The 50,799-nt window shown below is 65.4% G+C and carries 44 protein-coding genes and 1 pseudogene; 5 read left to right on the top strand and 40 right to left on the bottom strand.

What is annotated here, in order from left to right:
* Positions 1-180: 180 nt before the first annotated feature.
* The gene (locus tag AC3WQZ_RS26665; RefSeq protein WP_439668006.1) at positions 181-1,137 is read right to left on the bottom strand and encodes a helix-turn-helix domain-containing protein; all 957 of its coding nucleotides are present in this window, start codon (positions 1,135-1,137) and stop codon (positions 181-183) included.
* Positions 1,138-1,398: 261 nt separating this feature from the next.
* Between AC3WQZ_RS26665 and AC3WQZ_RS26660 the strand changes: the two genes are divergently transcribed.
* The 3 genes from AC3WQZ_RS26660 (at position 1,399) to AC3WQZ_RS26650 (ending at position 3,651) form a co-directional block, all read left to right on the top strand.
* On the top strand, positions 1,399-2,220 hold the full coding sequence (locus AC3WQZ_RS26660; RefSeq protein ID WP_010810529.1) for an alpha/beta fold hydrolase: 822 nt from the start codon (positions 1,399-1,401) through the stop codon (positions 2,218-2,220).
* 44 nt (positions 2,221-2,264) lie between these two features.
* Positions 2,265-2,891 carry a cysteine hydrolase family protein gene (locus AC3WQZ_RS26655; protein WP_492301557.1) on the top strand — a complete coding sequence of 209 codons (627 nt, stop codon included), beginning with the start codon at positions 2,265-2,267 and terminating at the stop codon, positions 2,889-2,891.
* A gap of 64 nt (positions 2,892-2,955) precedes the next feature.
* Positions 2,956-3,651: a dienelactone hydrolase family protein gene (locus tag AC3WQZ_RS26650; protein WP_439668007.1), complete on the top strand. Its 696-nt coding sequence runs from the start codon at positions 2,956-2,958 to the stop codon at positions 3,649-3,651.
* A gap of 134 nt (positions 3,652-3,785) precedes the next feature.
* On the opposite strand, the gene AC3WQZ_RS26645 is transcribed toward AC3WQZ_RS26650, so the two are convergent.
* The 3 genes from AC3WQZ_RS26645 to AC3WQZ_RS26635 form a co-directional block, all read right to left on the bottom strand.
* Complete coding sequence (locus tag AC3WQZ_RS26645; RefSeq protein WP_439668008.1) at positions 3,786-4,634, bottom strand: class I SAM-dependent methyltransferase; 849 nt, start codon at positions 4,632-4,634, stop codon at positions 3,786-3,788.
* A gap of 259 nt (positions 4,635-4,893) precedes the next feature.
* On the bottom strand, positions 4,894-6,480 hold the full coding sequence (aceB, locus tag AC3WQZ_RS26640; RefSeq protein ID WP_454749115.1) for a malate synthase A: 1,587 nt from the start codon (positions 6,478-6,480) through the stop codon (positions 4,894-4,896).
* A 50-nt stretch (positions 6,481-6,530) separates the two neighbouring features.
* The gene (locus AC3WQZ_RS26635) at positions 6,531-7,232 is read right to left on the bottom strand and encodes a haloacid dehalogenase type II (protein ID WP_010810524.1); all 702 of its coding nucleotides are present in this window, start codon (positions 7,230-7,232) and stop codon (positions 6,531-6,533) included.
* A 281-nt stretch (positions 7,233-7,513) separates the two neighbouring features.
* Between AC3WQZ_RS26635 and AC3WQZ_RS26630 the strand changes: the two genes are divergently transcribed.
* Positions 7,514-8,467, top strand: a complete 954-nt coding sequence (locus AC3WQZ_RS26630; RefSeq protein ID WP_010810523.1) for a LysR family transcriptional regulator — start codon at positions 7,514-7,516, stop codon at positions 8,465-8,467.
* A gap of 174 nt (positions 8,468-8,641) precedes the next feature.
* Positions 8,642-9,076 carry a universal stress protein gene (locus AC3WQZ_RS26625; protein ID WP_010810522.1) on the top strand — a complete coding sequence of 145 codons (435 nt, stop codon included), beginning with the start codon at positions 8,642-8,644 and terminating at the stop codon, positions 9,074-9,076.
* An 83-nt stretch (positions 9,077-9,159) separates the two neighbouring features.
* Here the strand turns inward: AC3WQZ_RS26625 and loiP are convergent, their stop codons facing one another.
* From loiP to AC3WQZ_RS26445, 36 genes and pseudogenes are all read right to left on the bottom strand, one after another.
* A complete protein-coding gene (gene loiP / locus AC3WQZ_RS26620; protein ID WP_439668011.1) occupies positions 9,160-9,921 on the bottom strand; it encodes a metalloprotease LoiP in 762 nt (253 codons plus the stop codon).
* A gap of 204 nt (positions 9,922-10,125) precedes the next feature.
* Complete coding sequence (gene icmH, locus AC3WQZ_RS26615; RefSeq protein ID WP_439668012.1) at positions 10,126-11,130, bottom strand: type IVB secretion system protein IcmH/DotU; 1,005 nt, start codon at positions 11,128-11,130, stop codon at positions 10,126-10,128.
* A 27-nt stretch (positions 11,131-11,157) separates the two neighbouring features.
* On the bottom strand, positions 11,158-13,398 hold the full coding sequence (locus tag AC3WQZ_RS26610; protein ID WP_492301554.1) for a phospholipase effector Tle1 domain-containing protein: 2,241 nt from the start codon (positions 13,396-13,398) through the stop codon (positions 11,158-11,160).
* Entirely contained in the window at positions 13,395-14,144 is a 750-nt protein-coding gene (locus AC3WQZ_RS26605; protein WP_492301553.1) for a DUF3304 domain-containing protein, read from the bottom strand. The genes AC3WQZ_RS26610 and AC3WQZ_RS26605 overlap by 4 nt, the downstream gene beginning before the upstream one ends.
* The gene (locus tag AC3WQZ_RS26600; RefSeq protein ID WP_234788203.1) at positions 14,141-14,842 is read right to left on the bottom strand and encodes a DUF3304 domain-containing protein; all 702 of its coding nucleotides are present in this window, start codon (positions 14,840-14,842) and stop codon (positions 14,141-14,143) included. The genes AC3WQZ_RS26605 and AC3WQZ_RS26600 overlap by 4 nt, the downstream gene beginning before the upstream one ends.
* The gene (locus tag AC3WQZ_RS26595; RefSeq protein WP_492301552.1) at positions 14,842-15,465 is read right to left on the bottom strand and encodes a DUF3304 domain-containing protein; all 624 of its coding nucleotides are present in this window, start codon (positions 15,463-15,465) and stop codon (positions 14,842-14,844) included. The genes AC3WQZ_RS26600 and AC3WQZ_RS26595 overlap by 1 nt, the downstream gene beginning before the upstream one ends.
* A complete protein-coding gene (locus tag AC3WQZ_RS26590) occupies positions 15,462-16,322 on the bottom strand; it encodes a DUF4123 domain-containing protein (RefSeq protein WP_492301550.1) in 861 nt (286 codons plus the stop codon). Before AC3WQZ_RS26590 ends, AC3WQZ_RS26595 begins: the two co-directional genes overlap by 4 nt.
* 21 nt (positions 16,323-16,343) lie before the next feature.
* Complete coding sequence (locus AC3WQZ_RS26585) at positions 16,344-19,022, bottom strand: type VI secretion system Vgr family protein (protein WP_492301549.1); 2,679 nt, start codon at positions 19,020-19,022, stop codon at positions 16,344-16,346.
* 371 nt (positions 19,023-19,393) lie between these two features.
* A complete protein-coding gene (gene aceA / locus AC3WQZ_RS26580; RefSeq protein WP_010810514.1) occupies positions 19,394-20,689 on the bottom strand; it encodes an isocitrate lyase in 1,296 nt (431 codons plus the stop codon).
* Positions 20,690-21,024: 335 nt separating this feature from the next.
* Entirely contained in the window at positions 21,025-21,993 is a 969-nt protein-coding gene (locus AC3WQZ_RS26575) for an alpha/beta fold hydrolase (RefSeq protein WP_492292513.1), read from the bottom strand.
* Between the two features lie 82 nt (positions 21,994-22,075).
* Positions 22,076-22,492: a gamma-glutamylcyclotransferase family protein gene (locus AC3WQZ_RS26570; RefSeq protein ID WP_011615563.1), complete on the bottom strand. Its 417-nt coding sequence runs from the start codon at positions 22,490-22,492 to the stop codon at positions 22,076-22,078.
* 2 nt (positions 22,493-22,494) lie between these two features.
* Positions 22,495-22,992 (bottom strand): ribonuclease E activity regulator RraA, encoded by a 498-nt coding sequence (gene rraA, locus AC3WQZ_RS26565; protein ID WP_010810511.1) that lies wholly within the window; start codon positions 22,990-22,992, stop codon positions 22,495-22,497.
* A gap of 48 nt (positions 22,993-23,040) precedes the next feature.
* Entirely contained in the window at positions 23,041-24,780 is a 1,740-nt protein-coding gene (locus tag AC3WQZ_RS26560; protein WP_371258347.1) for a thiamine pyrophosphate-binding protein, read from the bottom strand.
* A gap of 57 nt (positions 24,781-24,837) precedes the next feature.
* Positions 24,838-26,115: an MFS transporter gene (locus AC3WQZ_RS26555; protein WP_037024085.1), complete on the bottom strand. Its 1,278-nt coding sequence runs from the start codon at positions 26,113-26,115 to the stop codon at positions 24,838-24,840.
* A gap of 133 nt (positions 26,116-26,248) precedes the next feature.
* Positions 26,249-27,073 carry a LytR/AlgR family response regulator transcription factor gene (locus AC3WQZ_RS26550; protein WP_010810508.1) on the bottom strand — a complete coding sequence of 275 codons (825 nt, stop codon included), beginning with the start codon at positions 27,071-27,073 and terminating at the stop codon, positions 26,249-26,251.
* Positions 27,074-27,174: 101 nt separating this feature from the next.
* Positions 27,175-28,350 (bottom strand): sensor histidine kinase, encoded by a 1,176-nt coding sequence (locus AC3WQZ_RS26545; protein WP_011615567.1) that lies wholly within the window; start codon positions 28,348-28,350, stop codon positions 27,175-27,177.
* Positions 28,351-28,410: 60 nt separating this feature from the next.
* Entirely contained in the window at positions 28,411-28,779 is a 369-nt protein-coding gene (locus AC3WQZ_RS26540; protein WP_010810506.1) for a DUF962 domain-containing protein, read from the bottom strand.
* 268 nt (positions 28,780-29,047) lie between these two features.
* A complete protein-coding gene (locus AC3WQZ_RS26535; RefSeq protein WP_010810505.1) occupies positions 29,048-29,992 on the bottom strand; it encodes a CysB family HTH-type transcriptional regulator in 945 nt (314 codons plus the stop codon).
* Positions 29,989-31,098 carry a sulfate/molybdate ABC transporter ATP-binding protein gene (locus AC3WQZ_RS26530; protein WP_010810504.1) on the bottom strand — a complete coding sequence of 370 codons (1,110 nt, stop codon included), beginning with the start codon at positions 31,096-31,098 and terminating at the stop codon, positions 29,989-29,991. The genes AC3WQZ_RS26535 and AC3WQZ_RS26530 overlap by 4 nt, the downstream gene beginning before the upstream one ends.
* Positions 31,095-32,024, bottom strand: a complete 930-nt coding sequence (gene cysW, locus AC3WQZ_RS26525; protein WP_010810503.1) for a sulfate ABC transporter permease subunit CysW — start codon at positions 32,022-32,024, stop codon at positions 31,095-31,097. Before cysW ends, AC3WQZ_RS26530 begins: the two co-directional genes overlap by 4 nt.
* A 1-nt stretch (position 32,025) precedes the next feature.
* Positions 32,026-32,985: a sulfate ABC transporter permease subunit CysT gene (gene cysT / locus AC3WQZ_RS26520; RefSeq protein ID WP_058697938.1), complete on the bottom strand. Its 960-nt coding sequence runs from the start codon at positions 32,983-32,985 to the stop codon at positions 32,026-32,028.
* Between the two features lie 158 nt (positions 32,986-33,143).
* Positions 33,144-33,815 (bottom strand): RBBP9/YdeN family alpha/beta hydrolase, encoded by a 672-nt coding sequence (locus tag AC3WQZ_RS26515; protein ID WP_439668016.1) that lies wholly within the window; start codon positions 33,813-33,815, stop codon positions 33,144-33,146.
* The gene (locus AC3WQZ_RS26510; RefSeq protein ID WP_010810500.1) at positions 33,812-34,663 is read right to left on the bottom strand and encodes an EAL domain-containing protein; all 852 of its coding nucleotides are present in this window, start codon (positions 34,661-34,663) and stop codon (positions 33,812-33,814) included. The genes AC3WQZ_RS26515 and AC3WQZ_RS26510 overlap by 4 nt, the downstream gene beginning before the upstream one ends.
* Before the next feature lie 187 nt (positions 34,664-34,850).
* Positions 34,851-35,762 carry an ATP-binding cassette domain-containing protein gene (locus AC3WQZ_RS26505; RefSeq protein WP_492301547.1) on the bottom strand — a complete coding sequence of 304 codons (912 nt, stop codon included), beginning with the start codon at positions 35,760-35,762 and terminating at the stop codon, positions 34,851-34,853.
* Positions 35,763-35,797: 35 nt separating this feature from the next.
* The gene (gene ssuC, locus AC3WQZ_RS26500; RefSeq protein ID WP_011615571.1) at positions 35,798-36,601 is read right to left on the bottom strand and encodes an aliphatic sulfonate ABC transporter permease SsuC; all 804 of its coding nucleotides are present in this window, start codon (positions 36,599-36,601) and stop codon (positions 35,798-35,800) included.
* Positions 36,602-36,614: 13 nt separating this feature from the next.
* Positions 36,615-37,778, bottom strand: a complete 1,164-nt coding sequence (gene ssuD, locus AC3WQZ_RS26495) for an FMNH2-dependent alkanesulfonate monooxygenase (RefSeq protein ID WP_011615572.1) — start codon at positions 37,776-37,778, stop codon at positions 36,615-36,617.
* Between the two features lie 34 nt (positions 37,779-37,812).
* Positions 37,813-38,841 carry a sulfonate ABC transporter substrate-binding protein gene (locus tag AC3WQZ_RS26490; protein WP_492301546.1) on the bottom strand — a complete coding sequence of 343 codons (1,029 nt, stop codon included), beginning with the start codon at positions 38,839-38,841 and terminating at the stop codon, positions 37,813-37,815.
* 158 nt (positions 38,842-38,999) lie between these two features.
* Positions 39,000-39,623, bottom strand: a complete 624-nt coding sequence (gene ssuE / locus AC3WQZ_RS26485) for an NADPH-dependent FMN reductase (protein ID WP_010810495.1) — start codon at positions 39,621-39,623, stop codon at positions 39,000-39,002.
* A 73-nt stretch (positions 39,624-39,696) separates the two neighbouring features.
* Complete coding sequence (locus tag AC3WQZ_RS26480; RefSeq protein ID WP_058697935.1) at positions 39,697-40,701, bottom strand: sulfate ABC transporter substrate-binding protein; 1,005 nt, start codon at positions 40,699-40,701, stop codon at positions 39,697-39,699.
* A gap of 408 nt (positions 40,702-41,109) precedes the next feature.
* On the bottom strand, positions 41,110-41,649 hold the full coding sequence (locus tag AC3WQZ_RS26475) for a ferritin-like domain-containing protein (protein ID WP_492301544.1): 540 nt from the start codon (positions 41,647-41,649) through the stop codon (positions 41,110-41,112).
* A gap of 278 nt (positions 41,650-41,927) precedes the next feature.
* Complete coding sequence (clpB, locus tag AC3WQZ_RS26470; protein ID WP_010810492.1) at positions 41,928-44,516, bottom strand: ATP-dependent chaperone ClpB; 2,589 nt, start codon at positions 44,514-44,516, stop codon at positions 41,928-41,930.
* A gap of 223 nt (positions 44,517-44,739) precedes the next feature.
* Positions 44,740-45,621 carry a MaoC/PaaZ C-terminal domain-containing protein gene (locus AC3WQZ_RS26465; RefSeq protein WP_492301543.1) on the bottom strand — a complete coding sequence of 294 codons (882 nt, stop codon included), beginning with the start codon at positions 45,619-45,621 and terminating at the stop codon, positions 44,740-44,742.
* The gene (gene phaZ2, locus AC3WQZ_RS26460) at positions 45,621-47,777 is read right to left on the bottom strand and encodes a D-(-)-3-hydroxybutyrate oligomer hydrolase (RefSeq protein ID WP_010810490.1); all 2,157 of its coding nucleotides are present in this window, start codon (positions 47,775-47,777) and stop codon (positions 45,621-45,623) included. The genes AC3WQZ_RS26465 and phaZ2 overlap by 1 nt, the downstream gene beginning before the upstream one ends.
* A gap of 122 nt (positions 47,778-47,899) precedes the next feature.
* Positions 47,900-49,444 carry an acyl-CoA synthetase gene (locus AC3WQZ_RS26455; protein ID WP_492301541.1) on the bottom strand — a complete coding sequence of 515 codons (1,545 nt, stop codon included), beginning with the start codon at positions 49,442-49,444 and terminating at the stop codon, positions 47,900-47,902.
* Positions 49,445-49,458: 14 nt separating this feature from the next.
* Positions 49,459-50,535, bottom strand: coding sequence for a branched-chain amino acid ABC transporter permease (locus AC3WQZ_RS26450; RefSeq protein ID WP_492301539.1), 1,077 nt, complete (start codon positions 50,533-50,535; stop codon positions 49,459-49,461).
* An 11-nt stretch (positions 50,536-50,546) separates the two neighbouring features.
* Positions 50,547-50,799 (bottom strand): annotated as a pseudogene (locus AC3WQZ_RS26445) (branched-chain amino acid ABC transporter permease); the annotation flags it as partial.

The raw sequence follows: 50,799 nt of genomic DNA, 5'->3' as shown, positions 1-50,799 counted from the left end.
CGCAACTCCAAGATAACAGTGGTGGGCTTGTTGGCCCTTTTTGTTTCTAAACGGTCACGCAGATCGGCGATGAACCATAAAAATGGGATCGGGCTACCACCGCGATGCGGCCATCCAGTGGTTTTGCGCACGCAGGTCTTCGAGATGTTCTTCGAGTAGGCACCCAGGCCGGGCATCGGCCTAGTGTGGCGCCTGCATGCGGAGATGCGACGCGCGCAGCGTCTGGCTGGGCAGCACGCCGAACAGCCGGCGGTACTGCATGGCGAACCGGCCGATGTCCCAGACCCCGAAGCGCATACAGATGCTCGTGACCGTCTCGCCTGCCTTGGCATGCTTCAGCGCCTGGCGCGCGTGGTGCAAGCGGTGGAGCACCAGGTACCGGTGGGGGCTGATGCCGACGTACCGGTTGAACACGTTGCGAATGGTACGTTCCGAGGCACTGGTAGCTGCGCACAGATCTTCAAGCAGGATGGGCGTGTGCCGCGCCGCTGCCAGCAAGTCCATGGCCTGGCTCAGGATGCGCCGGTGATTCTGGTGCCTGGCAGTGTCGGTGCTACGCGCGGCTAGCGGCAGCAGGGTGTTGAACGCGAGCCGGAGGAGTTCGCTGCGTGCGGTCTGCTCGCCAGCCGGGTGATGCAGTTGGGCAGGCTGGCGATCATCGATGAAGAGCAGGCGCTGGGTCAGCGCAAGCAGGGCGCCCAAGCTTGGACCGCCGGTCAAGACAAGATTGCGGGCGAGCAATGACAAGTCGGCATTGTCTGCGTATGTCGCCATCCACCGGCAGACGAGCTCGCATGGCATGGAGATTGTCATCCAGCTTGCCGGGCGGCTGGCGTCGATATGGAACATGCGGTCCGGCGCCATCCAGCCGATTGCACGGCGGTCGAACCGGCGCCCGTCGACCACCGTGCATTCATGTCCGCTCAGCGGCAGGAACAGGTTGAAGCATCCCGGCATGCCTGCGCCACTGTAGATCGTCGCGGCGCCTTCCTGTCCAGCCATCAAGGCAACGCCATTCAGCTCGAGCACACGCAGGCGCCAGTCCCGTCGCTGCGCCGAGCGCAGCATGTACCGGCCGTTTACGCCATACAGTGACGCTTCGAATTCATCGAACTCCGCATAGCTGGCGTTGGTCATCGTCACCCTCTTGCGCTCAGGTGGATTGGAGTGCCCTGCGGCGGGATGGCTGACACCTGGCGCAGGCTCGGCAGGCGCCATCCGATTTGCCGATTTTACGTAGCGTCTGGCCAGAGTCCAGGAGAATAATGGCCGTCACCGCGATGGTTGCCGACCGTGAAGCAGGCTGCCATGCCGCCAGCGCACAGGCTGGCGACGATCGCACACATCGGGTCCTCGAGCCGCCGCGGGCTTTCCAATCCCCTTCAGACGGAGCAAGCCATGGGAACGATTACAACCAGGGACGGGACCGAGATCTACTTCAAGGACTGGGGCGCGGGGCAACCAATCGTCTTTCATCACGGCTGGCCCCTGACCGCCGACGACTGGGATGCCCAGCTTCATTTCTTCCTGGCCAGGGGGTTCCGGGTCATTGCGCACGATCGCCGCGGCCACGGCCGCTCCACCCAGACCGCCATCGGCAATGAGATGGACACCTACGCCGCCGACGTGGCCGCGCTCGTTGCGCACCTCGACCTGAAGGACGCTGTCCATGTCGGCCACTCGACTGGCGGCGGTGAAGTGGCACGCTATGTCGCGAAGCATGGCGCCGGGCGCGTGGCCAAGGCGGTCCTGATCGGTGCCGTACCGCCGATCATGGTCAAGACGGACGCCAATCCGGGGGGCTTGCCGGTGGAGGTGTTTGACGGCTTTCGCGAGCGGGTAGCCACCGACCGCGCCCAGTTCTACAAGGAAGTGCCGGTGCCCTTCTATGGCTACAACCGCGATGGCGCGAAGGTCTCGGAAGGCGTGAAGGACAACTGGTGGCGACAGGGCATGATGGGCGGGGTCAAGGCCCAATACGATTGCATCAAGGCATTCTCGGAAACTGACTTCACCGAAGACCTGAAGGCGATCGACGTGCCGGTGCTGGTCATGCACGGCGACGACGACCAGATCGTGCCCATCGGGGCCTCGGCCCCGTTGAGCGCGGAGCTGCTGCGCAACGGCACCCTGAAGGTCTACAAGGGCCTGGCGCATGGCATGTGCACGACCCATCCGGATCTCATCAACAACGATCTGCTGGCGTTCGTGCAACGCTGACCAGTGTCGCAGAGGCACGATTGCCAGTGCCAGGGAGGACGATCATGACAGGCCCCGCCTACACCAGCGAGTCCACCGGGCTTCTGCTGGTGGATCCGTACAACGATTTCCTGAGCGAAGGCGGCAAGCTGAACGGCCTGGCCAAGCCGGTGGCGGACAAACTCGGGACGCTGGCAAATCTGCGTACGGTGACCAGCGCGGCGCGTTCGCGCGGCATACAGGTGTTCTACGTGCCGCACCATCGCGCCCGCCCGGACGAGCATCTCGGCTGGCAGCACGCCAGCCCCTACCAGCTCGGTGCCAGCCGCGCGCAGGTCTTTGCCGAAGGCACCTGGGGCGGGGACTGGCATCCTGATTTCCGCCCCATGGCCGGCGACGTGATTGTCCATGAGCACTGGGGCGGCAGCGGCTTCGCCAACACGGACCTGGATTTCCAGCTCAAGCAGCACGGCATCCGGCAGGTCGTCCTGGTGGGCTTGCTGGCAAACACCTGCATCGAAGCCACGGGGCGGTTCGCGGCGGAACTTGGCTACCACGTGACCCTGGTGCGGGACGCGACCGCGGCATTCTCGCCGGAAGCCTTGCACGCCGCGCATGAGATCAACGGGCCCACGTTCGCGCATGCCATCCTGACCACCGCCGCATTGCTCTCCGCGCTGGGCGCGCGCTGACGGGGAATTGCGCTACATTGACGGCTGCCCGCATGGGCAAAACCCCCGCATAACAGGAGGCATCATGGGCGAGTACACATCGATCGACGTAGCGGACGGCAGCTTCCGGGCCTACCTTGCCAGGCCGACATCAGCGGCCAACGGCAAGGCCATTGTGGTGATCCAGGAGATCTTCGGCATCAACGACGACATGCGTGCCACCTGCGATCATTTCGCGCAACACGGTTTCACCGCCATCTGCCCGGATCTCTACTGGCGCCAGCAGCCGAACGTCGAACTCACCGACAAGAGCGATGCGGAATGGCAGAAGGCCCTGGCGCTCTACCAGGCCTTCGATGTCGATGCGGGCGTGGGCGACCTGGATGCGACCATCCAGTTCACGCGGCGGCTGGACGACATTACCAGCGGCGTGGGCACGGTCGGCTACTGCCTTGGCGGACTGCTGGCATTCCTGACCGCAGTCCGCACCAATGCCGAAGCGGCTGTCTCCTACTACGGCGTCGGCATCGACAAGCATCTCGGCGAGGCCGCGACGTTCACCACGCCGCTGCTGATGCATATCGCCGAGGAAGATGAATTCGTGCCGCCGGAAGCGCGGGCGCGGATCGTCGCGGCGCTGTCGGACAAGCCCAATGTCGAGATACACACGTATCCCGGCTGCATGCACGCCTTCGCGCGAAACCAGGGCGTCCACTATGTCGCCGACGCCGCCGAACGGGCCAATGCCCGGACGCTTTCATTCTTCCAGGCTATGCCATAGCCTGCGCCGCAACCACGCTCCGTCCGGCGGGACCGGGAACGGCGCCGTTGCGGTCCCGTTCCGGTCGTACCGTGTCGCGCATGAGGCGACGCGATTAAGCCCGCAGGCGACCCTCAGTCTCCAACGGGCGAAAACTATCCTGGCTTGGCGCCTGACCCGATGATGAGTTCAAGCTCGGTCTTGAAGCCTTCACCGACGTCGAACTGCTTAAGGCATTCATAAACCTCGTTCCAGGCCCTCAATCTCGCCGCGACGTCGAGGTCCGCTACCACAGCCCGGTATGCCCCGGCGGCTTCCTGCATCAGTTGCAGAGCATCGGACGCGCTCGGCAAGACGAGCTGCGCTCGAACATGCTGTGTTTTCACATCGCCAAGACCGCTGTCGTTCATCAGGCGCTCCATCACGCCATCGCCTCCCAGTGCGAAGATTCCAGGTTGTCCGGGGGCGGGCGGAGACTTGCCCGCGTGGCGTAGAAGGATCGCCATCGGCTGGGCCATAAAGGGATTGTTGGCCGGCGTCGTGAAGACCAGCGCCGCGAAACGCGCACCAGGCTTGAGTACGCGTCGGACAGATTCCAATGCCTCACCAGGTGACGGGAAAAGCATCAATCCCAATCGACACATTGCCGCGTCGAACGGCGCCAGTGTCTCGTCCAATTCGTCTACTGCGCATTCCAGCGTTTCGATATTCTGAAGACCGGCACGAGCGGCATTTCGGCGGACATGCTCCAGCATGGTGCCCGATATATCACTGGCGACCACTTCGCCGCCGGCACCCACACGCATCGCTGCCTGGATGCTCTGGCTGCCGGCACCGCAGGCCAGATCGAGAACGCGCATGCCCGGCCGGATACCGGCCATATCGATGAGCGTGTCCGTGGCGCCCGAAAGATTGGTGGCAAACACATGCTCCCACTTCGCCCAGCCGGGTGCTGCCGACTCCCACGTATTGCGAAGATTGAATTTCACGCTGCTGTCGGTCATCTGGAGACTCCCTCAGGACGCCGCCTGTACAGGAGCATTGTAGTGCGCAAGCGATGCGTGCGGCCCTCGTCATCCAGCGCCCGCAAGTTGGCGGCTTCCACGCAGAAGGCTTACGTTCTGCGCACATTTGGAGGCTGTGCCAGTGAGTGACCGCCTTCCTGAACGACTCCAACAGTTGAGTGGACACTCGATCGGCATCCTAAAAGAAAAAACCGCAGCCAAAGCTGCGGTTTTTTCATCCTGCTAGCACCCTACCCGCTTAAACTTCCTCATACAGCGGCAGCGTCAGAAACTCAGCAAAATCCTCCGACGTAGACATCTGCTCAAAAATCTCAGCAGCCCGGTCATAGGTCTTGGTATCGCCACCCACCAGTGCCTTCACCTTCGCCAGCTCTTCCGGAATCAGCTTGCGCACCAGCTCGGCCGTCACCTTGGTGCCGTCTTCCAGCTTGCCCTTCGGCGAGCGGATCCACTGCCACACCTGCGAGCGCGAGATCTCGGCAGTAGCAGCATCTTCCATCAGGTTGTGGATCGGCACGCAGCCGTTACCAGCCAGCCAGGCGCCCAGGTAGTGGATGCCGACGTTGATGTTCATGCGCAGGCCATGCTCGGTGATCGGCGTTTCCGGCTTGAAGTCGAGCAGGTCGGCGCCCTTCACTTGCACGTCGGGGCGTTGCTTGCCGAACTGGTTGGGCTTGTCGCCCAGCACTGCCACGAATTCCTTCATGGCCGGCTCGACCAGGCCCGGGTGGGCAACCCAGCCGCCGTCGTAGCCGTCGGTGGCATCGCGGCGCTTGTCGCTGATGATGCCTTCCATGGCGATGGCGTTCTTCTCCGGATCGTTCTTGATCGGGATCAGCGCACTCATGCCGCCCATGGCGGGAGCGCCGCGGTGGTGGCAGGTCTTGAGCAGCAGCAGCGCGTAGGCACGCATGAACGGCGCGGTCATCGTGACCTTGGCGCGGTCGGCCAGGCAGAAGTCCTTGTCGTTCTTGAACTTCTTGATGCACGAGAAGATGTAGTCCCAGCGGCCGGCGTTCAGGCCAGCGCTGTGCTCGCGCAGTTCATACAGGATTTCGTCCATCTCGAACGCCGCCAGGATCGTTTCGATCAGCACGGTGGCCTTGATGGTGCCTTGCGGCAGGCCGATCTCGTTCTGCGCCATCACGAAGATGTCGTTCCACAGGCGCGCTTCCAGATGGCTTTCCATCTTGGGCAGGTAGAAGAACGGGCCGGCGCCGCGGGCGATCTGCTCGCGGGCGTTGTGGAACAGGAACAGCGCGAAGTCGAAGATGCCGCCCGAGATGCGCTTGCCGTCGATGGTGACGTGCTTCTCGTCCAGGTGCCAGCCGCGCGGACGCACTTGCAGGGTGGCGATCTTGTCGTTCAGCTTGTATTGCTTGCCCTTGGACTCCAGGGTCAGCGTGCGGCGCACGGCGGCCTTCAGGTTGACCTGGCCCTGCAGCTGGTTGTGCCAGTTGGGGGTGTTGGAATCCTCGAAGTCGGTCATGTAGCTGTCAGCGCCCGAGTTGAAGGCGTTGATGACCATCTTGGCCTCGACCGGGCCGGTGATTTCCACGCGGCGGCATTCCAGGGCCTGGGGGATCGGGGCAACCTTCCAGTCGCCTTCGCGGATGCTCTTGGTTTCCGGCAGGAAGTCGGGGATCTCACCGGCGTCCAGGCGCTTGGCGCGTTCCACGCGCGCGGCCAGCAGTTCCTGACGGCGCGGCTCAAAGGCGCGGTGCAGCTTGTCTACCAGGGCCAGGGCTTCCGGCGTGAGGATATCTTCGTAGGCCGGCAGGATCTCGCCGGTAATCTTCATGCCCGCGGGCAGCGTGATAGCCATCAGTCTTCTCCTGTGATCGATAGCGGTAAGGCTTGGTTGAAGGGACCCTGCTACACCGCCACGCCACGGACGCGGACGAATTCAAGCAGGTCGTTCATGTCGTGCCCGGTGCCGGAGGGGGCTACGTCGAGCCGCTCCGCCGGATGGCCGGCACGGTTGATCCAGAACGTGGTGTAGCCGAACCACGTGGCGCCGCAGGCGTCCCAGCCGTTGGACGAGACAAAGAGCATCTCTTCGGCGGGCAGGCTGAAGGCTTGCGGCCCCAGCGCGTAGGCGGCCGGCGCGGTCTTGTACTGGCGCACGGCGTCCACCGACAGCACGTGGTCGAACAGGCCATGCATGCCGGAGCTCTTGACCGAGATGTCCAGCATCTCGGCATTGCCGTTGGACAGGATGCCCAGCGGCAGCCCGGCGCGGCGCAGGCGCTTGAGCGCTCCCAGGTTCTCCGGGAACGCGGACAGGCACGCGTATTCCTTGAGCAGCTGCGCCTCGGCGGCTTCATCCAGTGTCAGGTTCAGGCGCTCGGCGGCGTAGCGCAGCGCGTCCACGGTGATCGCCCAGAACGGCTTGTAGCGCGAGCCATCGGGGGCGGCCATGGTGCGGATGCGCGTGTAGTCGATCTGCCGGTCCCGCCACAGCAGCGCCAGCGCCTCGCCGCGGCCCGGGAACAGTTGTTCCGCGCGCGCGGTGACGGAATACACGTCGAACAGCGTGCCATAGGCATCGAAGACGACTGCGCGGATCTTGTTCATGAGGGCCTGGGCAACCTGCAACGGTACGGGCGACTGGGTGGATGGACGAGCAGACCACAGTTGCGTGGCTCTGTACACCATTGAATGCATCGAATTGTAGGGAGACGCTGCAGTGCGGCAAAGTGGTCGCGGGTCACTTGATCTTTTACTTTTAGGCAACTAATCTTGGCTGACTAAAACAAAACTCCGCACCAAATCCTCCTCACTGCCGGCCATATGGACGCAACGCCACCGCTTGCGTGACCGTGCCGGCACACCGCAGGCACATCAGGCAAACATTTGTGGACCACTTCAAACAACTGGAGACCTTTGTATCCGTCGCGTCGCGCGGCAGCCTTTCCGCAGCGGCGGCGGCTGAAGGCGTGGCGCCGGCCATCATCGGGCGGCGCATCGACGCGCTGGAGGAGCGCCTGGGCGTCAAGCTGCTGGTACGGACCACGCGCAAGATCAGCCTGACCTTTGAAGGCTCTGCCTTCCTGGAAGACTGCCAGCGCATCCTGAACGACCTGCACAATGCCGAGGCCAGCGTCTCGGCGGGCGGGGTCAAGGCCAGCGGGCACCTGCGCGTGACCGCCCCGGCGGGCTACGGCCGCAAGCACGTGGCGCCGCTGGTGCCACTGTTTATTGAGTCGCATCCGGATGTGTCGATCACGCTGGACCTGTCTGACCGCGTGGTCGACCTGGTCAATGAAGGCTTCGACTGCGCCATCCGCCTGGGCGACCTGCCCGACTCCAGCCTGGTATCGATCCGGCTGGCCGAAACGCGCCGCGTGGTGGTGGCCTCGCCCGAGTACCTGGCGCGCGCCGGGCGCCCTATGGCGCCGGAAGACCTGCAGCGCCACAACTGCCTTGCCTTTGGCGCCAGCGCCAATGTGCAGCGTGGCTGGGTGTTCCAGGAGGAAGGCCGCGCGGTCACGGTCAAGGTCGGCGGCACCATGGAATGCAGCGACGGCGCGGTGCTGCATGAGTGGTGCCTGCAAGGCAACGGGCTGGCGTGGCGCTCCTGGTGGGAGGTCGGCAGCGAGATCGCCAGCGGGCGGCTGGTGACGGTGCTGGACGAGTTCCAGGCGCCGCCGATCGGCATCCATGCGGTGTTTCCGCAGCGCAAGCACCTGCCGCTGCGGGTGCGGCTGTTTATCGATCACCTGAAGAACACCTACGGCAACCCGTCCTACTGGCGCCGGGCCGAACAGGCCGCAGCCCCCACGCCGGTCGCCGAGGTCCTGGCGGACTGAAGGATAGGCGCCTGCCGGTGTGCTGAGACGCTTTCATTGCAATTGATTCCGCGCAATGCCCTTCTCGGCACACTGACTACAATGGATTCGTGACAGGCGCTTACCGGCGCCCCGGCATCCGCCGATGCCAGCTGGCTGCCCTGCCCCGATCCCTAGTCAGAAAAGGAGCCCCGCATGTTCCAACATATCCTGCTACCCACCGACGGCTCGGAACTCTCCAAGAAAGCCATCAACGGCGGGCTGGAGCTCGCCAAGGCCATCGGCGCGCGCATCACGGCCTATGTCTGCCTGGAGGAGTACCCCTACACGCCGTTCAGCGAAATCGTGGTCGAAGCCCCGCAGGCCTTCAAGGACCGCATCGAGAACCAGGCCAAGCTGTATCTGAAAGAGGTCGAGAACCTGGCCACGGCGGCGGGCGTGACCTTCGACGCCGATATGTCGACCTTTGCGGTGCCCTACCTGGGCATCATCGACGCGGCCGAGCGCCATGGCTGCGACGTGATCTTCATGGCATCTCATGGCCGGCGCGGGTTGTCCGGCCTGCTGCTGGGCAGCGAGACGCAGAAGGTGCTGACGCATACCGACATCCCGGTGATCGTCTACCGCTGACCCCCGGGCGCACAGCGCCAGCAAAGCAAAACCGCCCGCACCGGCATGACCGGTGCGGGCGGCTTTTTGCTTGCGCAGGCCGCTTACGAAGCCTTGCTGATGCGCTGCTCGATATGCTTGGCGCGGTCTTCCGAGCCCGGGTGCGACGAGAACATGCCGGACTTGCCGCCGTCCAGCTTGGCCAGTTTCTGGAAAGCCGTCACCAGGCCACGCGTGTTGGCATTGTTCTTGGTCAGCAGGTCGAAGGAATAGTCATCCGCCGCGCTTTCCTGCGACTGCGAGAACTGCGCGTTGATCAGCTTCTCGCCCAGTTCGCCCAGTTGCGACTGCGACAGCGCCGCCACCGCGCCGTTGCCGGCAGCAGCAGCCGCGCCGCGTGCCGCCGTGGCGGTGTAGGCGACCTGCATGGCCTTCTTGGTGTGGCCCAGCGCCACGTGGCCCAGCTCATGGCCCAGCACGCCGCGCACTTCATCGTCGGTCATCATGTCCATCAGGCCGCTGTAGACACGCACGCAGCCGTTGGCCATGGCCCAGGCGTTGACGTCCTTGGTCATGTAGACCTTGGCGTTGACGTTGGGCACGTCGCTGTTCTTCAGCCCGCTCATGATCTTGACCAGGCGCTTGCTGTAGGTGGTGTTGGCAGCGGCGATCTTGTTGGTCTTGTCCGATTCAGCGCAGGCCTGGTCGGACAGGCTCTTGACGTCGGCATCGGACAGCGTGGCAGCCTTGGCCAGCGAAGTGCCGGCGCTCATCACGCCATCGAGATTGGTGGGCATGCCGCCGGAACAGCCGGCCAGCAGTGCCGCCGCGATGGCGCAGGAAGCGAGCGAGAGAGATGCTTTCATGATGTTGTTCTTGGTGGGTAGCTCGGAAAGTGCCGATAAAGGCCACGGCACTTTAAGCCATCTCTCTTACGGCGGGAATCACCCAAATGCCGCAACTTGGCAAAAGTGACAATTTATTGCGTTTCAGCAAATTCGAGCCCGCCGCGGGCCCAGTGCTTCGATGTCGGCTCAAGCGGGACCGCCCCCCAACCTGTTCGCAGGCAATCACTGCTTGCGACTGCCATCTCCCGCGTCGCTGCCGCCAATCTTGACATCTTGTGGGGGTAGTGACCGGGGCAGCGCTGACGCCGCCGCGTCCCCAATCGCCTCGATCTCCCGCGCGACTTCGTGCGCGCGGGTCGATAGTTGATATTTGAAATATCCAAAAGCGACAAGAGCCGCAAGCGCGTATGCGGTGACTGCCATCCAGACTGGAATACCCCACAGCGGCCGGAAGTTCCGTTCTTTGGAGACTTCCAGATCGCCGGATAGTGCATCCCGCACCGGCGGACGTTGTGACTTCAATAGTTCGTAGAGCTTCTGCCGGATATGCTCATGCTGCCGGTCTCCCCCAGTTTCCACCCGATAGCGGCCCATGAATCCAAGGCTTATGACGAGATAAAACAACTCGATCAGGTCGCATTTGCCGTGCGGGTCCTCAATGGCGCGGGCCAGCAGTTGGTAGACCTTGATGCCGCCTTCGCGGTCTCCGTGGAACTGGCTGGATAACGCCATCTGTGCCCAGACGCCGGTGCCGTCTTTTCCGCCGCCCCATTTCGAATGCTGTGCCGCCTCGTCCAGTGCCGAACAAAGCGTGTAGCTTGCAATGGTGATATGGTCGGGCTCGATGTTCGCCTGATGGCAAAGCGTCTTGAATGCGTGAACTTCTCGCTCCAGCAAGGCGCGCAACTGCTCCACCTGCCTGCGCCGAAGCTTCATCTTCGGCTTCAGGTCACACATCGCCCGCAGTAGTGGTCGAGCTGCCTCATGGAGCGGATTGCGAGCGGCCTGGATGGCCTTCAGTCGCTTCGCCAGCATGGCGTCATCGTAGGGGGCGACCGTGACCGGTTCCGCATCCTTGCCCTGGATAGCCGCATCGATGTCCTGGGCGGATTTCCGCTTTGCCTTCGGCTTCTCCCTGGGGCTCGGTGATGGCTTGCCGCCCGGTTGGCCGCCCTGTTTCGGCAACCAGGATGGGGCTTTGCGAGGGGTGGGATTAGTCTCCAACATGGATCGACTCAGCCAATCTCTGTATTGTTAATCATGCATCGCCATTTCCGCGGGCGTAGGCTTTGGACTCGTATTGACACTCTTGACCAACGCATCCGTGCCAAATCCCAGATGCCGCACGCAGTTGTCATGGCCGATGAAGAGCACGCGCGCCCATCCATAACCGCCGGGCGCATATTCATGGAAGTCGGGCACGCGGAACCAGGCCCGGCTGTCGTGGACATAGTTGTCGAACAGGGCAATGGCTGCCTGCTCCTGGCGCGCGAATTGGTCGACCACCGCTGGTGCCGTCCAGGCGCGCAATTGATCGAGCATGTCTCTGGCCGGCAGCACCAGGACATCGAATTTCTCGGCGTCGAATTCTGAAAATACCGCGGTCTGGACGTAGAAGTCCTTGGGGATCAATAGCACGCGCTTGCTGTCGGGGTCGTTCTCGCGCGGCACGCAGAGGTATTGACCGGTCGGGTTGGTATATGCGGCCAGAGGAACGCGTAACGGGCAGAGCATGTGAGCGCCTACCGCCGGCGGTCGCGGCGTCATGGGCGATAGCTCCACGCCGAGGCTTGCCCGCTGCTCGGGATGGAGATAGCCCAGCAGCAGCCGGAATTCCTCGGCAGCTTCGCGGAGATCGTGCTGGTCGTTGGTCACAGTCTCAGCGGCCCCCTCGCCGGGCCGGGTTTTGTCCTTCGCTCGTGCAACCTCCTGGTACTTCTGCTCTCGACGCCGCTGGAGCACATCCCATGCCTGCCTTGCCTGCTTGTCCAGCTTCTCGCCCTCCTGCATCTGGTCGGCGCTGATGTATCCTTCCTGCGCCATCCCGGCCAATCCAAGCGTCGTGCGGGCATCGGCCAACTCATCGATGCGCTTGCGAATCTTGATCGCCTCGGCATCGGTTTTCATGGCCTTTTCGACCTGCTGCTCCAACTGGTGCGGCGTCATGCCGTCCTCATGCGCTGCCAGGAAGAACGGTTGTTGGGTCACATAGTCGCCCTTGTTCCATCGGGCACGCAGGGTGCGCCACGCAAGGCTCTGGCGCATGCCGAATCGCAAGGCATCTTCGACGCGCGAAATTTCGACGGTCCTGTCCAGCCAACGGTTGAAGGCATCGATCAAGGGCTCATTCAGCACCAGATCATGCTGCTTACCGTGCACGCGAATGATTTCCTCCTCTAATTGCAGAGGCACTCCGGCCCGCAACGCTTCGATATACATCTGGTGCAGCGGAATCTGGCTGAGCTTGTCGCCATCCCCATCCCGCGCCTTGCCTTGATCCCCTGGCGGATAGCCGCCTCCGACATCCGAATGCACCCCGGGAAAGGCAACCTCAAGTCGCTGGCCTGGGCCTCCCGGATAAGCGCTGCCTTCCCGGATGGTGTCCAATGGGAAGCTCATGCGCTGCTCATGGATGGAAAAGAAATGCACGCAACGCTGCACGTCCTTGGGAATGTTCATCAGCCCGTCATTCGACCAGGCGAAATGCCCGTCAAACACGCTGATATCGAGGGCGGACTTGAACGAATCGGGCGGCCCGACCGACGCCACTGTATCGAACAACCCCATGAAGTTGATCTTGTAGGGAATCTCGCCCGCAATCTTACCGCCGGGTGCCCAGTCGCGGGTTAGCTTGCCAATGAACGAACGCGCCCCGGCTGCCCCCCGCGAGAAGCCGAAGGCGTTGATCCACACCTGCTTGACCATCTTGTTGCGATGGCTGTCCCGCTTACGATCCCGCTGCATGCCGGCCAGCTTCTTGTGCTTCATGTCGAAGACACTGGAGAACGGCCGGAAGCCATCAGCAGCAGCCAGGCAAAGCGCCTTGGCTTCAATATTGTCAATCAGAATAGCATCAGAACCCGCAATTGCTTGATAGACGGCATTCAGGACGCGCGTGTAAGCCCACACGCAACGACGCCCATAGCCAACAGCGAACCCCTTGCCAATTGAGGAGTACTCGGTTTCCCCAACTTCCGGAAGTGCCGTGCCGACACCGGCGATGTAGTATCGATAGATGCCATTCGTATGCTCTTCTCGTGCGGCCGCATGGAGCCGGGCTACATTTGTGTGAGCCTTCCACTTGGAGTCCCGAAACGCTTTGTTACTCTCGTCGTCGTTGTTGTTCGTGCCATCGAAAAACAGGCTGATATGCAGGATCTGTTCGCATCCCGCGTGGGGGTCGCGGACTTTCCCCTTGCCTAGATCATAGGCGTCCTTGCCTTTCGACAGCAGCCCGCCCTCTGGCATCTTCTCCGGCCATCGCAATACGCTCATTGTTTCAAGTCTCCAATAGATGGGTCCGCTTTGATTACCTCGCCAAATCTTACTAAGCGCGCTGCCTCTTCCTCTCGATTCGCTTCATCGTCCACCTTCCCTACAGCAATATAGGGGTCGCTATCTGCCGGCCGAACTGCAAGGCTGTTATGGCCGTTTGCATTTTCATCCTGCACCATGACCTTGATGCGATCCCCAGGCAGGAAAATGACAAACATGGTACCTGCCCTCGGCCCGTACTCTGCAATCTCCGCATCAGCCTTGTACCAGGAACCCCAAGCATTACCATCGAGCTTCTTATTGGCTATCCAATGAACGCTTACTTTCAAGCCCGGCCGCCATTTCTTCGGAAACGAAATACAGCACATTTCCCCACCCCCACCGGTTGGCGTATTACTCGGAGTGGCCGGTGAGATATTTGGGCCAGCCCCTGATATGCCATTGTCTCCGGCAATGCCAAAGGTAGCGATATAGTAAGGGGTATAGTTCAGTCCGCTAACGCCGCCGTCTTGCATCTCGTTCGGGTCATCGACTGGCTGGATTGCACGGGGCTCGCATCCCGACAGGCAGGCAAGGAACACCGCCATCAAAGCCCACACGAACAGGGATTTAATGCGCTGGCCTCCCATTTCGAATCTTCTTCCAATTGCTCCCAGACGGATGGATGCACCCCATCCGCGCAGGCGATCATAATTCCCCCGAAACGAACACTCGCTTCCAATTTCAGGCCATCGCGATATGCTCATTGCCTTAAATCTCCAATTGATGGATCTGCTTTAATTACGCTGCCGAAATTCCTGAGGTGTCTTTCCTCTTCCTCACGATTCGCCTCATCGTCCACCTTACCAACGGCAACGTAGGAATCATCGTCAGCCGGCCGAATAGCAACGCTGTTATGGCCGTTCGCATTGCCGTCTCGTACCATGACCTTGATGCGGTCCCCTGGCAGGAAAATGACAAACATCCCCCCTGTGCGCAGGCCATACTCCGCAACCTCGGCATCCGCCTTATACCAGGAACCCCAAGCGTGCCCATCGAGCTTCTTGTTGGCAATCCAGCGCACCGTGACCTTCAACCCAGGACGCCAGTGGACAGGAAACGTGCCACAGCAAGCGCCACCACTCTGTGCGGGAATATGGTCAGGCCTTGCCGGATCGATGTTTGGCCCGCCACCTTCGATGCCATTGTCATGTCCCGTTATGATGAACCTGTCAACGTAGTAAGGGGTGTAGTTCAGGCCCTCAACATCGCCTGACATCATGGCGTCAGGATCGTCGTTTGAGTGAGCTCCAACGACAGTGCTTTCATTGCAGCCTGGCAGAATCGCGAGGCATACCGCCATCAAGGCCGACACGAACAAGGATTTCATGGCGTTGACCTCCCAGCTTGCATCTATCGCCAAGCCGCCCAGGGGAATTTTTTCCGGCCATCGCAATACGTTCATTATTTCGACTCTCCGATTGATGGGTCCGCTTTGATTACCTCGCCGAATCTCAATAAGCGCGCTGCCTCTTCCTCACGATTCGCTTCGTCGTCCACCCGCCCGACTGCCACGTAAGGATCGTCGTCAGCAGGCCGAGCCCTTACCCTGTTGTAGCCGTTTGCATTTCCATCCATAACCATGACCTTGACGCGATCTCCTGGCAGGAAAATGACCCACATGCCATAAGTGGTTGTGCCATATTCGGGAATTTCCGCCTCAGCCTTGTACCAGGAACCCCATGCGTGCCCATCAAGTTTCTTGTTGGCGATCCAGCGGACCGTGACCTTTAGCCCTGGCCGCCAGCGGACCGGAAACGTGCCACAGCAGGCGCCACCGCTCTCTGTCGGTATATAGTCGGGTCTTATCGGAACAATGTTTGGCCCGCCGCCTCCGATGCCGTTGTCGTGCCCCGCTATGTTGAAGGTGTGAACGTAGTAAGGGGTGTAGTTCAGGCCCTCAACATCGCCTGACATCAGGGCGTCAGGATCGTCGTTTGGCAGAGTGCCAACAACGGAGCTTTGATTGCAGCCGGGCAGAACGACGGGGCATACCGCCATCAAGGCCGACACGAACAAGGATTTCATGCGTTGACCTCCCGCTTTGCATTTTTCGCCAACTGCTCCCAGACGGATGGATGCACCCCATCCGCGCAGGCGATCATGGCTTGCCCGGAACGAGCACGTTCTTCCAAGGCGCGTCGCATTTCATCGTGGGCGTCGAAGTCGCGGCAGTATCGGTACGAGAGTTCGCAGAAGTACATTCGATCCGCTGGCTCTGTCAGCCCCCACTCGGCGGCACGCTGATAACGGGGCAGAAAATCCATGAAGCGCGCGAGATAGGGACCTGCCCCATCCACCACGCCATCCTCTGCGAGCGCCGCGAGCAACTGATCCGGCTCGCAGTGTTCGGTCAGTCGGTCCAGTTGCTCCTGGCTGAGCTGAATGGACAGCGGCGTTTCCTGTGTGCTCTCGCCCTCCATCGGGCCGTCAATGCACTGCCATTCGTCGCTGTAGCCGCGGTATTTCCATTGCTGAATGGGTCGCATGATCCGTTCCACGATGTCGTCGCCCCAGACTTCCATCGTCACCAGCAGGTTGCGCGGGTCGTAGTAGCGAATCAGGGCGGTCATGCCTTCGCCAATGTCCGCAACGAGAAACTGATGCAAATGACGGGCGAGGCGGTCAATGTCCACGCGGCTCCAGATGAGCGTGAAGCATGGCGCCCACAAATCCATCGCGTCGAATTGCGCCAGCCAGGGTGCTTTGGGATCGTCCACCCGCGCCAGGAACAGGCAGGCGTCGCCGGCATCGGCTTCGGGCAGGCCGGCATACACATTTCGAAAATCGGCGCCCGATTCGCGCAGCAATGCACCAATGCGAGTCGGATGCACGGCGCCATCGGCCAGCACGTAGATATGAACTGCGCTTTCTTCTTCTGTCATCGAGCTGCTGTTCCTGGTTATTTATCGAGGAACCACGGCGGCATTGCGTGCGGCCGCCTTGAGCAGGCATTCCAGGCAGACTTGCCTCGCCTTTAGCTCCACCGGAAGACTGCTGGGACCGGTCAGGCTCTTGCTGGCCGCGTGCACGATCCACCCGCCATTGGTGCCGTTCTCAATGCCGCCTTCGGTCAGCTTGATGTAGCTGCCACCGCCGTCGAGCAGCACTTCCTTTGCCTTTAGGCTGATCTTCCCGGCAGTGGCGTTGATTTCAAGCTTTGCCAACAGGTTGATATTGTTCTTGAGAGCTTGCAGGTCGATGTCGCCCATGTTGGCAACCAGCTTCATGCCGGCTTCATATACGAACAGACGCAGTGCCTTGCGAATGCTGGCAAAGAAGCCCCCGCCCGTGGTCACGGACAGGTGCTCCCCCGTAGTCAGCGCGGTATGCGTGCCGCTGGCGATGTGCGTGGAACCCGCTGCGGTCGAGACAATGCCAGCGGGGCTCGCTGATACCAGGTGCGGCGCCGTGAACTCCTTCAGCTCGCCACCGCCCTGGATTTGCTCAAACTGCTTTTCCAGCAATCTTGCAATGTCGCGCTGTTCGCCATCTTGCGCCTGCGCCTCGGTCGCCTTGTCGCCCATGGTGCTGGCGATATCCAGGGCCTTTTGCATCAGTTGAATGACATCGCTGACATTCATCATGTTGCCTTCGGCGTTCCGGCGCGAGAAGGTGGTGATAAGCATGCCGAGTGCGGCACGCAGTGCTCCATGCGCATCGGTTCGAAGCTCAAAGCCTTCGCCGCGCTTGTCCTTGCGCCCCTCCCAATCGTTGACGCGGACGTTGTGGCCCAGCGCCAGCAGGCTGTTCTGGTGGTCCGACGCGACCTGCACCTGCTGCTGGCCCTGGGTATCGTCGTAAAGCGTGTGGTTGCGGCCTTCGCCGAACAGTTCCTTGCTCTGGTAGCCGGACAAGGCATGCTGGCTCGGCAGATCCCACGGCGGCAGGTTCAGCCGGTTATTGACCGGTCCCATGATGATGGGCCGGTCCGGGTCGCCACCCTCATAGCTGACAATGACTTCCTGGCCGATGCGAGGCAGGTGCGTGTTGCCGAAGCGGTCGCCGGAGGAGAAGCCGGTGACGCGAATCCAGCAGGAGCTATTCTCGTCGTAGCTGCCATAGCGGTCCCAGACGAATTGACAGCGCACCCTTCCCAGGTCATCACACCAGATTTCCTGATTGGCTGGGCCGACGACCCTGGCCTTGTGATGACCGCCGATGTAGGGCTTTTCGACCAGTTCAGGCCGGAAGATTTCGCTAGTGGGCTGCGCCTCGAACTCGACCTCGCAGCGCCAGGACTGGCCGCTGCCGGCGAACTCGCCCACGTCCTCGATCAGCAGGCGCGTGGCGAAAATCAGGTACTCGCGGTTGGCCTTGGTGCGCAGGAAGCGCTTGAGGGTAAAGGTATGGCCCGACGCCATCGCGCGCACATTACCCTTGCCGCGCGTCCGTACGCCGTGCTGCCGCAGGCGTTCCATGTTGATGCGCGCCAGCATCTCGCCTTCCTTGCGGGCATCGTTGCCGCTCTTGGGTTCGGCGTAATCGCCCGGCCAGTGATACAGCTCATAGGTCGCGTGGCTGGTGTCGCGCGGGTCGGCGGCGCAGACATTGAGGTCGGCGCGCGGTTGGTTGTGGTCGTAATCGCCTTGCGCCCAGGCCCCCGAGACGAGCCGGTCGCGCACCTCGAATTCGTGAAGGTGTTCCTCGTCCGCCCGGTCCGAGGATGGATACCAGCTAATGGCATGGTAGGCAGGGCTGGCGATATTCCGGAAAGCGCCATTGCCATCGGTCAACACCATGCGGTGGTGGCCGTCCGAATGCTCCCAGTGGAAATTCACGCCCCATTCCGCGAGCAGGCGGCGCACGAACTGGTAGTCCGTCTCGCCGGCCTGCATCTGAAATCGGCGCTTGGGATACTGGCTATCCAGCAGGCGGCGCTCGACCGGGAAAGTGTATTTGCTGAGCACCGCCTCTACGATTTCCAGCACAGTCATGTTCTGATAAGGCCGGATGGTGCTGGTGAGCGTGGCCAGCCACAGCCACGGGCGCAGGGTCAGGCGGTACAGGATGCGTTCGTGTTCGTAGTAGGGGCCGCGTACGTCCGTGACGAGGCCGGTAATCTCTCTCTTGCCGCTGCCGAAGCCGCCATCCGGACCGGTGCCGGAGCCGTCCAGCTCGATGCTGACGGTCAACTCCTTGCCTTGCATGGCCTCCATATCAAAGTCACCCGCCGGCCCGTATAGCACGTTGCGTTCGTCGGGCGTCTTCAGTTCCAGTTCGTATTCGAACAGGGAATTGATACTCTCGGTGCCGGACAGTTTGGAGAACAGCAGCAATGGCTGCCCCAACAGTTCCGGCAGACCGTCGCCGGAAACGGTGACGGTACGGAAGGAAAACCGCAATCGGCTACCCATGCAATCACGCTCCGTGGAAAGTGGACTGTCGCCGCCGTCAGCAGCCAGTGGCTCGGTCGTCCATCGACCAGCCAATGAGAGTGCAGCAACGCGGCCTCGATAATAGGAGCAGCGAAGTGGGGAATAAATCAGACGATTCCTAATTACGCAGCCCAAAACGCCTGAAAACAGAATTAAGCAAGACTGAAATCGCGTTAGGATCCCTATTCCGCAAAGACGTGCGGACACATGGACTGCGCTGACGCTTCAGAACTTTCCAATTGTGAAGAATTGAAAAGGCGGTAAGGCACGAAGCAAAAGGGGCGGCACACATAACTTGAGAATGCGCGCCGCTCTGGAAGATGCGGGCATTGACCTGTCCCGCGTCAGGCTTCTAAATAGCCGGCGTGAACCCGGCCAGGCTTGGGCGGTAACTCTGCATGGAGTTTGAGTTTTGAACACCCGTTGAACAGCTACCCGCTAACCCGCCCCAGCATTGGAAAATAAAAAAACGCGCCGTCCCTGAGAGAGAACGGCGCGGCGCCTAAATCAGAAGGCGTGATGGTCGCACGCCTTCCTTAACCGCCGGACCCACGTTCCGGCGGGGGTGACCAGGAGAGTCAGGCCACTTTCTTGTCTTCGAAGAACTGCTCGTCTTCAGTCGAACCCTTCAGTGCGGTCGTCGACGACTGGCCGCCTTCGATGGTCTGGGTCACGGCGTCGAAGTAGCCGGTGCCGACTTCGCGCTGGTGCTTGACCGCGGTGAAGCCCTTCTCGGCGGCCTTGAACTCGGCTTCCTGCAGTTCCACGAACGCGCTCATCTGGTTGCGGGCGTAGCCGTAGGCCAGGTTGAACATCGAGTAGTTCAGCGAGTGGAAGCCGGCCAGCGTGATGAACTGGAACTTGTAGCCCATCGCGCCCAGTTCCCTCTGGAACTTGGCGATGGTGGCGTCGTCCAGGTTCTTCTTCCAGTTGAACGACGGCGAGCAGTTGTAGGCCAGCATCTTGCCCGGGAACTTGGCGTGCACGGCTTCGGCAAACTTCTTGGCGAACTCGAGGTCCGGCTTGCCGGTTTCGCACCACACCAGGTCAGCGACTTCAGCGTAGGCCAGGGCGCGCGAGATCGACTGCTCCAGGCCGTTGCGCACGCGGTAGAAACCTTCCACGGTGCGCTCGCCGGTGCAGAACGGCTTGTCGTTGTCGTCCACGTCCGAGGTCAGCAGGTCCGCGGCTTCGGCGTCGGTACGGGCGATCACAAGGGTCGGCACGCCCGAGACGTCGGCGGCCAGGCGCGCGGCGGTCAGCTTGGCGACGGCTTCGCGGGTCGGCACCAGCACCTTGCCGCCCATGTGGCCGCACTTCTTCACCGAAGCCAGTTGGTCTTCGAAGTGAACGCCGGCGGCGCCCGCTTCGATCATCGACTTCATCAGCTCGAAAGCGTTAAGCACGCCGCCGAAGCCGGCTTCGGCATCCGCCACGATCGGGGCGAAGAAGTCGGTGTCGCCCTTGCCTTCGCTCCACTGGATCTGGTCGGCGCGCTGGAAGGTGTTGTTGATGCGCTTGACGACTTGCGGCACCGAGTTGGCCGGGTATAGCGACTGGTCGGGGTACATTTCACCGGCCAGGTTGGCGTCGCCTGCGACTTGCCACCCCGACAGGTAAATAGCCTTCAGGCCGGCCTTCACTTGCTGCATGGCCTGGTTGCCAGTCAGCGCGCCGAGCGAGTTGACGAACGGCTCCGTGTGCAGCAGGTTCCACAGCTTCTCGGAACCGCGGCGGGCCAGGGTGTGCTCGACCTGGACCGAACCACGCAGGCGCACCACGTCTTCGGCGGTGAAATTGCGCTTGATCCCTTTCCAGCGGGGATTGGTATCCCAGTCTTTCTGCAGGGCCTGGATCTGTTCTTGGCGGGTCATGGTCACTCTCCTGATGATGCGGGGATGGCTGAGAATCTGTTGATCACCTGACCTGGGCTACGTCGCGGTGGCTGCGTCGCCTGCTGTTTTTCGTGCCTCATGTCATGTGTCTTATATAAGAGTGTAGAGAACCCTCCCGCGTTGCAACAACCTTGATCTGCAGTCCCCGCTTAGTTTTTTTCTTCCAATAATTCAATGGTTTATAGATTTTATTTCACGATGCAGGAAATGATCTTCCATCATGAGAAATGGTCTTGTGCTCCGCAAACCATGTATTTTTGCGGTCCAAAACATCTTTCCACATCGTGAAATATGCGCAGGATGCGCTGCCTCCGCTAGCGCAGGCGAGCGGCCAGCAGCGCCGGTGAGGCCGGCTCCCCTTCCATATGCTCGACAAATTCCCGCACCATGATGGCAAACCCCTGGGCGTCGGCCAGCGGCAGCCAATGGTGCGCGGGCACGGTGCGGCGCCAGAGTTGCGTGGTCCAGCGGTGCACGTCTTCAGTTAGCGCCGGCTTCACATACCGGTCATGCAACGGCACGATCACCTGCACCGGCGCATGGGCATGACAGTGGCGCGGGGCACGCAGTACGGGCAGGAAGTTGGCACGGTACAAGCGCACACCATGGCAACCGTCGGCTGTTTGTGTGGGGCTGGGCCCCGTGCGCAGGCCCTCGGTCAGGCGCAGGTAGCGCGGCCACGCACGGCCGAGCCACAGCCGCCAGGTCAGCTCAGGCAGCCACGGCAGGTGGAAGGCGCCGATATACCACGATGCTGCGAGCTGCCGCAGGGTCTTGCCCAACGCAGCCAGCGACCGCTGCCCGCGCAGTTCGCGCAAGCCGATTGCCGCGTGGTCCAGGCAGGGACCAGAGCATGAGGTGAATGAGGCGATGCGCCCTTGCAGCCGAGCATCGGTCACGAACTCCCAGCTCTGGATCGAACCCCAGTCATGGCCGACAAGGTGCACCGGGCGCTGCGGCGAGACCGCGTCGATGACTGCGATGAAGTCATCGGCAAGCTTCTGCAGCCGGTAAGCGTCAGTCGCGTGCGGCGCGGTTGAGCGCCCTGCCCCGCGCACGTCATAGGCCACCACGTGGAAGCGCCCCGCCAACTGCGCCGCCACGTCGTGCCAGACCTCGCTGCTGTCGGGATAGCCGTGCACCAGGACGATGGTGGGCCGCCCTGGCCCGGGCTCGCCCCAACTGGTGGCGTACAGCCGCACGTCGCCGGCGTGGATAAAGAACTGCCGGGGGAAGACCTGCGGCGGCAGGGATTGCGGAGCGTTCATGGCCGTCGATTCCATTGTTCGATGTCATCGCCGGCCATGCTACGCAAAAGCAGACGGCGCCGCGAATGGGCGCCGTCCGTTTGAAACGAGCCGGGGCTCAGGCCGCGGCGGTATCGCGTGCGCGGCGATAGGCCACCCAGTCGCCGCTGTCGATGCGCGGCAGCGTGGCCACCGCGGACTCGGCCACCGGATACAGCAGGCAGGCGACAGGCTGGCCGTTGTGCAACACGGCCCGTTCCTCGCGCACGAACAGCGTGGCCTGGCCGGGATAAACCTCTTCGATCTCGTCGAGCACCGGCAACAGCGCGTCGGCGATCTCGTAGAGATCGCCCACGACCGGCCCGCCACTGGCGTCCAGCACCAGGCCGGGATAGGTGCCGAAGTCATAGAGCCTGCCGGCCACCGTACCCGTGCCCAGCAGCGTGGGCGCGGCAATGCCGTGGCGCTGCGCGGCGGCGTTCAGGTCGTTGACCTCGCCGGCGCGCAGCGTGCCGTAGACAAAGACGCGCGGCATGCTCAGTTCCCCAGCCTTTCGTCCGAGACCAGCACGCCGTCGGCGTCGACGTAGATCCAGTTGCCCGGGCGCACCACTGCGCCGGGCATCTGCACCGCGACGTCGCTTTCGCCAACGTTGCGCTTCTGGCTTTTCTGCGGATGCACGGCCAGCGCGCGGATGCCGATGTCGCACACGTCCAGCTCGGCGGTATCGCGGATGCAGCCGTTGACGACGATGCCGACCCAGCCGTTCTTCTCGGCCAGCAGGCCAAGGTTGCCGCCCACCAGCGCGCAGCGCAGCGAGCCGCCACCGTCGATCACCAGCACGCGGCCCTGCCCCGGCGCTTCCAGCGCGGTCCGCACCAGCGAGTTGTCTTCGAACACCTTGAGCGTAGCCGCGGGGCCGGCAAAGGCGCCCTGCTTGCCGAAGGCGCGGAACACCGGCGCCATCACGCGCAGGGTGCCGTCGGCAAGGTGGTCTTCATGCGCGTCGCACAGGTCGGTGGTGACAGGCTTCATCGATGGTCTCCTGATAGGCAAGAAAGTATCCGGTCGGGCCGCTCGGCCTCACTGTTGCTGGCTGGCCAGCGCCTGCGCGCGGATGGCGCTCAGCGTGGTGCGCGGCGTGATCACGTCCGGGTCCACCTGGATCTCGATCAGCGTGGATACCGGTGCGGCCAATGCCTCGCGCAGTGCCGGGGCAAAGGCTTCGGTCGTGGTCACGGTGGCGCCGCGCGCACCATAGGCGCGCGCCAGCGCGGCAAAGTCGGGGTTGTGCAGCTCGGTGCCCGAGACATGGGTCGGGTATTCGCGTTCCTGGTGCATCCGGATGGTGCCGTACATGCCGTTATTGACGACGATGAAGATCACCGGCGCCTGGTATTGCATCGACGTAGCCAGTTCCTGGCCATTCATCAGGAAGCAGCCATCGCCGGCCAGCGCCACCACGGTGCGTTGCGGGAACGCGATCTTGGCGCCGACCGCCGCCGGCACGCCATAGCCCATCGCGCCGCTGGTCGGGGCCAGCTGGCCGCGGCCGCCGCTGGTGAACGGGCGATAGTGGAAATAGCGGTGCAGCCAGCCGGCGTAGTTGCCGGCGCCATTGGTCACGACCGCGTCGGCCGGCAGCAGCTGGTCCAGCGTGCGGATGACTTCGGCCATGTCGACCCCCTGTCCCGTAAATGGGGGCGGCTGCAGGTAGCGTTCGTAGTCGGCGTGCGCGGCTTCTGTCCACGCCTGCCAGCGCGGCTCGGCCGTGGGCTGCAGGCCGGCCAGGCGCGCGGCGATGGCCGGCATCGACGCCTGGACCATCAGGTCGGCCTGGTAGACGCTGCCCAGCTCCTCGGCGCCGGCGTGCACGTGGATCAGCTTTTGCGCGGGCCGCGGCGCGGCGATCAGCGCGTAGCCTCCGGTGGTCATCTCGCCCAGGCGCGGGCCGATGGCCAGCACCAGGTCGGCATTGCGGACGCGCTCGGCCAGCGCTGGGTTGATGCCAATGCCGACATCGCCGGCGTAGTTGGGATGGCAGTTGTCGAACAGGTCCTGGCCGCGGAAGGCGCAGCCCACCGGCAGCGCGAAGCGCTCGGCAAAGGCCTGCAGGTCGGCGCAGGCCTGCGGCGTCCAGCCGCTGCCGCCGGCCAGCACGAAGGGACGCTCGGCGGCGTCGAGCATCTCGGCCAGCCGCGCCAGGTCGACCTCGCCGGGCCAGCTCATGACGCGCTGGTAGGCCTGCAGCTGCGGCACTACCGCAGTCTGCGCCAGCATGTCTTCGGGCAGCGCCAGCACCACCGGGCCCGGACGGCCCGAGGTGGCGGTCTGGTAGGCGCGCGCAATGTATTCGGGGATGCGTTCGACCCGGTCGATCTGCGCCACCCACTTGGCCATCTGGCCGAACATGCGGCGGTAGTCGATTTCCTGGAAGGCCTCGCGGTCCATGAAGTCGGTGCCGACCTGGCCGATGAACAGAATCATCGGCGTCGAGTCCTGGAAGGCGGTGTGCACGCCGATACTGGCATTGGTGGCGCCCGGCCCGCGCGTGCAGAAGGCCAGCCCGGGGCGGCCGGTCAGCTTGCCGTAGGCCTCGGCCATCACCGCGGCCCCGCCCTCCTGGCGGCAGATGATGAAGCGCAACTGATCGCGGCGGCGGTGGAAGCCGTCGAGCACGGCCAGGTAGCTTTCGCCCGGCACGCCGAAGGCCAGCTCGGCGCCGTGCGCCAGCAGCGCATCGACCAGGATATGGCCGCCCGGCAGCGGCGTGCCGTGTTCGGAATCGTCAGGCTGGGTGGTGTTGGCCGGCGTCATTGACATGAAAGCATCCTCAGGCAATCGAATTCGGAAGGCGGTGCTTGGGTGGCCCGGCCCGGGCTAGGCGGCCTCCGCCTGGCCCGCCGCCGCGCCGCGGCGCGAGCGGTTGCCGTTGCCCACTGTCACCGCGGTGAAGATCGACAGCAGCTGGAAACCGCCGATCATGAAGAACACCCAGGCCGGCAGCTTTGCATCCATCAGCGCACCGAAGAACAGCGGGCCGCACGCCAGGCCGATATCCAGGCCCGAGTAGACCACGCCATAGACGCGCCCGGTGGCACCGGCGGGGGCGGCGGCGCGCACCAGCAGGTCACGCGACGGCCCGGCGGTACCGGCGCCAAAGCCGATCACGCCCATCAGCACCGGCACCAGCAGCGCCGGCACCAGGTTCAACCCGACCAGCACCGCCATCAGCCCCGATACCGTGAAGCTCACCGCGATCAGCCGGTCATGGTTGCTGGTGCGGCCGGCGGCAAAGCCACCGACTATCATGCCGCCGGCGCTGCACAGCATGTAGATGGTGTAGGACGCGGTCGCCAGCGTGAACGGCATGCCGTACAGGTAGGTCAGCGCGGTCGGGGCAAAGCTCTGGATGCCGGCCGCGGAGAACGTGGTCAGCAGGAAGAAGGCCCAGCACACCCACACCTGCGGCAGGCGCAGGAAGCCCAGCACGCTGCCGCCGGATGTGGCCACCCCGGCCGCAGCCTTGGCCGCGGGCCGGCCCACGGCGCCCTGCACTTCGCGCGGGTCCAGCACATGGCGCAGCACTACCAGCACGGCCAGCACGATAAAGGCGACTGCCGAGGCCGCCGCCAGCGCCACGCGCCAGCTGGCGAGGTTGGCGATCGCCACCAGGAACAGCGGCGCCGCCGCCCAGCCCAGGTTGCCGGAAATGCCGTGAACCGAAAACGCGTGTCCCAGCCGGGGCTGCGACACATGCTTGTTCAGCAGCGTGAAGTCGGCCGGGTGGAATACGCCGTTGCCCAGCCCCGCCACGGCCGCGCCGAACAGCAGCGCGGCGTAGCCGGAACTGGTCGACAGCAGCAAGGCCGCGGCGCCCAGGAAGGCCAGCCCGGCAAACAGCACCGGCCGTGCGCCGAAGCGGTCGACCACAAAGCCGGACGCGGTCTGCACCACCGCCGAGACCGCGAAGAACACCGTCATCAGCAGGCCCAGCTCAGCATAGCTCAGGCCGAATTCCGCCTTGATCCATGGGAACAGCGGAGCCAGCAGCAGGTGGTAGAAGTGGGAGACCCCGTGAGCCAGGCCAACCAGCCCGATCACCTGGGCGTCATGACGAAGAGGGTTGCGCGTGGGATCGAGTGCGGCGGTGGACATGGCGCTGGTGGCAGGGGCTATGCGGCAGGACGGAAGGCGGCAGCCCAAAAAAATACGGGCCGAAGCCCGCATCATAGAGGAAAACCCCTGTCCTCTGCAGCCAGGTGGCGGCCACGCCTCCCGCCAACCGCGCTTACATCTGCTTGAACAGGTGCGCGTACTGTCGCGCCACCGGCAGCAGTTCAGGACGGTCGCGCAGCCGCAGCGACAGCCGTCCCAGCGACTGGTTGACCGCGCTGGCCACGCAGGTGATGTTGACCACGGTGCCGCGGTGCACCTGCCAGAAGCGCTCCGGGTCCAGCTGCTGGGTCAGCTCGCGCAGGCTGGTGCGGATCAGCGCTTCGCCGGCGCCGGAGACCACGTTGACGTACTTGTCGGTGGCCTCCAGGTAGATGACTTCGTCCACCGGGATGATACGCACCTCCTGCCCCACCAGTGCCTTGATAAAGCGCAGGTACTGCCGCTGCGGCGCGCCGCCCGGGCCTGGCGTGGCGTGCTCCAGCGATTCCAGCCGCGCCAGCAGCTGGCCAAGCCGGTCCGTCTCCGCGATCGAGGCTTCGGCCTCGGTGTCTTCATCGTCGGCGGGGCCGGCCAGGCGGTCCTTCAGACGCTGCACCGTGGCCTCAAGCCGTTCGCGCTGGACCGGCTTGAGCACATAGTCCACCGCGGCGCGCTCGAACGCCTCCAGCGCGAACTGGTCGTATGCGGTCACGAAGACCACCAGTGGCGGGGTGTCGAATTCGATCAGTTCGCGCGCCACATCCATGCCGCTCATGCCCGGCATGCGGATATCCAGGAAGGCCACGCGCGGCTGGTGCTCGCGCGCCGCCGCCAGCGCGGCCACGCCGTCGTGGACCACGGAAACGATACGGGCCTCGGGCCACAGCGACATCAGTTCGGATTCCAGCACGCGCGCCAGCAGCGCTTCGTCGTCGGCGATCAGAAGGGTCGGGGTCATGGGGGCGTTGGGGTGGTGGATGGGTCCTGGCGTTGTCAGCGGCACCGCCACGGGCGGTGCCAGCCGTTCGTCTTGTCAGGCTTGCTGGCAGGCGGGGCGCCTCAGAGCCGTTGCATGGCTGGGGCCGATACTGGCATGCCCTCCGGCACGCTGGTGACTGTCTGGGTCAGGGTGGGCGCTTCGGCCGGGCGCTCCAGCGGCAGCGTCAGCCGCACCACCACGCCGCGCGGGGTGTTCTCCTCCATCTGCATGGAGGCCGCCGCGCCAAAGATGCGCGCCAGCCGCTCGCGCACATGCGTGATGCCCAGGCCCGAGCCCTTGCCCGAGGCATGACCGAAGCCCACGCCGGTATCGGCGATGATGACCTGCACCGCATTGTCGCCGGCCGCGCGCGCCGACAGCCGGATATGGCCGCCGATCATGCAGGGCTCGATGCCGTGCGTGACCGCGTTTTCCACCAGCGGCTGGATCAGCATGGGCGGGATCTCCACCTTCGCCAGTTCGCGCGGCAGGTCGATGTCGAACGAGAGCCGCTGGCCGAAGCGCATGCCCTGGATGTCCAGGTAGCTGCGCAGCAGCTCGAACTCCTGCCGCAGCGTGCATTGCTCGGCGCGGGTATGCGCCAGCGACATGCGCAGGAAGCCGATCAGGCGCTGCAGCAGCTGGCGCGCGGCGGGCGGGTCGGTGGCGATCAGCCCGTCGAGGTTGGCCAGCGAGTTGAACAGGAAATGCGGCTCGATCTGCGCCTGCAGCGCCATCAGCTGTGCGCGCACCAGCTGCTTTTCGGCTTCCTCGCGCTGCAGGGCGTCCAGCGCGGCCTGGCGCTCCAGGGATGCGAGCTTCTCGCGCGACCAGTAGAAATAGATCATCGAGGCCGCGGCCAGCATGCCCACCACCAGGCACATGCGCAGCATGCCGCCGGCTTCGTCCGCCGACTTGGGCGGCAGGTCCAGCGCCACGCGCGTGGCCCAGCTGCCGAACACCACGCCCGCGGGCACCGCGGCGGCGGCCAGCAGCAGGAAGGGCCAGCGGCGCGGCCGGTCGTTCCACCAGATCACCACGCGCGGAATGTCGATCAGCACCCAGATCGACAAGCCGATCAGCTGGCTGTAGACAAAGTTGTGCCACAGGCTGCCGCCGGTCTGGAAGCCGTAGTTCAGGCTGATGGCGATCACCGAGTTCATGCACAGCACGAACAGCAGGTCGCGGCCGAGGATATTGAGCCGGGAGGGGATGGCGGTGGCGACGTTGGAGAAGCAGCGGTCCATGGCGTTCATGTTAGCGCGGACTGAGCCTGGCGCAACGGGAATGTGATGAGGCGGGCAGCGCGGGCCACCTCAGCCACCCTGCCCGGCACGCCGGCCGGCCAGCGCGCGCCACCATTGGCCGGACAGCACATAGCGCGGGAAGGTGATCCACTGCTCGGCCAGGATGCGGCCGGCGATGTCCGCCGGCCCGGCAAAGGGTTCCGGCGCGTGGGCTTCCAGCCGGTGCCCCCGGCCCTGCAGGGCCATCGACATGCCCATGCACACCAGCCCCAGCGCCACCGCCGGCAGGCTCAGGCGCAACAGGCCGTAGAGGCCCAGCACGGTGCCGGCCATGAACATCGGCACGGCCACGATATGCAGCAGCAGGTTGCGGGGATGCTGGTGGTTGCGGGCATAGCCGCGCCACTGCCAGCGCAGCAGCGGTTCGTCGTCGCGCATGATCGTCTCTGTCTCCCTTGTCCGGCCCTTGCAGACCGGCGGCCGCGCGCAAACTTTGTTGCACTGCGGTACACGTATGGCGCTCGCCGGACGGCAAGCCGCGGGCACGTGCAAGGAATGTACCCCTCACCCGGGCACGAAGAAAGTCTCTTGCGACGAACGGCGGGCACGGGGCGCGAACGGCACCGTGCCGGGGCGGACGGCGGCTGTCAGGCAGCGCCCGGGTGCCCCCTGCGCCGCCTGGCGATGGCCACAGCCAGGCCGGAAATCAGGCCGCCAGGGCCTGGCGCTCCTGCTCGGACAGCGCGCTGCTGACGGTGTCGGGCGACAGGTGCGGCGCGAACATGTTGATAAAGGCGTGCGCATAGCCGCGCAGGTAGGCGCCCCGCCGCACCGCCACGCTGGTGGTGTTGGGCGCGAACAGGTGGTCGGCCGAGATCCGCACCAGGCCGGAATCCTTGCGCTCGTCATAGGCCATCGAGGCAATGATGCCCACGCCCAGGTCCAGTTCGGCGTAGGTCTTGATCACGTCGGCGTCCAGCGCGGTCAGCACGATCTCCGGCTGCAGGCCGGCCTCGGCAAAGGCGCTGTCGATCTTGCGGCGGCCGGTGAAGCCGGCGTCATAGGTGATGAGCTGGAAGCCGGCCACGTCTTCGAGCGTGGGCTCGGGCAGGCGCGTGAGCGGATGGCCGGGCGAGACCACCAGCACGTGCTGCCAACTGTAGGCCTCGAACGAGGTCAGCCCGGCCTCGGTGGCCAGGGCCTCGGTGGCGATGCCGATATCGGCCTGCCCCGTCAGCAGCAGCTCAACGATATGCGTGGGCGACGCCTCCTGCAGTGCCAGCGTCACATGCGGGTATTCGCGGCGGAAGGCCTGCACCACGCGCGGCAGTGCATAGCGTGCCTGGGTGTGGGTGGTGGCAACGGTCAGGCGGCCGGTATGGCGGCCGGCGTATTCGTCGCCGGCCTGGCGCAGGTTCTCGGCCTCCAGCAGCAGGCGTTCGACGATGCGCACGATCTCGCGCCCGGGCTCGGTCAGGCCGGTCAGGCGCTTGCCGTAGCGCTCGAAGATCTCCACGCCCAGTTCTTCTTCCAGCTCGCGGATCTGGCGCGACACGCCGGGCTGCGAGGTGTAGAGCGCGTTGGCGACTTCGGTCAGGTTGAACTGGCGGCGCACCGCCTCGCGGATCGATCGGAGTTGCTGGAAGTTCATGACGTCGCCTTTTCCTGTTGGGTGGACGTGGTACGCGGTTGCGTGAACACGCGCAGCTGGCGCGGGCGCACCGCGAGCAGTTCGCCTTCGCGGAAGCCCGCATGGCGGAAGCGCTCCAGCGGCAGCGCGACTTCAATCACGTCCTGGTTGTCTTCACGTTCGAGTTCAAGCTGCGCCACCGGGCCCAGCGTCAACGCGCGGCGCAGCGTCACGGCAATGCCGTCGGCGCCGGGCGAATAGCGTTCCAGGTCGAGGTCATGGGGGCGCACATAGGCCACCGCGTCGCCGGCGGTTTCATGGCCGCTGCCGACCACCGGCAGCACCGCTTCACCGGTATGCAGCAGGCCGCCGCTCTCGCCCACTTCCAGGCGGCCATGGAACAGGTTCACGTTGCCGAGGAAGCCGAACACGAAGGGCGTGGCCGGATGGTTGTAGACGGCCTCGGGCGAGCCGTACTGCTCCACGTGGCCGCGGTTCATCAGCACCACCTGGTCGGCCACTTCCAGCGCCTCTTCCTGGTCATGGGTGACGAACACGCTGGTCACGTGCAGTTCATCGTGCAGGCGGCGCAGCCAGCGGCGCAGCTCCTTGCGCACCTTGGCGTCGAGCGCGCCGAACGGTTCGTCCAGCAGCAGCACGCGCGGCTCCACCGCCAGTGCGCGAGCCAGCGCGATACGCTGGCGCTGCCCGCCGGAGAGCTGCGACGGGTAGCGGTCGGCGAGCCAGTCGAGCTGCACCAGCTCCAGCAGCGAACGCACCTTGTCGCGGATCTGCGCTTCGCTCGGGCGCTCGGCGCGCGGCTTGACGCGCAGGCCGAAGGCCACGTTCTCGAACACGCTCATATGCTTGAACAGCGCGTAGTGCTGGAACACAAAGCCCACCTGGCGCTGGCGCACATGCTGGTCCGAGGCATCGCGCCCGGCCAGCACGATCTGGCCCGCATCGGCGCGCTCCAGGCCGGCGATGATGCGCAACAGCGTGGTCTTGCCGCAGCCGGACGGCCCCAGCAGCGCGGTCAGCTCGCCTTCGTCGAAATCGAGCGAGACGTTGTCCAGCGCGACAAAGTCGCCAAAGCGCTTCTCTACGTTCTTGACCTGGATGCTCATGATGCTTGTCCTTGCAAACTTGCCAGCGGCCGCTCTGGTGCAGCCTCTTCGGTTTCCTTGCGGGCGCGCAATTCCACCAGCGTCTTGATGCCGAGCGTGACCAGCGCCAGCAGCGTCAGCAGCGAAGCCACCGCAAAGGCCGCCGCGAAGTTGTACTCGTTGTAGAGGATCTCAACATGCAGCGGCATGGTGTTGGTCAGCCCGCGGATATGGCCCGATACCACCGAGACCGCACCGAACTCGCCCATCGCCCGCGCATTGCACAGGATCACGCCATACAGCAGGCCCCAGCGGATATTGGGCAGCGTGATATGGCGGAAGGTCTGCCAGCCCGAGGCGCCCAGCACGATCGCGGCCTCTTCCTCTTCACTGCCCTGCGCCTGCATCAGCGGGATCAGCTCGCGCGCAACAAAGGGGAAGGTCACGAAGATGGTGGCCAGCACGATGCCCGGCACCGCGAACATGATCTTGATGTCGTGCGCTTCCAGCCACGGTCCCAGCCAGCCCTGCGCACCGAACAGCAGCACGTAGACCAGGCCGGAAATCACCGGCGACACCGAGAACGGCAGGTCGATCAGCGTGATCAGCAGGTTCTTGCCGCGGAAGTCGAACTTGGCGATGGCCCAGGCCGCCGCCACGCCGAACACCACGTTCAGCGGCACCGCGATCGCCGCCACCGTCAGCGTGAGCTGGATCGCGGCGAGTGCGTCGGGTTCGATCAACGCTTCCCAGTAGGTCTGCACGCCCTTGCGCAAGGCTTCATAGAACACCGAAGCCAGCGGCACGAACAGGAACAGCGTGAGGAACAGCACCGCCACCGTGATCAGCGTGTAGCGTACCCACGGCGCTTCGCCGGTAGCGTCAAACCTGTGATGGGCCTGGGCGTTGGCTTGCCCGCCCAGGCGTCCCGCAACTGCGCCGGCCATGTCAGAACTCCTTGCCCGTGGCGGGCGCTTCAGGTGCCAGCGCGGCGCGCACACCGGATTGATGGCGGCGCGTCCAGGCCTGCAGCAGGTTGATCAGCAGCAGCAGCCCGAAGGAAATCACCAGCATCACCACCGCCACCGCGGTGGCGCCGGCGTAGTCGTATTGCTCCAGCTTGGAATAGATCATCAGCGGCGCGATCTCGGACACCATCGGCATGTTGCCGGAGATAAAGACCACCGAGCCGTACTCGCCGGTGGCGCGCGCGAACGATAGCGCAAACCCCGTCAGCAGCGCCGGCAGGATGGCGGGCAGGATCACGCGCTGGAAAGTCTGCAGGCGGTTGGCGCCGAGGCTGGCAGCGGCCTCCTCCAGCTCCTGCTCAACATCCTCCAGCACCGGCTGCACCGTGCGCACCACGAACGGCAGGCCGATAAAGGTCAGCGCCACCACCACGCCCAGCGGCGTAAACGCGACCTTGATGCCAAGCGGCTCGAGATAGCGGCCGATCCAGCCATTACCGGCAAACAGCGCCGTCAGCGCGATACCGGCCACCGCAGTGGGCAGCGCGAACGGCAGGTCCACCAGCGCGTCGATCAGGCGCTTGCCCGGGAAGCGGTAGCGCACCAGCACCCAGGCAACCACCAGCCCGAACACCGTATTGACGATGGCCGCCACCAGCGACGCGCCAAAGCTCAGCTGCAGCGACGCCACCACGCGCGGCGCCGTGACCGAGGTCCAGAACGCGTCCCACGTCATCGTGAAGGTCTTCAGGAACGTGGCCGACAGCGGGATCAGGACGATCAGCGTCAGGTAGAACAACGTGAAGCCCAGCGACAGGCCGAAGCCGGGCAGCACCGTAAAACGCTGCCTGGACGGGCTGCGCGGCGCGCGCGCGGCGCCGGAATCAGGGGCGCGAGGGGCGGCTGGCGGCGTGTCCGCGAGGGAAATGGATGGAGGCATGTCGTCTCGTCTGTGAGCGGTGCGCCGCCGGACCATGATGGCTGGCCCCGGCGGGCCGTTCTTTATGACGCCAGCGCATATTGCGCCGGCCTACGAGACAGATTCTGCAGAGTCATCCTTATAAACAGAACGAATCTTTATGAATTTTCTTAGACGGTTTAGATATAAGGGATAGTAGACACTACCTCGATGCCCGACTCCCAGGCGCCGGATGATTCACTTACGGAGCCGGTATCGCCTGCCTGCGCGATACGCTGGATCAGGGTATCGAGCAGCGCGAGGCCTTCAGGCCACTCGCCCAGTGCGGAATCGGCATTGATGTGGCCCAGGCTGCCCGCATCGACCAGTTCACTGCCCCACAGCGTGCCCCAGCTGAAAGCGGTGCGCTGCGGCATCCAGGGGTCGTTGCGGCTGGCGACCAGGATGGTCGGGAACGGCAGCCGGTAGGTCGGCAGCAGCGCCGCCACGCCAAATTTGTCCGGATCTGCCGGCGCCACCAGCAATGCGCCGGCAATGCCGACCGGATCCAGCGCCGCCTGGCGCAACGACGCCAGGCAGCCGAAGCTGTGCGCCACCAGCACCGCGCCGCGCGCGGCCACGCGCTGGGCGCGCATCACGCCTTCGGAGACGCGCTCGGCCCACAGCGGCAGGCTGGGGCGCGACCAGTCGTGCTGCTCCACCCGCTGCCAGTCGGGGAAGCGCTGCTCCCAGCGGCTCTGCCAGTGTCCCGGGCCGCTGCCGTGCAGCCCCGGTACGGTCAGCACCTGCAGGTGCCGCGGAATGTCCAGGCGCGTGCCATGGCCGCCGGATAGCCGGTTCGCTTGGGTCATACCACCTCCTTGTCCAATGCATGCGCGGCACTCGCCAGGCCTGTGCGCAGCCCTGCCGCACTGACCGGCGCGCCGGCGAAGGCGCCCTGCCCCAGGCCGATGCCCGCGGCCTGCAGGCGCTCGACGCTTTCGGCGTTCTGCAGGCGCCGCCCGATCAGCGTTACCCCGGCGTTGGCCGCGCTGGCACGCAGGCCCGACAGCTGGCGGTCGGTCCAGGTGCGGCGCATGTCCAGCTTGAGCCAGTCCGGCAACGCGTGCGCCATCAGCGCACCGGCTTCCGCCGGATCCGACGCCTGCAGGCTTACCGCGAAGCCGTTGCGCCGATAGTTGCCAACGACATGCAATAGCAATGCCAGGTCGTCATTGGCGCTGGCCGGCACCTGGATCACAAAGCGCTCCAGCGGCAGGCCCAGCGACTGCAATGCGCGCCGGAAGGCAGCGCCGTGGTCGTCGGTAACCGCGGCCAGCAGCCGGTTATGCACGTTCAGCACCAGCTTGTGCTCGCCCTCGGCGGCAAAGTAGTTGATGGCATGCAGCAGGCGCGAAAGCCGGTCCAGCGACACCAGGGTGTTGTCGTCGGCCGCCATCGCAAACAGCTTCCATGCCGCCAGGCCCACGCCGTCCTCTGCGTAGGTGTGGATCGAACCTTCATGCGCCACCACCTGCCGGTCTGCCAGCGTCACCAGCGGCTCGAACGCGCTGGTCAGCGAGCAGTTGAAGAACTGGCCCTGCACCTGCCCGCGCGCGTCGCGCCACAATTGCCGGTCAGCCAGCGGCTGGCGCGGCAGCGATTCCAGATAACGTTGGAGCGCAGGCACTGCGCCCGCGGGTTCATGCACGCCTGGCATGGCATTCCTTGGGTTGACCGGGCCCCTCGGCCCCTTGGTCGGATTAGTGATGACGGGCGCGCCATGCGCCCTCTGTGCGGTCGCACCGCATCGGCCTGCCTGCTCATGATAGGAGGTCAGCGCGCGCGAGCGAATGAAGATTACGGCCTGTCGATATGCGCGGCGCACATTGCCGCGGGTGGCACGGTCACGCTGCCCAGCTCACGTTCAGCGGCGCGGTCGTGGCGGCCGGGTCGGCATGCGCACCTGCATGCGACGGTACCTGCGCCTGCGGCGCTTGCCGCATCACCCGCTGCAGCACCGCGGCCTCCAGCTGCGCAAAGCCCGCCGCGCCGCGTTCGCGCGGGCGCGCCAGCGCCACGCGCTCATCCATGGCAATGCGGCCGTCCTCGATCAGCACGATGCGGTCGGCCAGCGCCACTGCCTCCGACACATCGTGCGTAACCAGCAGCGCCGTGAAGCCAAGGCGGCGCCACAGCGATTCGATCAGCCCCTGCATCTCGATGCGCGTGAGCGCGTCCAGCGCGCCCAGCGGTTCATCCAGCAGCAACAACTGCGGGTGGTGAACCAGCGCGCGCGCCAGGGCCACGCGCTGGCGCTGGCCGCCGGAAAGCCGCGCGGGCCACTCCCTGGCGCGGTCGGCCAGGCCCACCTGCGCCAGCACATCGGCGGCTTCACCGCGGCGTGTGCGCGGCAGGCCCAGCGCGACGTTGTCCAGCACGCGCTTCCACGGCAGCAGCCTTGCGTCCTGGAACATCACGCGCACGTCGGCGTGCCGCGCGCGGCCTTTCGCCGCGGATTCACCGTCGACGGTGATACTGCCGCCATCGGCTGCTTCCAGTCCCGCCACCAGCCGCAGCAGCGTGCTCTTGCCGCAGCCGCTGCGCCCGACAATCGCCAGGAACTCGCCCGGCGCCACGTCCAGCGCCACGTTGTGCAGCACTTCGCGGCCGTCATAGCGCTTGACCACCTGGCGCACGTGCAGCGCCACGCCACCTGCCTTGCGCGGCGCCTTTGCCGCCGGCTGTGCCGCCTCGCGGCGCGCGAGGCCCGCTTCCAGTTCCACCAGCGCAGCCTGCTCTACCGGATACATCTGCATCTCGATCTCCTTGCTTGATTGGGACGACGGGCCGGTCAGGCCGCGGCGTAGCCCGGATGCCAGCGCAGCCAGTAGCGCTCCAGCCCGCGCGACAGCCAGTCGGCCAGCTTGCCCAGCAGCGCATAGAGCAGGATGCCCACCAGCACCACGTCGGTTTGCAGGAACTCACGCGCGTTCATGGTCATGTAGCCGATGCCCGATTGCGCGGAGATGGTCTCCGCCACGATCAGCACCACCCACATCAACCCGAGCGCGAAACGCACGCCTACCAGGATGCCCGGTAGCGCGCCGGGCAGGATGACCTCGCGGTACAGCTGCCAGCCGGACAGGCCGTAGCTGCGCGCCATCTCCACCAGCCCCGTATCGACCGAGCGGATGCCGTGATACGTGTTCAGGTAGACCGGGAAGAACACGCCCAGCGACACCAGGAACAGCTTGGCGGTCTCGTCGATGCCGAACCACAGGATCACCAGCGGGATCAAGGCCAGCGCCGGGATATTGCGCACCATCTGCAGCGAGCTGTCGAGCAGCGTGGCCGCGGTGCGGAAGGTGCCGGTCAGCAGCCCCAGCAGCAGGCCCAGCCCGCCGCCGATGGCAAACCCCACCAGCGCGCGCCAGGTGCTGACCCCGACGTGCTTCCACAGGTCGCCCGAGCGCGCCAGCTCCCACGCGGCCTGCACCACGGCCAGCGGGGCCGGCAGCACGCGGCTGGAGAGCCAGCCGTTCTGCGAGGCCAGCTGCCAGACAACGATCAGCAGCACCGGCACGATCCACGGAGCCAGCGCGCGCGCCAGCGCCCGAGGTCCCTGGCGCAGCGGCTGCAATAGAGGAGCGTTCATGGTTGCCCTCCCCTCAGCTCTGCGCGGCGCGCGGCACGATGCCAGTCGCCATGACTTCGCCGAACGGGCCCGACAGCACCTTGCCCGGCAGCTTGTCGCGCACCGAGCGCGGCAGCAGCGGGAACACCAGTTCGGCAAAGCGGTAGGCCTCTTCCAGGTGCGGGTAGCCGGACAGCACGAAGGTGTCGATGCCCAGCTCGGCGTATTCACGCATGCGCTCGGCCACGGTGTGCGGATCGCCGACCAGCGCGGTGCCGGCACCGCCGCGCACCAGGCCAACGCCAGCCCACAGGTTGGGGCTGATCTCCAGCGCCTCGCGCGTGCGGCGCGCGCCGCCCGCGTGCAGCGCGGCCATGCGGCGCTGCCCTTCGGAATCCATCTTGGCGAACACGGCTTGCGCACGCGCCACGGTCTCGTCATCGAGCCGGCTGATCAGGTCGTCCGCCGCAGCCCAGGCGGCGGCTTCGGTCTCGCGCACGATCACATGCAGGCGGATACCGAACTTCACCGTGCGGCCATGGCGCGCGGCCTGCCGGCGCACGTCGTCGAGCTTCTGCGCCACGTCAGCGGGCGGCTCGCCCCAGGTCAGGTAGGTATCGACCTGCTCGCCGGCCAGCGCATGCGCCGGCGCCGACGAACCGCCGAAGTACACCGGCGGATGCGGTTGCTGCAGCGGCGGATAAAGGACGGTGGCCCCCTTCACGCTCAGGTGCTTGCCCTCGTAGTCCACCTTGTCGCCGTCATGGCTGGCGGCCAGCACCTGGCGCCAGATGCGCAGGAACTCGGCCGAGGCCTCGTAGCGCGCGGTGTGGTCCAGGAACAGGCCATCGCCTTCCAGCTCGGCGGTATCGCCACCGGTGACCAGGTTGATCAGCAGCCGGCCGTTGGAGATGCGGTCGAAGGTTGCCGCCATCCGTGCAGCCAGCGTCGGCGCCATCAGGCCGGGGCGCACCGCGACCAGGAATTTCAGGCGCTGCGTGACGGCGGCCAGGGCCGATGCGGCCACCCATGGGTCTTCGCATGAGCGCCCGGTCGGGATCAGCACGCCTTCGTAGCCCAGCGTATCGGCGGCGACGGCAACCTGCTTCAGGTAATCGAAGCTGACCTCGCGCGCGCCTTCCGAAGTGCCGAGGTAGCGGCTGTCGCCGTGGGTGGGGATGAACCAGAATACTTGCATGTCGTTGTCCTATTGTTCTTGCCGATGGAGGTGGCTATCGCTTCGCCTGCTGCTGCGGCACGTCCCAGCGCGCATCGGCCACCTTGACTGGCCTGGGGATCAGCTTGAGCGAGTGGAAGGCGTCGGCGATGCGCTGCTGCTCGGCCAGCACCCCGGCGCTGACCGGGCGTGCGCCGTACGAGAAGCGCGAAACGGCGAGCTCAAGCACATCGGCCGGCAGCCCGGTTTCGCCGGTCAGCACCGTGGTGGCCTCCTTTGGGTTGCTTTGCGCCCAGGTGCCCAGCGTGGCTAGTTCGTCCAGGATCAGGCTGACGATCTCCGGCTTGGCTTGTGCATAGGGGCGCGAGGCCAGGTAGAACTGGTGGTTGCTGACCACGTTCTTGCCGTCCGCGCCGCGGCCATCGGTGAGCACGCGCGCACCCAGTTGCTTCTCGGCTGCGGCGAGGAACGGGTCCCAGATCACCCAGGCATCGACCGCGCCGCGCTCGAAGGCGGCACGCGCATCCGCCGGCGGCAGGTAGACCGGCTGGATCTCGTTGTAAGGGATGCCGGCCTTCTCCAACTGGCGCACCAGCAGGTAATGCACGTTCGAGCCCTTGTTCAGCGCCACGCGCTTGCCGCGCAGTTCCGCCACCGAACGGATCGCCGAGCCCTTGGGCACGACGATGGCTTCCGCCACCGGCGCCGGCGGCTCATTGCCGACGTAGACCAGCTGCGCCCCCGCGGCCTGCGCAAAGATCGGCGGCGCCTCGCCGACGGTGCCGAAATCGACGGCAACGACGTTCAGCCCCTCAAGCAGTTGCGGGCCGGCGGGGAACTCGGTCCATTTGACGGTGATGCCTTGCGGCACCAGACGCTTTTCCAGCGTGCCGCGCGCCTTCAGCAGCGTCAGCGTGCCGTACTTCTGGTAGCCGATGCGCAGCACCTTGGGGTCGATGTTCTTCGACTGCGCTTCGGCGCGGCCGGGCAGTAGCCCATAGGCCAGGCCGGTGGCAAGCACCAGCGCGGCGGTAATCAGGCGGCGGCGCTGGTTGGCCGTGCGCAACGGGTTCGTCAGTGTCATGCGATGTGCTCCATGGCCCGGGGCAATGCCCTGCTGGCCGGATTGATGTCCAGGATGGCTGCGGCAGCACGCATCCCTGCCGGCCCCGCGTGGCGGGTGGCATGGCGTCGCTGCCGTCGCGCCGGGCAGGCCGGCGCCACTTCAGTCAATCAGTCAGTTCAGGCGGAACATCGCTCGGCCACCGCGATCGCGGCGGCACGCTGGACCAGGGCGCCGGGCACCACGTCGAGCGGAACCTCGATGCGGGAATGCGCCAGCGCATCGCGCACGCGCAGCACGCCCTCGTCCAGGCGCGCGGACAGCGCGGCATCGAAGCGCGCCTGGCGCACGCCGGCGGCGTCAAAGGATTCGATCTGCTGGTCCACGGCAAAGATGCCGGGCAGGATCTGGCGCGAGCCCAGCGCGGACAGCACCGGGCGCAGCGCGTAGTCGATCGCCAGCGCATGGGCCAGGCTGCCGCCGGTGGCAATCGGCAGCACGATCTTGTCGCGCAGGCCGGTCTGCGGCAGCAGGTCCAGGAAGGCCTTGAGCAGGCCGCTGTAGGCGGCCTTGTAGACCGGCGTGGCCAGTACCACCACCTGCGCCTCGGACACGGCATGCGTGGCGGCGGCGATGACGGGGTCGTCCACGCGTGCCGCCAGCAGCGGACCCGCCGGCAGTTCGCGCAGGTCGAGGTGGCGGGTGCGTTCGCCGGCAGCCTCGAGCGTGGCACGCAGGTGCGCCAGCACCAGGCCGGAGCGGGACTGGACCGACGGGCTGCCGGAGAGCGTCAGGATGGACATCGGGCTTCCTTCTTCTGGTGGACCGGTCGGCGCCGCGGCTGCCCCACGCGGCCCGGCGCGCCGGTCTCGTGGTTTATTTCTTGCCGGGCTGGTAGATCTGGTCGAACGTGCCGCCATCGGCAAAGTGGGTCTTCTGGGCTTTCTGCCAGCCGCCGAAGACTTCATCGATGGTGAACAGCTTCACCTTGGGGAAGTTGGCCGCGTACTTGGCCGCCACCTTCTGCGAGATCGGGCGGTAGTAGTTCTTGGCCGCGATCTCCTGGCCCTCGTCGGTGTACAGGAACTGCAGGTAGGCCTCGGCCGCCTTGCGCGTGCCCTTCTTGTCGACCACCTTGTCGACCACCGCCACCGGCGGCTCGGCCAGGATCGACACCGACGGCGCGACGATATCGAACTTGTCCGGGCCCAGCTCCTTGATGGCCAGGATGGCTTCGTTCTCCCACGCGATCAGCACATCGCCCAGGCCGCGCTCGACAAAGGTGGTGGTGGCGCCGCGCGCGCCCGAATCCAGCACCGGCACATGCTTGAGCAGCTCGCCCACGAACTCGCGCGCCTTGACGTCATTGCCGCCCGGCTGGCGCAGCGCGTAGCCCCACGCCGCCAGGTAGTTCCAGCGTGCGCCGCCCGAGGTCTTGGGATTGGGCGTGATCACCTGCACGCCCGGCTTGACCAGGTCGCCCCAGTCCTTGATGCCCTTGGGATTGCCCTTGCGCACCAGGAACACGATGGTCGAGGTGTACGGCGAGGCGTTGTGCGGCAGGCGCTTCTGCCAGTCCGGCTTGATCAGGCCCTTGTCGGCAATGGCATCGATGTCATAGCCCAGCGCCAGCGTCACCACGTCGGCATCCAGCCCGTCGATCACCGAGCGCGCCTGCTTGCCCGAGCCGCCGTGCGACTGGCGCACGGTCACGGCGTCGCCGCCCTGGGCCTTCCAGGCCTTGGCAAAGGCGGCATTGACATCGACATACAGCTCGCGCGTCGGATCGTAGGAAACGTTCAGCAGGTTGGCGGCCGCAGCGGTCTGCGCCGCGCTCAGGGCGCCAAGTACGGCCAGGCTGATAGCCAGTTTGCGGATCATCTTGTGTTGCTCCCGTCAGTGTCGTGAATGGGCGCGAGGCGCCTCTTGCCTTGTCCGCCTTGGGTGGCGGACTTGTGTCAGGAGCAAGACTACCGAGGGGGCTATCTGAACGGAACGAATGGTTTCGCCGATCCTTTGCTGTTTTTTGCATAAGATCGGACGGAAATATGGACATGCCGGCGCACGGGGCATGCGGCATCGCTGAGCGGAAGGAGGAGGATGGGTCACGCCCCAAAAAGAAAACGCCCGCACCGGCAAGCCGGTGCGGGCGAAGTTTCCGTTCTGGAAACGGGTAGACAAGTCATGAAGAGCGCCCCCGCATCTCCATGACAGGACGAATGTTATCGGCTTGCCTGCGACCTGGGGTTGATCAAGGTCAAGTGCGGGCCAGCCTGCCGCGCCTGCGCCTCAGCCGGCCTGGCGGGCGAGCAGGTCAGCCATTTCGTCGGCATGCTCCTCTTCCACCGCCAGGATGCCCTCCATCATCCGGCGCGAGGTCGGATCGCGTTCTCCCAGGAACTGGATGATCTCGCGATAGCTGTCGATGGCGATGCGCTCGGCCACCAGGTCTTCCTTGATCATTTCCGTCAGCGAAGTACCCGCCACATATTCAGCATGGGAGCGGCTGGTCAGGCCGTCGGGTGCGAAGTCGGGCTCGCCGCCAAGCTGGACGATGCGCTCGGCGATCTGGTCGGCATGGCCTTGTTCTTCATGGGAATGGGCCAGGAATTCATCGGCGACGCTCTTCGAGTTGGGCCCATTGGCCATGTAGTAGTGTCGGCGATAGCGCAGCACGCAGACGATTTCGGTGGCCAGCGCATCGTTGAGCAGCTTCAGCACGGTATCGCGATCCGCGGCATAGCCCGCGGTCACGGCGCCATCGTCGATGTGCTTGCGGGCGCGCTCGCGCAATGTCTTGACGTCAGAGAGGAAAGGCTTGTCGGTCATTGAAGGGCTCCTTGGGGATGGGGCTGCGTCAGCGCAGCGCCTTGTACGGAAACTCAACCCTTCCGCAACGCGAGAAGTGTGCCACTCGGCGGATGGCGCGGAACGGCGCGGCTGGCGACGACCCGCGGCATCGTGGCGTGAAAAAATTGCACGGGACGGGACCGCCTTACACGCAACGCGCGATGGCAAGACGAAAAAAAGCCCCTGCGATGCAGCGCAGGGGCCTGACCATGATCGACCGCCTGTGTGCTCCGGCAGTCGATCGAGCCACGGTAGCCTTAGTCCAGCTTCCGCCCGAACGTGAACTCCCCGTCGACATAATCCACCGGCACCACATCCTTGGCGGCGAACTTGCCTTCCAGGATCGCCCGGGCCACCGGGTTCTCGATCTGCTGCTGGATCGCCCGCTTGAGCGGACGCGCGCCAAACACCGGGTCGTAGCCTGCGCTGGCGATCTTCTCCAGCGCCGTCTCGCTCACCTCCAGCGTCATGTCCATGCGGGCCAGGCGGGCCTGCAGGCGTTGCAGCTGGATGCGTGCGATCGACTCGATATGCTTCTGGTCGAGCGCGTGGAACACCACCACTTCATCGATCCGGTTCAGGAACTCCGGCCGGAAATGCGTGCGCACTTCCTGCCAGACCGCACCCTTGATCGCTTCCTGCGGCTCGCCGGTCATCGACTGGATGATCTGCGAACCCAGGTTGGACGTCATCACGATCACCGTGTTCTTGAAGTCCACGGTGCGGCCCTGGCCATCGGTCAGGCGGCCGTCGTCCAGCACCTGCAGCAGCACGTTGAAGACGTCCGGGTGGGCCTTCTCGACTTCATCCAGCAGCACCACGCTGTACGGCTTGCGGCGCACGGCCTCGGTCAGGTAGCCGCCTTCCTCGTAGCCCACGTATCCGGGCGGCGCGCCGATCAGGCGGCTGACGCTGTGCTTCTCCATGAATTCGCTCATGTCGATGCGGATCAGGTGCTCTTCCGAATCGAACATGAACTCGGCCAGGGCCTTGCACAACTCGGTCTTGCCGACGCCGGTCGGGCCCAGGAACAGGAACGAGCCATAGGGCCGGTTCTCGTCCGCAAGCCCGGCACGCGAACGGCGGATGGCATCGGACACCAGCCGCACGGCTTCGTCCTGGCCGACCACGCGCCCATGCAGCCGGTCTTCCATCTTGAGCAGCTTCTCGCGCTCGCCCTGCATCATCTTCGATACCGGGATGCCGGTGGCACGGCTTACCACTTCGGCGATTTCCTCGGCGCCCACCTGGGTGCGCAGCAGCTTGTTGGGCTGCTTCTGCTCGCTGGCCTCGGCGTCGGTCGCGGCCTTGAGCTTGCCTTCCAGGCCCGGCAGCTTGCCGTATTGCAGCTCGGCCACCTTGTCCAGCTTGCCTTCGCGCTGCAGCTTGGCGATCTCCAGCTTGACCTTCTCGATCTCTTCCTTGAGCGCGGCCGTGCCCTGCGCGGCGCCCTTCTCGGCTTTCCAGATCTCGTCCAGGTCGGCGTACTCCTTCTCCAGGCGCGCGATTTCCTGCTCGATCAGCTCCAGGCGCTTCATCGACGCCTCATCGGTCTCTTTCTTGACCGCCTCGCGCTCGATCTTCAGCTGGATGGTGCGGCGCTCGAGCTTGTCCATCGACTCCGGCTTGGAATCGATTTCCATCTTGATGCGCGCGGCCGCCTCGTCGATCAGGTCGATCGCCTTGTCGGGAAGGAAGCGGTCGGTGATATAGCGATGCGACAGCTCCGCCGCGGCGACGATGGCCGGGTCGGTGATTTCCACGCCGTGGTGCAGCTCATACTTTTCCTGCAGCCCGCGCAGGATGGCAATGGTGGCTTCAACGCTCGGCTCATCGACCAGCACCTTCTGGAAGCGGCGCTCCAGCGCGGCGTCCTTCTCGATGTACTTGCGGTACTCGTCCAGCGTGGTCGCGCCGATGCAGTGCAGCTCGCCGCGCGCGAGCGCCGGCTTGAGCATGTTGCCCGCGTCGATCGCGCCCTCGGCCTTGCCGGCGCCGACCATGGTGTGGATCTCGTCGATGAAGACGATGGTCTGGCCCTCGTCCTTGGCGACGTCGTTCAGCACCGCTTTCAGGCGTTCCTCGAACTCGCCGCGGTACTTGGCGCCGGCCAGCAGGCCGGCCATGTCCAGCACCAGCACGCGCTTGTTCTTCAGGCTCTCCGGCACTTCGCCGTTGACGATGCGCTGCGCCAGGCCTTCCACGATGGCGGTCTTGCCCACGCCCGGCTCGCCGATCAGCACCGGGTTGTTCTTGGTGCGGCGCTGCAGGATCTGGATGGCGCGGCGGATCTCGTCGTCACGGCCGATCACGGGATCGAGCTTGCCGATGCGGGCGCGCTCGGTCAGGTCGATGGTGTACTTCTTGAGGGCCTCGCGCTGGCCCTCGGCCTCGGCGCTGTTGACCGAGTCGCCGCCGCGCACGGCCTGGATGGCCGACTCGAGCGACTTGCGGTTCAGGCCGTTTTCACGCGCGATGCGGCCGGCGTCGCCCTTGTCGTCGGCGACGGCCAGCAGGAACAGCTCGCTGGCGATGAACTGGTCGCCGCGCTTGATGGCTTCCTTCTCGGTGGCGTTGAGCAGGTTGACCAGGTCGCGGCCGATCTGGACCTCGCTGGTGCCCTGCACTTGCGGCAGGCGCTTGATGGCGGCGTCGAGCGCCGTCTGCAGGCCCTGCACGTTGACGCCGGCGCGCGCCAGCAGCGCCTTGGCGGCGCCGTCGTCCTGCGCCAGCAGCGCGCGCAGCAGGTGCTGCGGTTCGATGTATTGGTTGTCGTTGCCCAGTGCCAGGCTTTGCGCATCAGCCAGTGCTTCCTGGAACCGGGTGGTCAGCTTGTCAAGACGCATAAGGATTCCCTCTCTCGGATAAGGTCGTGTCCTGATGCGGGGGCGTCGGCGCCGGTCTTCGCTGCCGGAGCGCCCGTATGCCCTGCCGGACACTGGATGTCTTTCCGAAAGATAAGGCTTTGTCGCGACATTTCAAGGCCGCGCCGGCAAGCAATGACCCCGATCCGCTGCTATGTCGACAACCGCCGCTCCCACGCTCGCAAGTGCCGCAAGCGATACGCAGCTAGGCGGCGCGGCAGGCCCCCTTGTCCGCCAGGTTGCGCACCAGCACCAGTGATTCGCCCTGCACCACCACGCGCCCGTCCGCGCCGGTGACCACGCTGGCCAGGTTGACCAGGTCCTTGCCGGCGCGCAGCCGCACGATGCCCACGCATGCCGTCAGCGGCTCATCCATCCGCGCGGCTGAAGCGAGGCGCAGCGACTGCTTCATCCACCCCGTGCCCCGTCCGGGCAGCCGCGTGCCGAGCAGGTCCGAGAACATGCCGGCCAGCAGCGGCAGCGGCACCACCGGCCCGCCAAACCCGCGCGCGCGGGCAAAGGCCGGATCGGCGTGGTAGGGGTTGGCGTCGCCGGTCAGGGTGATGTAGTCGTCCAGGTCCGCCTGGGTGAAGGCGCGTGCCGCACCGGCTTCCTGACCGGGGCGCAGGCCGTACAGTGAGGCGTCGCCCGCCTCTGGCGCCGGTGCCGTGTCGCCGGGCAGCCGGGCCATTTCCTCCGGCCCGGCATCCGGCAGCCAGAGCGATTCGCCCACGGCCGTGACGCGCTGCGCCTCGCCCGGCCCGCCCGCGCTGCCAACGGTGGTGCCGTAGCCCGCCAGTCCCGCCGGAGCGTGCTGCGGCGCCAGCGCGATCTGCACTGTGTCGCCAACGAAGGCCGGCGTGGGGAACATCAGCGTCTGCCCGACCGGCAACGCCGGCGCTGGCAGCTGCCGCCAGGTGTGGGCGCACAGCAGCGAAAACAGGAACATGCCGTGCGCCACGGTGGCACCGAAATGCGTGCCACGGGCAAAGGCCGGATCGCAGTGGATCGGGTTGTCGTCGTGCGACAAGGCGGCGAAGCGGTCAAAGTCGCGCTGCGACAGCACGCGCGGCAGGGCATCGTTCATCAGTCAGGCACCTGTACGGCATTAGCGTTGACGGTAATCGCGTTGCCGGCCGCAGGCGACGCGGCGAACGGCGGCACGTTGGACGGCAGCAGCGCCGGCGCGGGCGTGTTGAGGGTGCCGCCGCGCGGCGTGGTGCGCAGCACCTGCGACGGCGGCAGCGCCTTGCCCGCGGTGAGGTTGTCGTAGACCGCATCCAGGGCCCGGTTCAGGTAGACGTGCAGCGGCACATAGCGGTTGCTGTAGCCCGGCACCAGGCCGATGAAGGCATCGAAGTGCTGGGCGTTCTCGACCTCCACGTATGACAGCTTGCTGGTCACGCCCTCCTGCTGCCGGTTCAGGCCGAGATACGGACGCGAGGTATGGTTGACCGGCAGCAGCCCGTCGCTGCGCCCGTGCACGATCACCGCCGGCTTGCCGCGCAGGTTGCCGTTGCGCAGCGTCAGCGCCTGGCCGGCCTGCAAGGCGCGTGCCGCGGCGTCGGAGCCGGCCAGCAGGCTGCGCAGGCAGTTGGCGCCGTCGTAGTTCAGGTCTTCACGCAGCGTCGACGGTGAAACAGACGCCAGGTTCAGGTACGGGCCATGCTGCGGATCGAGGTCATTGATCAGCTGGACCGGCGGCTGCGGCGGCACGCCGTTGCCGGTGGCGAACATCGACGCCAGCGCCGCGGGTGCGATTGCCGCGGGCTTCAGGTCGGTCAGCGTGCTGGCAAAGCTGTAGCCGCACAGCCGGTCGGTGACGCTGGCCTGCGCATAGGCGTTGGCATAGTTGACCGAGATCGCGGCGGCCACGTCGAACACGGCCAGCGACGGGTGCAGATCGTCCGATTCCGCTTCCCAGCCGGCGTCACGCAGCGCCTGCAGCGCGCTGGCGCTCTGTTCGTCCGTGTTCGCGCCGCTCACCAGCCCCTTTTCCGCCAGCGTCTGGCAGCGGTTGGCAAAGAATGTCGCCGTGGCCGGGTTGGTGTAGAACGGCGCCTGGGTCAGCGCGGTGGCCCGCGCGGCGCAGTGCTGCAGCAGGTTGGCCGTGGTGGTGTAGTCGTACAGCGTGCGGCCCGAAGCTGCCACCGGCGTCGCGCCGCGTTGCACCACGATGCCGGTATTGGGCGGCATGTTCAGGTTGGGCTCGCCCACCGCCACGCCGTCGATCAGCCCGCCGGCATCCTGCTCGGCCGCCGCCACCGCGGCACCGCCGCCGTTGGACACGCTGGACGCGATCACCACGATCCTGTCCTTGTCCAGGGTGCGCTGGCGGGTGCCGTTGGCCGACACGGCGCCGAAGCGGTCATTGATCGCCCAGATCGCAAATTCCACCGCCTGCAGCGTGAACTTGCCCCAGTCCTTCTCCGGGTTGCGCTGTGAATGCGCGTGCTTGAACGCCAGCCGGTGCGGGTTGGCAGCGGTGAAGTCCGCCAGCGAGGTGGCCCCCGCCGGCGCGGCAAACTGCGCGTTCTTGCCGGCCGCCGCGCGCGTGGCGCGGGTGCCGTCGATCAGCGGCACGGTGTCGGTATCCAGGTCATGCGGCGCGGCGCCGGTGCCCTTGTCGGTATAGGCTACCGCGCAGCCGCGCTTCAGGCCCCACTCGCCGGTGGCGATTGCGCCATAGACGCCGCGCGAACCGGACGAGGTAGCGGTGATCATGCATGGCTTCGAGGTGTTGAACGACGCGGGAATCTGCACCAGCATGGTCACGTTCTGCTGGCCCGAGCCATCGTCCGAAAAGGCCAGGTACTCCACGCCGGCCACCTTGCCGTCGGAACCGGTGACATTGCCCTGCGCGTCGACATTGGGGCCGTAGAGCGAGCCGTAGCCGCCGCTGGCGGTGGTGTCGACGATGGCACGATAGTTGGTATGGATCGCATAGCGCCGCAGCTCCGCCGCGGTCGGCGCGGTGGGATTGGCCGGCAGTGGCGCGGTGGCGCTGGCCAGGCCGTCCTTGCCCAGGCCCGCAGTGAGCAGGTCGTCGGTGGTGCCGTTGTAGCTGTTGATCGTGACCGTGCCGATATTCGCCGGCTTGGTATTGGGGTTGCTGCCGTTGCCGTTGTTGTTGTCATCGCCCGAGCCGCAGGCGGCTGCCAGCATCGATGCGGCGGCCGCCAGCACCGTGAGCCTGAGGCGGCGTTTCTGTTTCTGCTGCGGCGGGATCTGCGTGGAATGCATGTCAACCTCCTCCTGTCGCACCCGGATGGCCGGGGCTGTCGAATTGTCTTCAGATCGAGGACTGCGGAGACTGCGAACTGCGGAAATCGGAAACACGGCAACCGCTGGCGCGGCCATGCGCCTCAGCCAGAGAACTGTGCGCGCAGCTTGTGTTTTTCCACCTTGCCGGACGGCGTGCGCGGCAGCGCGTCGAGAAAGCGCACATGGCGCGGCACCTTGTAGCCGGCCAGCTGCGCCTTGCAGTGGGCGATCACGGCATCGGCCTCCAGGACGGCGCCCGGGCGCAGCACCACCAGCGCCATGCCGACCTCGCCCCAGCGCGCATCCGGCGTGCCGATCACTGCGGCCTCGGCCACGCCCGGCAGCTGGAACAGCACGTTCTCGACTTCGGCCGGATAGACGTTCTCGCCGCCCGAGACAAACATGTCCTTGGCCCGGTCGACGATGTAGTAGTCGCCGTCCTCGTCACGATAGGCGATATCGCCGGAATGCAGCCAGCCGCCGCGGATCGCGGCCGCAGTGGCCTCGGGCAGGTTCCAGTAGCCTGGCGTCACGCCGGGGCCCTTGATCAGCAGTTCGCCACGCTCGCCCGGGCCCACGTCCACTCCAGCCGCATCGACGATGCGCGTCAGCATCGACCCCACCGGCTTGCCGATGGTGCCGATCTTGCGGCGCGCGGTGTCTTCGTCGCAGACAAAGACCGTGGGGCCGGTCTCGGTCATGCCGAAGCCGAAGCAGATGTTCACGCCCTTGGCCAGGTAGGCCTCCAGCAACGGCCTGGGCACCGGCGAGCCCCCCGCTGACATATTGCGCACGCCGGCAAAGTCCGCGTGCGCGAAGCGCGGGTGCTGGCTCAGGAACAGGTAGACCGCCGGCACCGCGAAGAACATGGTGATGCCCTCGCCGCCGGCGCGGTCGAGCTTGCCCAGCACCACCTGCGGCTCGAACTGCCGCATGACGTGCACCGTGCCGCCCGCATGCAGCACCGGGTTGGCATACAGGTTCAGGCCGCCGGTGTGGAAGAACGGCAGCACATTGAGGAACACGTCGTCGCGCGTGATCTTGTTTGCCAGCATCGCGTTGACGGCGTTGAAGAAGACCATGCCGTAGGTCTGGATCACGCCCTTGGGCTTGCCGGTGGTGCCGGAGGTATAGAGCAGGTGCCAGACCTCGGACTCATCGCGGCACGGCATCTCGATGATGCGGCCGGAGGCGGCATCGAGCACTGCCTCGTACTCGGTCCAGCCGCCGGGCACGTCGGCGGCCTCGTCGTCGGCCAGGTGCAGCACCGCACGCAGCGGCATGGCGCGCGCGAGATCCGCGGCCACGGCGAGGAAGCCGTCGCCGGCCACCAGCACCTCGGGCGTGCAGTCCTGCAGGATCGGCAGCAGCTCCGCCGCCGGCAGGCGCCAGTTCAGGCACACCATCACCATGCCGGCCTTGGCACAGCCATACAGCATCTCGAAATAATCCGAGCTGTTGTGCGCCAGCACCGCCACGCGCGTGCCCGGCGCCAGTTGCAGGTGGTCGCGCAGGTATTCCGCGAAGCGGCTGGCGCGTTCGTCGAATTTACGATAGGTCACCTGGCGGCCGCTCTCCACGTCCACCAGCGCGACCTTGTCGGGGAAATGCTGCGCATTCTTGTGCAGCCAGTCGATGACGTACATGCGCTAGCCTCCGCTCAGCTTGCCACGTCCTGCACGGGCCCGGTGCCGCGCAGCCGCCCCACTACGCCCTGCGGGAAATAATAGACGCTCAGGATAAACAGCAAGCCCAGCCACAGCAGCCAGCGGTCCGGATGCAGCAGCGACGACAGCAGCGGCAGCGCGGCGGTGGCTTCGCTGGCCAGTTTCATCACGTCTTGCAGGTAGGTTTGCGCCACCAGGAACAGCACCGTGCCGATCACCGCGCCATAGAGCGTGCCCATGCCGCCGATCACCACGATCAGCAGGATGTCGACCATGATCTCGAACGACAGCGAGGTATCGGGCCCGTTGTAGCGCAGCCAGATCGCCATCAGCACGCCCGCCAGCGTGGCGAACATCGCCGACAGCACCGTCGACACGGTGCGGTACACCACGGTGCGGTAGCCGATCGCCTCGGCGCGGAAGTCGTTCTCGCGGATCGCCTGCAGCACCCGGCCAAAGGGCGAGTTGACAATGCGCAGCAGCATCAGGAACAGCACCACCGCGCCGGCAAACACCAGGTAGTAGCTGAGCAGCTTGCCGCTCAGCGGCACGCCCAGCCATTCGGCCTCGCCCAGCGTGAAGCCGGGACGCAGCACCTCCGGCACCTTGAAGGTCAGCCCGTCCTCGCCGCCGGTCCATTCGGACAGCTGCGACACCAGCGTGGCAAAGGCGGTCGCCACCGCCAGCGTGATCATGGCAAAGAAGATCGCGCGCACCCGCAGCGAGAACAGCCCGATCAGGAACGCCAGCAGCGCTGACACCGCGAGCGCACCCACGGTGCCGGCCAGCAGCGCGCCCCAGCCCGGCTCCATGCGCGACATGGCGATGGCCACGCCATAGCCACCGATGCCGAAGAACATGGTATGGGCAAAGGAAACGATGCCGGTATAGCCCAGCAGCAGGTCATAGCTGGCCACCAGCACCACGAAGATGCAGATCTTGGCCGCCATGTTGAGCGCGCGCGCGCCGGGGAAGGCGAAGGGCGCGCACGCCAGGGCCACCAGGATCACCAGCAGGATCACGGTCAGCACGCGGCTGCGCGGCAGGTCGCCGGAGAGAAGTCGGATCATGGTCGTTACCCTCAGCGCCGCGCCACCGGAAACAGCCCCTGCGGGCGCCACAGCAGCACCAGCATCATCAGCAGGATGTTGGAGAACAGAGCCACCTTTGGGAACAGGAAACCGGTGTAGTTGGCCATCAGCCCCACCAGCAGCGCACCGACAAAGCAGCCCGTGGTCGATCCCAGCCCGCCGATGATGATGACGATAAAGATCAGCACATTCACCTGCGCACCGATCGCCGCGGTGATGTTCTGCTGGTACAGCCCCCACAGC

Source organism: Cupriavidus sp. FW305-26, assembly GCF_058787975.1.
Note: the sequence above shows the minus strand (reverse complement) of the source record. Positions and strands in the feature narration are given on the sequence as shown.

Bases quoted from the DNA above. Each gene is read 5' to 3' on its own strand.
- AC3WQZ_RS26665 (WP_439668006.1), bottom strand. From the start codon at position 1,137: ATGACCAACGCCAGCTATGCGGAGTTCGATGAATTCGAAGCGTCACTG.
- AC3WQZ_RS26660 (WP_010810529.1), top strand. From the start codon at position 1,399: ATGGGAACGATTACAACCAGGGACGGGACCGAGATCTACTTCAAGGAC.
- AC3WQZ_RS26655 (WP_492301557.1), top strand. From the start codon at position 2,265: ATGACAGGCCCCGCCTACACCAGCGAGTCCACCGGGCTTCTGCTGGTG.
- AC3WQZ_RS26650 (WP_439668007.1), top strand. From the start codon at position 2,956: ATGGGCGAGTACACATCGATCGACGTAGCGGACGGCAGCTTCCGGGCC.
- AC3WQZ_RS26645 (WP_439668008.1), bottom strand. From the start codon at position 4,634: ATGACCGACAGCAGCGTGAAATTCAATCTTCGCAATACGTGGGAGTCG.
- aceB (WP_454749115.1), bottom strand. From the start codon at position 6,480: ATGGCTATCACGCTGCCCGCGGGCATGAAGATTACCGGCGAGATCCTG.
- AC3WQZ_RS26635 (WP_010810524.1), bottom strand. From the start codon at position 7,232: ATGAACAAGATCCGCGCAGTCGTCTTCGATGCCTATGGCACGCTGTTC.
- AC3WQZ_RS26625 (WP_010810522.1), top strand. From the start codon at position 8,642: ATGTTCCAACATATCCTGCTACCCACCGACGGCTCGGAACTCTCCAAG.
- loiP (WP_439668011.1), bottom strand. From the start codon at position 9,921: ATGAAAGCATCTCTCTCGCTCGCTTCCTGCGCCATCGCGGCGGCACTG.
- icmH (WP_439668012.1), bottom strand. From the start codon at position 11,130: ATGTTGGAGACTAATCCCACCCCTCGCAAAGCCCCATCCTGGTTGCCG.
- AC3WQZ_RS26610 (WP_492301554.1), bottom strand. From the start codon at position 13,398: ATGAGCGTATTGCGATGGCCGGAGAAGATGCCAGAGGGCGGGCTGCTG.
- AC3WQZ_RS26605 (WP_492301553.1), bottom strand. From the start codon at position 14,144: ATGAGCATATCGCGATGGCCTGAAATTGGAAGCGAGTGTTCGTTTCGG.
- AC3WQZ_RS26600 (WP_234788203.1), bottom strand. From the start codon at position 14,842: ATGAACGTATTGCGATGGCCGGAAAAAATTCCCCTGGGCGGCTTGGCG.
- AC3WQZ_RS26595 (WP_492301552.1), bottom strand. From the start codon at position 15,465: ATGAAATCCTTGTTCGTGTCGGCCTTGATGGCGGTATGCCCCGTCGTT.
- AC3WQZ_RS26590 (WP_492301550.1), bottom strand. From the start codon at position 16,322: ATGACAGAAGAAGAAAGCGCAGTTCATATCTACGTGCTGGCCGATGGC.
- aceA (WP_010810514.1), bottom strand. From the start codon at position 20,689: ATGACCCGCCAAGAACAGATCCAGGCCCTGCAGAAAGACTGGGATACC.
- AC3WQZ_RS26575 (WP_492292513.1), bottom strand. From the start codon at position 21,993: ATGGAATCGACGGCCATGAACGCTCCGCAATCCCTGCCGCCGCAGGTC.
- AC3WQZ_RS26570 (WP_011615563.1), bottom strand. From the start codon at position 22,492: ATGCCGCGCGTCTTTGTCTACGGCACGCTGCGCGCCGGCGAGGTCAAC.
- rraA (WP_010810511.1), bottom strand. From the start codon at position 22,992: ATGAAGCCTGTCACCACCGACCTGTGCGACGCGCATGAAGACCACCTT.
- AC3WQZ_RS26560 (WP_371258347.1), bottom strand. From the start codon at position 24,780: ATGTCAATGACGCCGGCCAACACCACCCAGCCTGACGATTCCGAACAC.
- AC3WQZ_RS26555 (WP_037024085.1), bottom strand. From the start codon at position 26,115: ATGTCCACCGCCGCACTCGATCCCACGCGCAACCCTCTTCGTCATGAC.
- AC3WQZ_RS26550 (WP_010810508.1), bottom strand. From the start codon at position 27,073: ATGACCCCGACCCTTCTGATCGCCGACGACGAAGCGCTGCTGGCGCGC.
- AC3WQZ_RS26545 (WP_011615567.1), bottom strand. From the start codon at position 28,350: ATGAACGCCATGGACCGCTGCTTCTCCAACGTCGCCACCGCCATCCCC.
- AC3WQZ_RS26540 (WP_010810506.1), bottom strand. From the start codon at position 28,779: ATGCGCGACGACGAACCGCTGCTGCGCTGGCAGTGGCGCGGCTATGCC.
- AC3WQZ_RS26535 (WP_010810505.1), bottom strand. From the start codon at position 29,992: ATGAACTTCCAGCAACTCCGATCGATCCGCGAGGCGGTGCGCCGCCAG.
- AC3WQZ_RS26530 (WP_010810504.1), bottom strand. From the start codon at position 31,098: ATGAGCATCCAGGTCAAGAACGTAGAGAAGCGCTTTGGCGACTTTGTC.
- cysW (WP_010810503.1), bottom strand. From the start codon at position 32,024: ATGGCCGGCGCAGTTGCGGGACGCCTGGGCGGGCAAGCCAACGCCCAG.
- cysT (WP_058697938.1), bottom strand. From the start codon at position 32,985: ATGCCTCCATCCATTTCCCTCGCGGACACGCCGCCAGCCGCCCCTCGC.
- AC3WQZ_RS26515 (WP_439668016.1), bottom strand. From the start codon at position 33,815: ATGACCCAAGCGAACCGGCTATCCGGCGGCCATGGCACGCGCCTGGAC.
- AC3WQZ_RS26510 (WP_010810500.1), bottom strand. From the start codon at position 34,663: ATGCCAGGCGTGCATGAACCCGCGGGCGCAGTGCCTGCGCTCCAACGT.
- AC3WQZ_RS26505 (WP_492301547.1), bottom strand. From the start codon at position 35,762: ATGCAGATGTATCCGGTAGAGCAGGCTGCGCTGGTGGAACTGGAAGCG.
- ssuC (WP_011615571.1), bottom strand. From the start codon at position 36,601: ATGAACGCTCCTCTATTGCAGCCGCTGCGCCAGGGACCTCGGGCGCTG.
- ssuD (WP_011615572.1), bottom strand. From the start codon at position 37,778: ATGCAAGTATTCTGGTTCATCCCCACCCACGGCGACAGCCGCTACCTC.
- AC3WQZ_RS26490 (WP_492301546.1), bottom strand. From the start codon at position 38,841: ATGACACTGACGAACCCGTTGCGCACGGCCAACCAGCGCCGCCGCCTG.
- ssuE (WP_010810495.1), bottom strand. From the start codon at position 39,623: ATGTCCATCCTGACGCTCTCCGGCAGCCCGTCGGTCCAGTCCCGCTCC.
- AC3WQZ_RS26480 (WP_058697935.1), bottom strand. From the start codon at position 40,701: ATGATCCGCAAACTGGCTATCAGCCTGGCCGTACTTGGCGCCCTGAGC.
- AC3WQZ_RS26475 (WP_492301544.1), bottom strand. From the start codon at position 41,649: ATGACCGACAAGCCTTTCCTCTCTGACGTCAAGACATTGCGCGAGCGC.
- clpB (WP_010810492.1), bottom strand. From the start codon at position 44,516: ATGCGTCTTGACAAGCTGACCACCCGGTTCCAGGAAGCACTGGCTGAT.
- AC3WQZ_RS26465 (WP_492301543.1), bottom strand. From the start codon at position 45,621: ATGAACGATGCCCTGCCGCGCGTGCTGTCGCAGCGCGACTTTGACCGC.
- phaZ2 (WP_010810490.1), bottom strand. From the start codon at position 47,777: ATGCATTCCACGCAGATCCCGCCGCAGCAGAAACAGAAACGCCGCCTC.
- AC3WQZ_RS26455 (WP_492301541.1), bottom strand. From the start codon at position 49,444: ATGTACGTCATCGACTGGCTGCACAAGAATGCGCAGCATTTCCCCGAC.
- AC3WQZ_RS26450 (WP_492301539.1), bottom strand. From the start codon at position 50,535: ATGATCCGACTTCTCTCCGGCGACCTGCCGCGCAGCCGCGTGCTGACC.